Here is a 55,523-nt window from a genome sequence, read left to right on the forward strand (position 1 = left end):
TTAACTTCCTATGGCTTCCTTCAGACCCCACCGTTGGCCAGTGACGCCCTTGCCAGTCGGATTGTCTTCCCCTCAGTCGGGGTGACGCCATCTTCTTTCAGATGGCCGGGTTTGCCGGCTTCGCCGGGCAAACAAAAAACCGCAGATTCTCATCTGCGGTTTTCACTTTCATCTCACTCTGTGCCGGCTTGCTACCGGCGCCCGGCACTAGACCCCGAGCGACTCGATATCACGGGCCAGCATGGCGAGCTGGTGAGCGTAGGAGTCGCGTAACTTGTCACCCGGCACCAGATACGAGGGTGCAGCGCAGGTCAAAGCCATGGTAGTGCCATCCTGCAGGTGGATAGGCACACCGGCCGAGTTGATATTTCGATCCCAATCTCCCAGCGACAGGCAGAAACCGTGCTCCCGGTAATCTTCCATCGCCTGGTCCAGGCCTTCTTTAATAGTCGGCCACTTTTCACCGTACTTCTCAGCCATGGCATCGTCGATCAGCTTGCGGGCCGGGTCGCTAACGGCACAGTAATACGCTCGGCCGGCAGAGGTTGTAGACATAGGCAACTTCAAACCGATATCCATGCGCAGCAGTGTTGCTTCCGGTGGCAGGCGATTCTCGACATAAATCATGTGCAAACGGTCGCGACAGGTGAGACCAACCGACATGTTGGTTTGCCGGGCGAACTCATCCATGTAAGGCTTGGCAAGCTGACGAACCTTCAAATTCGACACATAGGCATAGCCCAAAGCCAGTACGCCCGAGCTGAGCTGATATTTTTCCAACTGCTGGTTATAACTCAGGTAGCCAAGCTTGGTCAGAGTGTATGTCATCCGGGAAACGGTAGGCTTGGGAAGGCCAGTAATCCTGGCGATATCCTGGTTACCTAGAATCACAGATCCCTGACTGAAAGCGCGCAGTACATCGAGCCCCCGGGACAGCGCCTCTACAAACTTGCGATCCTTGCCCGGCTGAACGGGCTTGCCATCGCCAGACGCTACTTTCAACTCCGGTGAGTTGTCCTGCTGTTTTTTTGCCATAACTTGCCTATTTCCTGAACTGCGTTGCCTGTCACGGATAGCCTGGAGAACCGTGGGCGTGAAAAGTGGACATATTCTAGTCTATGAGAAACTCAAGAACCACAATCTGCCATCAAATTTCATGCCAGATTCGAAACACTGGCATTACCCGATGCCACGAAATAGCCATGACGGAAACCCGGGCAACCTTTACCATAGTATAGCGATACTTTATTCTGCAATGCGGAACCAAGTCATATGCACGACAACAAACCATACTCAGGAGCATGTATGAAGGTACTTTTTGTAGCGGGCGACCCCAAACCAGAGCGCTGGACCGTACCTATCAAACAACTGCTACCAGAAGCAGACATTTATGTCTGGGATCCGGACGGACCGGCGATTAATGCAGACTACGCCATCGTATGGCAGCCCCCGGCGAAGCTGTTCGAGCGTGAAACCCGCCTGAAGGCCGTGTTCAACCTGGGCGCCGGTATCGACGGATTGCTGAAAGTCCCCAACCTGCCGGCAGACCTTACCGTGGTAAGACTGGAAGATGCCGGCATGTCGGTACAGATGGCCGAGCATGTACTGCACCAGATACTGGAAGTCAGCCGGCAGATGGAGCTGTACCGGGATCAGCAACGCCAGCGGCTGTGGAAGATACACCGCCCCATCAGCCGGAAAGAGTGGCCCATTGGCATTATGGGGCTTGGGCACATTGGCAAGCGTGTGGCCAGCACACTGGCAAGCCTGGACTATACGGTAAACGGCTGGGCCAGGAGTGAGCACACGGTAGAAGGCGTGCGCACCTTTGCGGGCAACGGGCAACTCGGAGAGTTTCTGGGGGCAACGCGAGTGTTGGTTAACACCCTGCCACTGACCAGCGAAACCGAAAACATCCTCAACTACGACCTGTTCAGCCAGCTCCAGCCGGGCGCGGTGCTGATCAACGTCGGCCGGGGGGAGCACCTCGTGGAAGAAGACCTGCTCAGGGCACTGAATGAGGAGAAACTGCAGCGGGCCTCCCTGGATGTGTTCCGCAAGGAACCTTTGCCGGCTGGCCACGCGTTCTGGGAGCGAACCGACATCACAATCACGCCGCACATTTCGGCGCGAACTCTTCGGGATGCGACCCTGGAGCAGATCACCGGGAAAATCCGGGACCATGCCAGCGGGCACCCCATCACAGGAATAGTCGACATAGCCCGTGGCTACTGACTAACCCGCGAGCCGATTCTGCCGGTCAACCCAGGACCGGCAGAAGTACCGCAAACACCGCCAGCAATAACAGCAACAGCGGCACCACCAGCAAGACAAAAACACCGTTCCACTGAAAGGCCACTACGTTGCGGGAAACCTGACCAAACCGTGACAGCAACATCACCGACGGCCCGAACGGCGACACCATCATTGCCAGCGAGAAACCAATAACCAGGCCAATTGCCATCAGCATCGGGTCAGCCCCGCTAGCTACCAGTTGCGCAAGCATGCCCGACTGCACGCTCAGCACGGTAATCGGAATAACCCCGGCCATGGAGAACAGCGGCATGATCAGCAGCCCTGCGGCTGCAATCAGGTAACTACCCCAGCCGCTCACCACAAGTCCGTTCAACAGATCTGACGGCACCACAGTGGCAATCGATACCCCAAGCATGGCTGAGCCGGCAAAGATCGCCATTTCGTTGGACATCACCGCCAACTGTCCCACCCCTTCTGCCAATACCGCCACCGGAGAGCGTTCCTGCAACAACATATAAGACAAAGTGACAGCCGGAACAGCCAACATGGCAGCCACCGACACCTTCACGCCCGCCAAGGCAACCAGCAACGCCATACAGGCAAACACCACCAGAACCAGAAGCGTCAGTTTGCCCGTTCCTTCAGGCCAGCCGTCGAGCGCAACCCGTTCACTACTGATTTCCCGGAAGCGCTGCCTTTCCAGCACCCAGCCAACCACGATCATCAGCAAAGCTGCCACAAAGCCGAAAGGCAAAAGAGAAGACCAGCTGAGCTGGGGCAGCTCTCGCGTGAGAATCGCAACCGCTACGCTGGTGGGTGCCACCAATGGCACCAGGGCAAACCCTCGCAAGGCGCTGATCAGCACGCTCCTGAGCCACTGCAGCCTTGCCGCTCCCTCTATTCCCCTCTCCTTAAGGCTATCTGCGAGAGTGCCACATAGAAGGCTCATCATTCCGAAACTGAGTACCGAAGCAATACCGCAGCTCACCGCCGCATACTTTGGGTATAAAAGGGATGCCCGACCCCCGAGCAGCACATCGTGGATACGCCTGAGGACTTCAAAGCGGCGCACCAGGCACTGCATCATCCCCAGGCTGCCCAAAAACGCCGAATAGAACGCTGCATCCGACAACGCATCAAGGGCACCGTCCATTCCGAGACGGCCGGTCACAAACAAACCAGCACTAAACGTGAGGGAAAGCAGGAACAACGTCCTTGCATAGACCTGAAGGCGCATCGCGCCCAGAACAAACACCAGGATGAATACCAGCCCGGCAGAGGCGCTAAGGGCTTTGCTCTGCAGACAAATCGCGACAAGCTCCATGACCACGGCACAAGCCAGCAGCCAGCGAAGAGTTCCATTCATAAACCAGTCAGCCACCAATGATGAACAATTCTTGCAATTGAGATAGACCCAGATTAGTCTTTTCCAATATCATTTACAAAACTATATTCCGCAGTTCGGAATTACCTAACCATAATCGATACGGCAATTCTTATGAACGCATACATCTATGATGGCTTGAGAACACCATTTGGGCGGCATGCAGGCGCCCTGGCCAAGGTTCGCCCCGACGACCTGCTGGCCGAGGTCATTCGCGCACTCATTGAGCGCAACGCCTTTGCTCCGGAGAATTATGAAGACGTGATTGCCGGCTGCACCAACCAGGCCGGTGAAGATGCCCGCAACCTGGCACGGCACGCCGGACTGCTGGCAGGCTTGCCGGTCGAAACCGGTGGCCAGACCGTGAACCGGCTTTGCGGCTCTGGCCTTGCCGCCATCATCGATGCTGCCCGCGCTATCCGTTGTGGCGAAGGCGACCTGTTCGTAGCCGGCGGTGCCGAGAGCATGAGCCGCGCGCCGTTTGTGCTGGCCAAGTCCGAATCACCTTACAGCCGTGAATTCCGCGCCTTTGACAGCACCATTGGTGCCCGCTTCCCGAACCCGCTGATCGAACGCCAGTTCGGCTCGGACACCATGCCGGAAACCGCAGACAACATCGCACGCGAGCTGAATCTGTGCCGACTGGAAGTGGATCGCTTTGCCGCACAAAGCCAGGCCCGCTATGAAGCCGCCCGCCAGGACGGTTTTTTCAAAGACGAGATCCTGCCCATTTCTGTACCTCAGGGCCGCAAACAACCGCCACTGACCGTACAGGACGACGAGCATCCAAGGCCTACATCCAACCTCGAGGCGCTTTCCAATCTTCGCTCGCTGGCTGAAGATGGCGTGGTTACTGCCGGCAACGCCTCCGGCGTGAACGATGGCGCTGCCGCCCTGATTATCGGCTCCGAAGAAGCCGGCAAGCGGGCTGGCATTCAGCCCCGCGCACGTATCGTATCGGCTGCCATCGCCGGCGTTGCGCCCAATGTAATGGGGTACGGCCCGGTTCCGGCAAGCCAGAAAGCCCTTGCCCGGGCAGGCCTGACACTAAAAGACATGGATGTAATCGAGATCAACGAGGCGTTCGCCGCCCAGGTTCTCGGTTGCACCACCAAACTGGGAATCGATCCTTCCGATTCCAGACTCAACCCGAACGGCGGTGCCATCGCCGTGGGGCACCCTCTTGGCGCTTCCGGCGCCCGGATTGCCCTGACGGCGGTACGCCAACTCGAACGTACCGGTGGCCGTTACGCTCTGATCAGCATGTGCATTGGTGTAGGCCAGGGCATTGCTGCTGTAATTGAACGGGTTTCCAACTAACTTTTCAGGAGAACAACAATGGCTTCCGCACCTTGGGACGACCTGCTGAACTTTGAATCACAACTGGACGAAACCGAGCGTCAGGTACGCGACAGCATTCGCAGCTTCTGCGATAACCGTCTGATGCCCGGCATCGTCGAGGCAAACCGCCACGAAAAATTCGACCGCAGCATCTTCACCGAAATGGGTGAACTGGGCATGCTGGGTGCCACCCTGCCGGAAGAGTACGGCGGCCCCGGCCTGAACCACGTATGCTACGGCCTGATCGCACGGGAAGTTGAACGGGTAGACTCTGCCTACCGCTCGGCCCTGAGCGTACAGTCTTCACTGGTGATGTACCCGATCTTCTCTTACGGCAAAGAAGAACTGAAAAAGCGCATTCTGCCGAAACTGGCCTCCGGCGAGTTTGTTGGCTGTTTCGGCCTGACCGAACCCAACCACGGCTCTGACCCCGGTGGTATGGAAACCCGCGCCAAGAAAGTTGACGGCGGCTACCTGCTGAGCGGCTCCAAGACCTGGATCACCAACTCCCCGATTGCCGACGTTTGTGTGGTCTGGGCCAAGCTGGACGGCGTGGTAAACGGCTTTGTGATCGAGCGCGAAGGCGCCACGGGCCTGGAAACCCCGAAGATTGAGGGCAAGTTCTCGCTGCGCGCCTCCGACACCGGTTCTATCTTTATGGACGAAGTCTTCGTTCCTGAAGAAAACCGCCTGGAAGTTGAAGGCCTGAAAGGCCCCCTGAGCTGCCTTACCAAGGCTCGCTACGGTATCAGCTGGGGCGCCCTGGGTGCCGCGGAATTCTGCTGGCATGCAGCCCGCAACTACACCCTGGAGCGTAAGCAGTTTGGCAAGCCCCTGGCCGCCAATCAGCTGATCCAGAAGAAGCTGGTAGACATGCAGACTGAAATCACCCTCGGCCTGCAGGCAGTACTGCAGCTGGGCCGCATGATGGATGCCGGCATTGCCACCCCGGATTCCGTTTCCCTTCTGAAGCGTAACAACTGTGGCAAGGCCCTGGACATCGCCCGGGTAGCCCGCGACATGCACGGTGGCAACGGTATTGCCGATGAATACCACGTTATCCGCCACGTCATGAACCTGGAAGCGGTTAACACTTACGAAGGCACCCACGACGTCCACGCCCTGATTCTGGGCCGTGGCCAGACCGGCATTCAAGCCTTCAGCTGATCCCTTCGGAACAGCACCCCTGAACCCCTCTACGGAGGGGTTTTTTGTGCCCGGCGTCCGAGGCCTGCGCTTCGCGCAGGCATAAAAAAGCCCCGGCGTGCAGCGCACCCGGGGCAAGCGATGAAATACCTAATATTCGTTTTAACTCAACGGAAATCGCTGATCAGAATGCCAACTTGGCGGAAGCCATTACCTGCTCATACTGCTGACTGCCGCTGCCGGCGATCTCGCCAAAGTCCCAGTAGGCATACTCAAGACCCAGAGCCAGGTTCTCATGAGCGGCCCACAGCAGGTTAACGTGGACTGAGGTGGAGGAGTCGAAATAGCTGAGAGTCCCTGCAGGAGAGAAGTCCAGATCGTCCACAATCTCGGTATGGGAAACCGACAGGTTACTTCTCCAGGCTGAATTCCAGAAGTGACGGTAGGCCGCAGTGACCCCGTAGGTATTCAGCGGCTCAACCTTTCCGGCCGCCTGCTCAGCCCGATCCACATCCGGGTAGGTGAACAGCCCCATGTAACGGCCAAGCGCTCCATAGCTGTATTGCAGACGCAAGTCATCACGCCCAAACGTAGGAATACGGGCACTCAGAGATACAGCACCGGCTGCCTTGGTGTCCTCCGCAGCATCATCTTCCAGATAGCGCAGCAGGGCCGCAACAGAGTAGAAACCGTAGTTGCCGCGAGTCTGATAGCGCGCTACGAGATCCGGATAGGACTGATCGCCATAGGATTCAGAGCCAAAACCATCTTCCGGGTTTTCGAGGGCGACCATCAACTTGCCACCCGGAGCGGACATGTTATAGCGGAGCATCGGCTGTCGGGCATAGATAAAGGCAGCCTGTTTACCTTGGTTCAGAATCTCTGGCAATGCAGACAGATCGGCAAAGGTTGTGTAGGTCTGGCCAAAATCCCAACCATTCCAGGAGCCAAACGCCTGCCGAACGCGCGCATTATAGCCGTTTGTGACAACTTCATTGCCGGGAGCATCCTCCGCGGTGTTGAAATCCATTTCGATGTACGTGGTCCAATCATGGCCGCCAACATCCTCGGTCTTGGTACCAATGCTGATACGAGATTCACGGATAGAGAAGCCTGTTTTCCAGTCGCTTTCACCTTCATTGGCCGCCTTGGCAAGCGTCCGGGGCAAAGCAATGGAGTAACCGTTGGGGGTTCCATTACCGTTGGATCCGAAAATCACATCGGCCTTGACGAACCCGCCAAATGTAATCGTGGTATCACCAATCTTCATCCCCTTGCCTTCACGTAACAGATATGGGTTGTCGTCCCGCGCCTCAGGGGCAGTCGACACATGACTTTCCAGAACCTGGATGCGCTCACGCAGCTCTTCCAGCTCTGTGTTGCTCTGCGCCTGGGCAGTTACCGAGCCAAGCATCAGCAGAGGTGCACCCGCCAGGGCTACGGCGCGGACCAGCGGATGGGTGGCAAAACGGGTTGTTGTTGTTGTCATCTTGAAAAACCTCGCATCGGAGTTGGTTAGCGTCTTTATTGTTAAATCTACGGGACTGGCACATACCTTCGCGCAACAATTCCGCACAGCGGAACTGCTGGTTATTTGCATTTCATTATACAGCACCATATTCCGCGACGACGAATATAGATGAAGAATTTTAGATCAACAAGTCCATTTATCTTTTTGCATGTCTACAACGATGCATTTTTTGACAGTTGATTCCGTTAGCATTGACATCCACCGTTTGGTTGATGGATCATGGAACAATTCTGCTATGCGGTATACATTTTCGCTAAGAGCACGGTGAGGGTTACCTATGAACATGAATTACACAGCCGAGGAATTGGCTTTCCGCGATGAAGTTCGCGCATTTCTGGATGCCAAGCTGCCTGAAGACATCGCAGCCAAGGTGAAAGGCTTTCGCAAGCTGAGCAAGGAAGACCACCAGCGGTGGCAAAAAATTCTCAGCGAGCAAGGCTGGTACGCCACGCACTGGCCGGAACAGTACGGGGGTGTCAGCTGGACACCGGTCCAGAAGCACATCTGGGATGAAGAGTCCTGCCGTTACGGTGTGCCCCGCTCCATTCCCTTCGGCGTAAATATGGTGGCCCCGGTCATCATCAAGTTCGGCTCCGAAGAACAGAAGCAGCAGTACCTGCCCCGGATTCTGAGCGGCGAAGACTGGTGGTGTCAGGGTTATTCCGAGCCGGGCGCCGGCTCTGACCTGGCTTCCCTGAAAACACGGGCTGTACGCGAAGGCGACCATTACATCGTTAATGGCCAGAAGACCTGGACCACGCTGGGCCAGCACGCCAACATGATCTTCTGCCTGGTTCGCACCAACACAGAAGTGAAGGCGCAGGAAGGCATCTCATTCCTGTTGATCGACATGAATACCCCGGGTATTACCGTTCGTCCGATCATCACGCTGGACGGTGAGCATGAAGTTAACGAAGTCTTCTTTGAAGACGTGAAGGTTCCGGCCGAGAACCTGGTGGGTGAAGAAGATAAAGGCTGGACCTACGCCAAGTACCTGCTCACCTACGAGCGTACCGGCCTGGCGGGCATCGGCCTGTCCAAGGCAGCACTGACACACCTCAAGCAGCTGGCCAGCCGTCGGGTGAAGAGCGGCAACCCCCTGATTCAGGATCCGACCTTCAGCCAACGTATCGCGCAGGTCGAAATCGACCTGATGGCAGCAGCGATCAGCAACCTGAGAATTGTTGCCTCGGTAGAAGGCGGCGGCGTTCCGGGAGCGGAAAGCTCCATGCTGAAAGTGCGCGGCACCGAGATTCGCCAGGCTATCAACGACCTGGCACGCCGGGCGATCGGACCTTACGCCATTCCGTTTGTTGAAGAAGAGATGGACCAGGCCTATGACGGCGAATTCCTGTCTGACCCGGATGCTGCGCCTCTGGCTGCCCATTACTTCAACAACCGCAAGCTGTCTATTTTCGGTGGATCAAACGAGATCCAGAAGAACATCGTTTCGAAAATGATTCTGGGACTTTAAGGAGGCGACCATGGATTTCCGACTCAACGAAGAGCAGCAAATGCTGCAGGACACCGTGGCTCGTCTGGTTCGCGGTGAGTACAGCTTCGAAAAACGGCTGGAATACAGCGAATCAGAGCTTGGCTTCAGTGAAAGTTTCTGGAAGCAACTGGGCGAACTGGGCCTGATGGCGGTGCCATTCCCCGAGGAACTCGGCGGCTTTGGCGGCACCGGCGTTGAAGTTCAAAGCGTGATGACCGAGCTGGGCCGCGGCCTGTGCATCGAGCCGTACCTTCAATCTGTGGTTCTTGGTGGCGGGCTAATTAGCCAGGCCGGCAATGAACAGCAGAAAGAACAGTGGCTGGCCGGCATTGCAACAGGCGAAACCCAGGTAGCCGTTGGCCTGCAGGAGCCCCAGAGCTTCTACAACACAAATGACGTAGAAACCACCGCCGAGAAAGCCGGCAGCGACTATGTTCTTAACGGTCGCAAAGCGGTCGTAATCGGTGGCCATAGTGCCGACCTGCTGGTGGTTTCTGCCCGCACAGCCGGCAACAGCCGTGATGCCGCTGGCATCAGCCTGTTCGTCATCGACGCCACTGCTGAAGGCCTGGAGCGTCGCAGCTACCCGACCATCGACGGCGCGAAGGGCTGCGATCTATTCCTGAACAACGTCAAAGTCGGCGCAGACGCTCTGCTGGGCAACGAAGGTGAGGCTGCCGATGTTATTGAATACCAGGTTGGCCGTGCCATTTCCGCTCTGTGTGGTGAAGCGGTCGGCGTTATGGAAGTCGCCTGTGACCTGACCCTGGACTATCTCAAACAGCGCAAGCAGTTTGGTGTGCCCATCGGAAAGTTCCAGGTGCTTCAGCACCGGATGGCCGACATGATGTCCGAACTGGAGCAGGCTCGTTCAATGGCCATCCTTGCCGCCAGCGTGGCTGATGAGTCTCAGAGCGACGAACGCCGCCGGGTAATTGCGGCCGCTAAAAACGTAATTAGTCGCAGCGCCCAGTTTATTTCGGAAAAGGGCGTTCAGTCCCACGGCGGTATTGGCATGACCTGGGAATACAACTTTGCCCATTACGCCAAGCGGCTGGTGATGATCAACCACCAGCTGGGCGATGATGACTTCCATCTTGAGCGCTATGCCGCTCTGCTGGAAGCCAACTGATACCAAATCAGTGAACCTTGGGTCTGTCTCCACATTCAGTCAGGACCCTCTTTCGGGGTGGCCTATGCCACCCCTTTTTTATGCCCGGAATAACCTTGAGTAATCATTCTCTGCGGAGGAACAATCATGACAAAAAACCACCCGGACGAAATGCAGGCTGATCTGAGAAAAGCCGAATGGAAAATAAGAACCGAACTGGCTGCTGCCTATAGACTGGTAGCCCTCTTTGGCTGGGACGACCTGGTGTTCACCCATCTGTCGGCCCGGGTGCCCGGGCCTGATCATCACTTTCTGATCAATCCCTACGGATTGCTGTTCCATGAAATGACCGCCTCATCCCTGGTGAAAGTCGACCAAAATGGCGAAGTCGTGGAGGCTGGCGGGCTGCGCAGGGTTAACCCGGCGGGGTTTACCATCCACAGTGCCGTACATATGGGGCGTGAAGATGCCGGAGCCGTCATGCACCTGCATGCAGCAGATGGTGTTGCGGTATCAGCCCACCGTGATGGCCTACTGCCCCTGAGCCAGACCGCCATGCTGTGCCTTGAGCACCTGAGTTACCACGAATATGAAGGCGTAGCGCTCAACCTTGATGAGAGGGAGCGCCTGATCCGGGATCTGGGTAGCAAATCCATGATGATCTTGCGAAATCACGGCATTCTGACCGTGGGCCGCGATGTGCCGGAAACCTTCACTTACCTCTACTTCCTGATGAAGGCCTGCGAGATACAGGTAAAAGCGCAGAGCTGTGGCCCGGTATACATGCCCACCCAACAGGCTATCGACACCACGGCGGATCAATCAGGCTCACTCGGCAAGGCAGCAAAGCTTACCTGGCCCGCCCTTCTGAGACTGCTTGATGCCAGGTCTCCTGGCTACAACGTTTGAGCCCTTCATCAATCCACTATCAGGAAGGTCCTATGATTACTGTTGATATTAATGAACTGGCAGCCTATCAGGGCATGCTGATTGGCCACAGCCCCTGGGTAACCGTGAGCCAGGCCATGATAAACGCCTTTGCCGAAACCACCGGCGACCATCAGTGGATCCATGTGGATGTCGACCGGGCCAGCCGGGAGTCACCCTGGAAGAGCCCGGTAGCCCATGGCTACCTGACGGCATCACTGATCCCCAAGCTCAACAGCGAGGTCATCAAGGTGACCGGTACTTCAGCCACCATCAACTATGGCCTGAACAAGCTGCGTTTTCCGGCGGCGGTGAAGGCTGGCTCGGATATCCGGTCCCGGGTTGAGCTGGCATCCCTGAAGCAGGTGGATGATCACCGCCTACTGGCCACCTACCAGACCGTGGTGGAAATAAGGAACGAAGACAAGCCAGCCTGCGTACTGGAAAATCTGGCCATGTACGTGGTCTGAGTTTTCCGGTCAGTGCAAAAAGGCGGCAAGCCCTGAGGGTGGGGGGGGGGAGCCGCCTTCCTAACTTCCAGTGTTGTGCAAGCTACTTCTGCCACTCCTGCTCCTGAAGTGCCCGCCACATCAGCTTTCCGGTCGGTGATTTTGGCAACTCATCAACAAATTCAATGATGGTTGGCACCTTGTAGGCCGCCATTTGCTCCTTACACCAACTGATGATGTCATCCTTGGTTGTTGTGCTTTCAGCCTCAGGCGTTAGTACAATACAAGCCTTGACCGTTTCACCACGCTTGGGGTCCGGGGCAGAGATAATGCAGACTTCGTGGATGGATGGGTGACGGTACATCAACCCTTCTACCTCAGACGGCCAGACCTTAAAGCCAGACGCGTTGATCATGCGTTTGACCCGATCCACCATGAAGAAGTAACCATCTTCATCGTAGTAACCCAGATCGCCGGTGCGGAAGAAACGCTTGCCATCGATTTCGACGAATGAAGCCTCGGTATCCACCGGGCGATTCCAGTAGCCCAGCGTGACCTGAGGCCCGCAGGACACGATCTCTCCGGTTTCTCCGACAGCTTTCTCTTCAAGCGTATCCACGTCGATAATCCGGCTGTCGACATCAAACACCGGGATCCCCAGACACTGGGGCTTGGGGCTTTTGGTTGGATTGATATGGGTCGCTGCCATGGTTTCAGACAGACCGTAGCCTTCAATGTAATCAAGGCCCGTCAGCTTTTTGAGCTTCTCGGCGACCGCAACCGGCATGGCGGCACCACCACCACCAATCATATTCAGGCTGCTGATGTCGTACTTGCCCAGCTCCGGATTCGACAGGAAGTCCACCGCCATGGTGACGATGTTGGTCCAGCCGGTAACCTTGTAACGCTCAATCAAACGTGCCGCTGTGGTTCTGTCCCAACGGGTCATGATGACAGAAGTGGCACCGCAGAATATGGGACCGTTCATGGAGCCAGTCATGCCGGTTACGTGGAAGAACGGCAGCGTGGATAGCTGAACACTATCCGGAGTGGACAGATTCCAGAATACCCGGTGCACGGCTGTCGCCATCACCGACCGGTGAGTGTGCATGCAGCCCTTGGGTGCCCCGGTGGTACCGGAGCTGTACGGAATAACGGCAAGGTCATCCGGGCCGGCAGTATGTTCACCGGGCTTGCGTCCGGCTTCCAGGGCCGCCTCCCAGGTAACCACTCCCGGTATATCCCTGGACCACGCGGGCGCAGCAACTTCAGCCGGCAACGTCAGGTCGGTTTCCGGGTTAATGTAGGTGTTGTAAGACGCAACAAGCACTTGTTCCAGGTTGGTCTCACCAATCAACGGCGCGATGAAGCCTGCCAGTTCCTGGCCCGCCATGCACACCGTGGAGCCAGTATCCGAAATATAGTGCTCAAGCTCCGCCGCGCGGTTCATGGGATTTACAGGAATAACCACGGCATCGGCCCGCAGGATGGCATAGTAGGAGATCACATACTGCGGGGAGTTCTGCATATAAAGCAGTACCCGGTCACCCTTCTTGACCCCCTGGGCCTGCAGGTAACCCGCCATAGTATCGACTTCTTGCTTAAGCCGGGCATAGGTCATGGGCGCATCGTAGAAAACGATGGCATTGTGGTCCGGATAGCGCAGTGCCGAGACTTCCAGGTTGGTGTACAGACTGGTTTTCGGCAGGGTCATGGTTTTGGGCAGATCTTTTGGCCAAACCTTGTAGTGGCGTGTAAACATATTCTTGTTCTCCCTCTGGGTTAATTCAGTCAACCGCTTGAGCGGACAAATCAAAATAATCAACAGCCCCGGGCAAGGGCTCGTCATGGCGTAACGGTGAAATGGCAACGGCTTTTTCACGAAGTACGGTCACATCCGCATCCGGCGCCACAATGTGGCGTGAGCTCCGGTCAAAACCAAGCCACCAGTAAGGCAGGCTGCGCGCATCACGGCCAGCGACCAGTGTTGGCTTCTGGATAGAGCCGTTGGACTGCCGACACCATCGGGCTGCGGTAATATCGGCCGCTTCACAGGCTGGAAAGTTCACATTCCACGCCAGAACCTGGCCGGGGTGGTAAAGCCTGCGAATGACCGCTTCAGCAAAGGTTTCCACCGGCGACCAGCGGACGTCGTCCCGGTTCAGGTAAGCCTGGCTCAGCGCAATGGCCGGAATGTTCATGTGGTGGGCACTCAGTACCGCTCCAACGGTACCCGAGTACTGAACCGAATCACTGATATTCGCTCCGCAATTCACACCGGAGAGCACCAGGTCTGGCGGTGTTTCCCCGAACCACTCGGCCAGGGAATACAACACACAATCGGCCGGTGTGCCTGAAACCGAATAACGATTAGCCCCAACCTGATAAACCCGTAACGGACTGTGAATGGATATACTCTGGCCAGCTCCGCTGCGATCATGTTCCGGAGCCACAACCCAGACCTCATCGGCCAACCGCCGGGCAATGGCTTCAAGGATAGCGATACCCGGCGCATTGATGCCGTCATCGTTGGTAATCAGAATTCGATTGGCAATCTTTCCCTGCATCATCGCTTCTCCGCTCATGGCTTCCGGCCTTCACAAGCAATCTGCCAGCCGATATCCGCCAGCAGGCTGGCACGCTTGCCAACCTCCAGCGCATTGGCGTTGGCAGCATTGCCATCCAGAGCCCGCTTGTAAACGCCCTGAAGAATGGCCGCCAGCCGGAATAATGAGAACGACAGGAACACGTGCCAGTCATCGATACCGTCCCGGCCGGTTTGCGCGCAGTACCGTGCAATCGTTTCCTGCTCGCTTGGTATACCGAGCTCCTGCAGATCTTCGCCATTCAGGCCACGCATACCGGGCATGTCAGCAGGCAGGTGGTATGGCAGGCAGTAATAGGCGAGGTCTGCCAAAGGATGCCCGAGAGTCGACAGTTCCCAATCCAGAATCGCGATTACGTCCGGGCGGTCCGGTGCCAGCATCAGGTTGCCAAACCGGTAGTCACCGTGGGCAATCGAAGTCTCATCCCTGGCCGGGAGGTTCTCCGGCAGCCAGGACATCAGCTTGTCCATGGCCGGCAGGTCATCCGTCCGGGATGCGAGATATTGCTTGCTCCAGCGAGCCACCTGACGGGACACATAGCCCTCCGGACGGCCGTAATCTACCAGTCCAATAGCATTGACATCCACAGAGTGCAAAGCTGCCAGCGTGTCGATGGCTGAGTGATGAGCCCTCATTCGCTCTTCACGCTCCAGCTCTTTGAGTGCTGAATGGGAGTAAATCCTGCCTTCCAGGAAATCCATCACGTAGAAGGGAGTGCCAATGACCTCACTGTCTTCACACAGTACGCGAGCATTGGGTACCGGAACGGACGTGTGTTCAGCGAGCGCGCGCATAACGCGGTATTCCCGCTCCACCATGTGAGCCGAAGGCAGCGTCTTTCCCGGGGGCTTCTTCCGCAGTACATAACGCCTGTTGCCGGTATCCAGCAGAAAGGTGGGATTGGATTGCCCGCCCTGAAACTGCTTCACGTCCATCTGGTTACCGAATTCCGGCAATGCCTGCTGAAGCCAGTTGAGCAGGCGGGCTTCATCGAATTTGTGGGCTGGCAGAACCGCTACCAGCTCTGGAGTCATGCTCATGATTATCTCTTGTCGTTATGTTCTGATAACCCCTGGCGCCAGACAGGGCCCGGCGGCAGGGGTGTTCCGGTTTCCCGGTATCAGCAGATGGTTTCACCACCGTCGGCAACAATCACCTGCCCGGTAATGTAGGCACTGGCCGGGGTCGCCAGGAAAACAGCCAGGCCGGCAATATCGATCGGATCACCGATGCGCCGAAGCGGGGTTTTGTCTTCTGCCCGCTTTACGCGAACCGGGTCTTCCCAAAGCGCTTTGGCAAAATCGGTCTTGATCAGGCCCGGCGCAATGCTGTTCACACGGATACCCTTCGGCCCCCACTCAACGGCCAGGTTGCGCGCCAGGGCAGCTTCTGCCGCCTTGGACACACCGTAAGTGCCGATAGTGGTGTTGCCGCGAATACCGGCAATACTGGACAGCAGCACCACAGAACCTGAGCCTTTTTCGGCCATCTGTGGCAGCACCATATTGGTGAGCCAGAAGGTTCCCTTGACGTTGGTGTCCATGATCTTGTCCCAGGCATCGTCAGTCATTTCCGCGGTCGGACCATACACTGGGTTAGTCGCGGCGTTGCAAACCAGAACATCGATGGTGCCCCAGGCTTCATTAGTTTTGTCGACCAGGTTTTGCAGGTCTTCCTTCTTGCCGACGTGGCAAGCGATAGCCATGGCATCAAAGCCCTGGGCCCGCATTTCACTGGCAACCTGCTCACAGGCTTCAGCCTTGCGGCTGGAGATCACAACCCGGGCGCCACAGCGGGCCATTTCTTCGGCAATGGCCCGGCCAATGCCCTTGGTGGAGCCTGTAATAACCGCCACTTTCCCGGTCATATCAAATAATGGATTAGTCATTTCCGAATCCTTATTACTCTGGGTAACAGCTGTTTCAGCGGTATTGACGCAGTTCAAGCTTGGCTACGGAATCCAGGTGAACCTCATCCGGGCCATCGGCCAGGCGCAGGGTACGGACCTTGGCCCAGGCAGATGCCAGGAAGGTGTCCTGGCTAACACCGGCACCACCGTGCACCTGAATTGCACGATCGATAACTTTCAGGGCCATGCTCGGGGCAATCACCTTGATCATGGCGATTTCCTGGCGGGCCACTTTGTTGCCAACGGTGTCCATCATATGGGCCGCCTTGAGGGTCATCAGGCGAGCCTGCTCGATGTCGATGCGACTGCGGGCAATGTCTTTCCGGATGGAATCAAATTCGGACAGCGGGCGACCAAAGGCCTCACGGGCATTCGCGCGCTTGCACATAAGTTCAAGGGCACGCTCGGCGACACCGATGGTGCGCATGCAATGGTGGATACGGCCCGGCCCGAGGCGACCCTGAGCAATTTCAAAGCCGCGACCTTCACCCAGCAGGATATTGCTGACCGGCACCCGCACGTTGTCGTAGTGAATCTCGGCGTGGCCGTGCGGCGCATGGTCATAACCGAATACCGTCAGCGGGCGAATCATTTTCACCCCGGGTGCATCCAGTGGCACCAGAATCATCGACTGCTGCTGGTGCTTGGGAGCGCTGGGATCGGTTTTGCCCATAACGATGGCAATCTTGCTGGTGGTGGTCATGGCACCTGAAGACCACCACTTACGACCGTTGATAACGTACTCGTCACCTTCACGACGAATCTCGCAAGCAATGTTGGTTGCGTCAGAGGAAGCCACATCCGGCTCGGTCATGGAAAAGCAGGAACGGATTTTTCCATCCAGAAGCGGCTTCAGCCACTGTTCCTGCTGCTCCTCGTTACCGTAACGTGCAATGGTTTCCATGTTGCCGGTGTCCGGCGCGGAGCAGTTGAATACTTCAGGAGCCATCTCGGATCGGCCCATAATCTCGCACAGATGTGCGTACTCGAAGTTTGTCAGTCCGGCACCCAGGTCACTTTCTGGCAGGAACAGGTTCCACAGCCCGGCAGCCTTGGCCTTATCTTTCAGCTCTTCAATGATCGGAACCGGTGCCCAACGGTTTTCTGCGGTTGCCACCTGATGGTGATGCTTCTCTTCATTCGGGTAGATGTAGGCATTCATGAACTCGGTTAATTCGGCCTGCAGTTTCTTGGCCTTGTCAGACAGCTCGAACATATCCGCTTCCTCTCTGTTCAGTTATTTGCGACCGCCACTAACGCCGGCAATCGCGTTAGCAGGCATTCAGACGGGAACGCCTTCAGGTTTCTCACTACCAGAACGTATCCGGAAAGTACCCTCACCGATTGCAAGCAGATTGCCCTGCTCGTCGTGAACTTCACCGGTACTGTTAAAAATCCGGCTTCCACCCGCGCGCTTACGACCGGTCACCCGGATTAGGCCCCCGGTGCACTGCCCGGTAAACGTGGTGGTCAGCGAAAGCGTAATGGCTTTGCGCATGCGCCCGGGGTAGGGGCAGTAGGTGCCGGCTTCGGCCATGGCAATATCCAGCAGGGAGGTCAGCACTCCACCATGGATAACACCACCCAGATTCAGGTGATCCGCCTGGATTTCCAGCTCGATCACGGCCTCGTTTTCTTCCCACGACACCTGCCGGTAGCCCAGCATGTTGTGAAAACCCGGCAAGTCTTTGCCACCGGTAATGTGCAGACTACTGTTGCTCATCAGACTTTCATTCCTGGCAGATTGAGGGACGCTGTGTTGCCGCCATCAACGGCCAGGGCCTGGCCGGTAATGTAACTGGCATCGTCACTGGCGAGAAAAAGGATGGCGGCAGCAATTTCCGCGGGATCGCCATAACGGCGCAACTCACAACGGGAGCCGAGCTTGTGGGCCTTTTCGTGTGCCCGGGCATAGTCAAAGACTTTCTGGGTCATACCGGTTTCAACCAGCCCGGGACAAACTGCGTTTACCCGCACGTTGTCCAGCCCCAGATCACAGGCTGCGGTCATGGTCAGGTTGATCACGCCGGCCTTTGATGCGCTGTAGGCATTGCCTCCAGCCCCCGAACGAATACCGGCAACAGATGCAGTATTGACAATGCTGCCCTTCTTGCGGGCCTGCATGTGAGGTGCAACGTGCTTTATCGTCAGCATCGTTCCCAGCAGGTTTACAGCGAGCACTTTCTCCCACTCGTCACGACTGTTCTCGGTGACCGGCGGATGGGCTCCGGAAATACTGGCGATACCGGCGATATTGCACAGCACATCAATCTGGCCAAAGGTCTTCATGGTTTCGGCTACCAGGGCAGTTACCGCAGCCTCATCAGCAACATCTGCCACCCGACGCAGCACAGATACACCATCAGCCATCTGATTCTCGGTTTCGAGCAAGCCGCCCTCGGCGACATCAACAAGCACAACGGATGCCCCTTCGCGACCCAGCCTGAGTGCGGTTGCCCGCCCGATACCACTTCCGGCCCCGGTGACGATTACCACTCGCTGATCAAATCGCCCCATGAAATTCTCCCCGCTAACATGATTTATTTTTGTGTGTTCTATTTTGCTTTCCAGATAATTTGTCACGCGCAACGGTTATGAGTCAATATAATTGGAAGTTAATTTCATCTAGCAAAACTACAACATCAAAGGATGACAAAATGAAAACGCGATTTGACGAAATGCCCGTATACGCTCCCACTGACTCCGGCGAAGCCATGGAGGCCATCGGTTTTCGTATTCAGGCCTTTGCCAGCGGACAAGGCGACAAGACCGCAATCATCGACGAAAAGGGAGCACTCAGCTGGGCCGGCCTGCTGCATGAGGTCAACCGCATTGCCAACAGGCTGCGACAAGCCGGCCTTAAAAAAGGCGACTGCGTTGCGGCCTTGTCGGAAAACAGCAGGGAAATGGTGGCCCTCTATCTGGGAACCCTGGTGGCGGGTGGCTGCATGGTACCGCTTTCCGGTATGGCCAGCGGCGAATCCCTGGCTCTGATGATTCGTGACTGCGGCTCCAGGTTCCTGTTCGTTTCCCGTAAAAACCTCGATATCTGGGCCGAAGCCAGCCCCCGGGCCGGCCTGAATGACGATGAGGTGATCGGGCTGGACAACGATGATGCCGGACAGCATTTAAAGGACTGGCTGGGCTCGATTCCCGCCGAGCCAGACCCGGCGTCGTTAACGCTGAACGATCCGTTCAACATCATTTACAGTTCAGGCACGACCGGAACGCCCAAGGGCATACTCCACGACTACCGGTTCCGCCAGCGGCAAATGGTCAGGATGAGCCGGTTCGGGCTCAACGGTGAAGCCATTAACCTTGTATCGACACCAATGTACTCCAACACCACCCTGGTATCGGTGCTACCGACCATTTTCTATGGCGGCACCCTCGTGCTGATGGCCAAGTTTGATGCCCGTCGCTTCCTTGAACTGGCAGAACAGCACAAAGTCACCCACGCCATGCTGGTGCCCGTGCAGTTTGAACGCATATTGGCGGTTCCGGACTTCGACCAGTTTGACCTTTCAAGCTTCAAGCTCAAGCTCTGTACCAGTGCACCGCTACGGGCCCATGTGATCGCCGAAACCATGAAACGCTGGCCAGGCAATATCCGGGAGGTCTATGGCCTCACAGAAGGCGGCATTTCCACCAGCCTCGACTGCGCTGCCTACCCGGACAAATGGGATACCGTCGGACTGCCCACCGAAGGGGCTGAAGTAAGGGTGGTCAGCGAAGATGGCAAGGAGCTGCCCCAGGGTGAGATCGGCGAGATTGTCGGGCGCGCGATTTCCATGATGCGGGGTTACGTAAACCGCCCGGAGCAGACCAGGGAGATGCTGTGGCAAAGCCCCGACGGACTTGCCTTTTATCGCAGCGGCGATATGGGCCGCATTGACGAAGACGGCTTTGTTCATATTCTCGACCGCAGGAAAGACATGATTATTTCCGGCGGTTTCAACATCTACGCTGTAGACTTGGAAAAAGTCGTCCTCAGCCATCCTGCGGTAACCGATGCTGCGGTTATCGGCATACCCAGCAGCCAATGGGGCGAAACTCCCCTCGCTCTGGTGGTAAAGAAATCCGGATGCCAGGAAACAGAAGAGGAAATCCGGGACTGGGCCAACCAGCATCTGGGCAAGACCCAGCGTCTGAGTGCCGTAGAGTTCCGACAGGAACTGCCTCGCTCTACCATTGGCAAGGTCTTGAAGCGGGAGCTAAGAACGCCTTACTGGGAAAACAGCGCCGGTTAACGGCGCTGCATACGATTCAGGGCATCACGGCAGTCATCGGAACGCAAGCGCTCACTGAACACACCGCGCTCCCGCTCCAATGCCTGCTGCACCTGGTCGCGCCATGGCGCCTTCATTAAACGCTTGCTGGCCCGCAATGCCTCTCGGGGCTTTTCTCCCAGCCTGCCCGCCAGGGCCAGGGCCGAATCCACAGCCTGCCCATCATCTACCACCCGGCTTACCAGGCCACACTCACCGGCCTGGGTGCCATCCAGGGTTTCACCAAGCAACAGCAATTCAGCAGCCATACGAGAGCCAAGGTGCAATGGCATGGTCACAGTTGAAGCAGCCTCCGGCACCAATCCCAAATCGACAAAGGCAGTTTTGAACCTGGCCGAGCGCCCCGCAAACACGCTGTCGCAATGGAGCAACATAGTGGTGCCAATACCAATCGCCAACCCTTCCACCGCCGCTATCACCGGAGTATCACAAGCCATCAATTCTTCAATGAAAGCAAGGCCGGCAGAGGGTTTCGGGTTTTCGTCCGTAGCCCGCGCCCGGAAATCATCAAGATCGTTACCGGCGGTAAACACACCTTCAGCACCCGAGATGACGACGGCATGCACGTTCTGGTCAGAACTTGCCTCCCGCACATAACCTGCCAGCTGCTCATACATGCTTCGGTTCAGGGCGTTCTTTTTATCCGGACGATCTATGACAAGATGGATCGCTTTTTCTTGGCTATATTTCTTAATCATGTACATCTCCTGGGTGTCGCCCTCCCCCTCTGAAACAGGAGAAAAACGTCCTATTGCAAATGGCAAATCTTGTGATAAAGTCGAACAACAACAGTTCACGGTGCAGTCTTATATTCTGCACTGCGAAACAAGAGCAATGCAACTATAACAAGTACTGGAGCAAACTTATGAGCTTCCTTGCCACATTCAGAAAAAACCTTACTACCTATGCATCCGCGTTAACACTGGGTGTATCCGCTGTTATCGCCAGCGCACCTGTATACGCTGAAAAAACCTACACCTGGAAGGTTCAGTCCCACTGGCCAGGCTCCAGCAGCTCCTACCAGGACAGCCTTGGTCGACTGAAGGATGTGATCGAAGAACGCTCTGAAGGCCGCATCAAGCTCCAGCTGTTTGAAGCAGGCGCTATGTTCAAGGCCACAGAAACCTTCAATGCCGTGAGTCGTGGCATTCTGGAAATGGGTACGATTTCTCCCGGTTATGCCCAGGACAAGATGACTCTGGCCGGCATTGCTTCTGGCCTGCCCTTCGCATTCCGAAACGTTTGGGAAGCCGCCTACTTCCACCAGAACATGGGCTTCGAACAAATGCTGCGGGATGAAGCCGCCAAGTCTGGCGTTTACTGGGCAACCGACAAGGTTTACCCGACCGAAATGGTTACCAGCAAACCCATCAACAGCTGGGAAGACTTCAAGGGGCTGAAAATCCGTTCCTCCGGTGCGCTTCAGAAGTTCCTGACCGAGGCCGGTGCTTCCGCTTCCTATATCCCGGGCAGTGAACTGTACACCGCACTGGATTCCGGCATTGTAGACGGCGCCCACTGGGGTGCTGCCCAGGGTGCTGCGAGCATGGGCCTGTATGATGTTGCCAAATACCACGTTCAGCCTGCGCTGAACATCGCCGGCACTGATGTCATCATCGTCAGCCAGAAGGCCTTGGACAAACTTCCGGAAGACCTGCAGCAGGTGGTGAAACAGGCCCTGGATGAGCAATTCTGGATCCGCACCAACCAGTATCTGTACAAAGAGCGTATCGCCCTGGCCAAGGCCGTTGCTGATCAAGGTGTTGAAGTAAACGTGATGCCTGATGATGTTCAGCAGAAGCTTGCCCAGACCGCCCAGGGCATGTGGGATGAAGAAGCCAAGCGCAGCGATGAGGCCAAGAAGGCTCTGAGCCTGCTCAAGCAGTTCCTTGGCGAACTTGGCTACCTCTGATCTTAAACGCAACACCACAGGCCCCGATTAACCCCCGGGGCCTGTTTTCTCAGTTCACATCAAAGTCCCCCGGAGAGTGCCATGAGCGTAGTCAGCGCATTCATGAAAGGCGTCACCAGGCTCAACGAGTACGTTGGCCGATGTATAGCCCTGATCGTCTTTCCCATGTTTGTCTTTCTGATACTTGAAGTAGCTCTGCGCTATTTTTTCAATTCACCTTCGGTGTGGACAAATGAACTGACACAACTGCTGTTCGGTGTATACGCAGTAATGTCTGGCGGATACATCATGGCCCACCGCGGGCACGTGAATGTCGATCTGCTGCACTCGACGCTGAAGCTGAGAGCCCAGGGCTTTGTCGACATTTTCACCTCCATTTTGTTCTTCATTTTCATGCTGGCGCTGGTCTGGTTCAGCTTTGACATGGCCTCTGAGTCATTCGAAAGCCGGGAAACCTCCTTTTCTGCCTGGAACCCGCCTATCTGGCCAGCCAAGGGAGCCATCTTTGTTGCCTCTGTTTTGATGCTGCTGCAAGGCATTGTGAGGTTGCTGGAGGATATCGCCATCGCATTTAACCTGAGCTATTACGACCCCGCTGAGCGGAAAAGCCATTCTGAAGAAGGAGAAGCATAATGAGCATTGAAGTCATGACGCTTCTATTCTTTGGTTCGCTGCTGTTTTTCCTGCTGCTTGGCCTGCCACTGGCATTCGTGCTGGGTGGTGTGTCTGTTGTTTTTCTTTATTTCACCTGGGGCTTTGACTCCTTCTACATGGTGGTTTCCCAGATCTGGGGCACCATGGAAAGCTTTACATTGGTGGCCATACCACTGTTTGTATTCATGGCGATGATTCTCGAACGCACAGGTGTTGCGCGAGACTTGTACCGCATGATGTATCTCTGGTTCGGCGGCCTCCGGGGCGGCCTGGCCATCGGTACTCTGGGTATTTGTGCGGTATTTGCAGCCATGGTGGGCATCAGCGGTGCGGCAGTGGTCGCTATGGGTGCGATCGCACTCCCTTCCATGCTGTCCCGGGGTTACGACAAGCAGATGGCACTCGGGGTTATAAATACCGGTGGCGGCTGGGGCGTTCTGATCCCGCCAAGTATCCTGATGATTCTGTATGCCCTGATTACGGGTGTATCCGTAGGCAAGATGTTTGCTGCAGGTGTTATGCCCGGCATTATGCTGATGGTACTCACCACCCTCTATATTGTTGTCCGCTGCGCCCTGCAGCCAGACCTGGCACCAGCGCTTCCTAAAGAAGACCGGGCATCCTGGCCTGAAAAGTTCCGCGCCCTACGCTCTGTTCTCCTGCCGATCAGTGTGGTGGGAATGGTACTGGGCTCCATCATGGGCGGACTCACTACACCCACAGAAGCCGCAGCCATGGGTGTCCTCGGTGCGCTGATTTCAGCAGCGGTCTACGGCGAGTTCAAATGGTCAGTACTGAATGAAGCCGCGATCCGCACCCTCAAGCTGACTGGCTTGACCATGTGGATCCTGTTTTCGGCCCACGCATTCAGCTCTGCTTATCAAAGCATGGGAGCCCAGGCTCTGATAGAAAGTATTATGGCCATGATTCCAGGCGGAGCCTGGGGAACCGTCATTGCCATGATGATCATCATCTTCTTCCTGGGTATGGTTCTGGACCCCGTCGGCATCATGATGATTACTCTGCCGGTATTTATTCCGATTATCACGGCATTAGGGTTTGACCCAATCTGGTTCGGCATTCTGTTCGTGATCAACATGGAGATCGGTTACAAGACACCACCCTTTGGTTTCAACCTGTTCTACCTGAAAGGTGTAGTGCCTCCGTCGGTCACAATGAACGATATCTACAAGTCGATCATTCCGTTTGTACTGGTAGAAATCGTTGGGATCATACTGATTATGATCTTCCCGGAGATCGCAACCTGGTTGCCGGAATTACTCTTCTGAGATAGCAAAAAGGCCTGAGGTTTCTCAGGCCTTTTTGATGGTCAAAGAAGTACCGGGCTATGCTTTAAAGCCGTTCAAAAGTATCTGCATTCGGACAAATTTCCGACACTGCTCCGCAGACTCCCCGCCACGCAGCGCCTGCCAGCAGCGGGCTGCTTCCGAGCAGGAATTACAACGCTTCTTCATAGCCGACAGCTCTCTGGCTTCCAGAGCACCCATCTGTTCTTCGGTAACGCCGAAACGTGCCTGCATCTGCGGCATCAGGGGCTTTTCAAAACGCACAAACGGTGCACCACCAGTTCTCAAAAGACGCTCGATTTCAGCAGCAACGGAGGAATCCAGGGCCGGATCGGCCTGAGCAACTATCTGCTCCAGCGCATCCGGGGCTTCCATCTGCAGGGACTTTACAGCCATCTGATACTGGCCGGCGATCAACCGGTCAGCAAGGCGACCGATCACAGTAGACTTGGGTTGAGTTGAAACCTGAGTATTCATGTTCATGGGACCTCCCTCCTGATATTGATGACAGTAAACGCTGTTACCAGTGGGGAGATTTTGCTTCAGGTCAATGAATCCCGGTGGGTGTGCGTATTCCTGCACATCGTGACCACCCATTCCGTTTGAACGTGACCGCCTGTTCCGGGCGATCGTGGCCACTGATTCCGTTTTATCGTGACCGATTTCGGGCGTTTTTCCGGAATCGCCGGTCACGATGCCGGAATCACCGGTCACGTTCCTCCGGAATCACTGCCAACACGCTGGAATTCTTCAACTTTATCCGGCATACCCGTTTCTTTTTCATCACACTCCCCTGAGTCGTTGGCTAAGCCTCACCAAAAGAGCATAACGATATAACCCGAGCTTTAACAGCAAGCACGGCCACCGCTTCAGCGACGAAATGTCGCACCTATGCCCTGTTTTTCCAGACAAAATTTACAAATTGACGGACATCAATTTCATGACCGAAACCTGCCGATTTTCCATGCACATCCAGCAGGTTTTGTTAGCTTTAGTAAAGGGAGACCAACTTGTCTCATAAGGAGAGAAAGAAGGCCTGGCCCTGTTTATGGACCGCGGCTGCACCGCCTGCCACAGTGGCATGAACGTCGGCGGCCAGAACTACTATCCGTTCGGCCTGGTCGCCAGGCCCGGTGCTGAAATCCTGCCCGCTGGCGACAAGGGCCGTTTCTCCGTAACCGAAACCGCCTCTGACGAGTATGTATTCCGGGCATCACCACTGCGCAACATCGAACTGACCGCGCCGTATTTCCACTCTGGCGCCGTCTGGAGCCTGGAAGAAGCCGTTGCGGTTATGGGTACTGCCCAACTGGGTATCGAGCTGAACGATAGCGAAGTGAAATCCATCGTGGCGTTCCTCAAAACCCTGACCGGCGACATTCCGGAAGTCACCTATCCGGTGCTGCCGCCGAGCACGGCTGACACTCCCAAGCCAGTGGACATGATTCCGTAATTGCCGGATTCGTTTCCCCTGCCAAGGCGCGCCACCCGGCGCGCCTTTTTTGTGGTGCGCCAGGCATGGCGCGTAGCGCCTTGACGGGCGCTGTTCCGGTACAGGTGGTGCTGGCCGGATGACTTGGGGGTGCAAGTCCCCTGTGGACCCGGCAAGGGGAACCACTAGCCGAACGGCAAGGGTGTCCACCGCGAGGTGGAATCTGAAGGAAGCCGCAGGCAAAACACTGGCCCGACGAACAGAAATCGCATATGAGGCGGTCACACCGGGTAAGGCGGCCACTATCGCCAAAGCCCAATACTTGCACGGAAGGTGTGGACGTAGATGCGGCGGGTATAAGTGTGAAGGTCACGCGTCTTACCCTGGGAAGTCTGGTTCTCTGCCACTGTGCTACCTGCCTCGTGAGGGGCGGGGATGGGGGGCCAGAACTCAGCCGAGGTCATAGTAGGTGCGTTACCGCGTACTGAAGGACTGAACATGGTTGGCCGCTAGTAGGCGGTAAGTTCTCGCAGTGTGCTTATGAAGACAGAAGCGACCCGGATGGGTCAGGGCATTCAGGAAGGGGCCGGGCGGAACCCGGCAGGTACTGAAGTCCGTGTCGAAGCAGACGCGGGGGCTCACTCGTGGACGAACGCGGAGCCGAACACGCAGATGGAACAGGTGCTGGAGCGCCCGAACCTGATGCGTGCGTATCAGCGGGTGGTTTCCAATAAAGGCGCGGCTGGTGTCGATCGGATGCCGGTGACCGCTTTGAAGAGCCACCTGCAACAGCATTGGCCAACGTTGCGTGAGCGATTGTTGGCCGGAGACTACCATCCTCAGCCGGTACGCCGGGTCAGTATCCCTAAGCCGCAAGGCGGCGAACGGATACTGGGTATCCCCACGGTACAGGATCGCCTGATCCAACAAGCCCTTCACCAAGTGTTGAGCCCGATACTGGAACCGACCTTCTCGGACCACAGCTACGGGTTCCGTCCCGGTCGAAGCGCCCATCAGGCGGTAAAGGTGATGCAGCAGTTCATCAACGATGGCCACCGCTGGGTGGTCGATCTGGATCTGGCCCAGTTCTTTGACCGGGTCAATCACGATGTGCTGATGAGTCTGCTGGCCCGTCGCATCACCGACCGACGGATACTCACTCTGATCCGACGCTACCTGCGAGCCGGTATGCTCGACGGTGGGCTGGTCAGCCCGAGACGGGAAGGCACGCCGCAAGGTGGGCCCCTGTCGCCCTTGCTCTCTAATGTGCTTCTGACCGAACTGGATCGGGAGTTGGAACGGAGGGGGCACCGGTTCTGCCGCTATGCGGACGACTGCAATATCTACGTTCGCAGCAGAAGAGCCGGTGAACGGGTGATGACCAGCGTCACCCACTTCCTGGAAAGAGAACTGCGCCTGAAAGTGAACACAGACAAGAGCGCTGTGGATCGCCCTTGGCGCCGAAGCTTCCTGGGATACAGCGTGACTTGGCACAAGCAGGCACGGTTGAGGGTTGCACCGAAGAGCCTGAAGGCTTTTATGGCCAAGCTGCGACCATTGCTCAAACGATCAAGGGGGCAGTCACTGAATGCCACCATCCGATCCCTGAATCCGGTGCTGCGGGGCTGGGCGAATTACTATCGCCTGACGGCCTCGAAGCGCTCGGTGGAAGCATTGGATGGCTGGATACGGCGGCGACTGCGACTGATCCTGTGGCGGCAATGGAAGTGCCCCTATACGCGGGCGCGCAACCTGATGCGGCTGGGTCTGACAGAGCAGAGGGCTTGGATGAGTGCGACGAATGGTCGTGGTCCGTGGTGGAACAGCGGCGCGTCTCATATGAACGCGGCGCTGCCCAAGCGGGTGTTCAATGGCCTGTCTCTGGTAAGCTTGCTGGATACGATGGTTCGGCTTCAGTGCCGGCCGTGAACCGCCGTGGTACGGAACCGTATGCCCGGTGGTGTGAGAGGACGGGGGAGGTAACTCCCCCTCCTACTCGATCCTGTGTCCCACCCGCTGCGGCAACTACCCACCTTCGTCCGGTTGCGCCCGCTCTGTTAAGCAAGCTATCGTCTGTCTTTTCCTGACTCAGACGAGGGGCTATGAATCCGACCATTGAACTGCTGAAATCCCACCGCTCCATCCGTAAGTTCAAGGATCAACAGATTCCCCGGGAGCTGTTTGAAGAACTGATCCGCGCCGGCCAGTGTGCCGCCACCTCCAACCACGTGCAGGCCTACACCATTATTCACGTGGTCAATCCGGAAAAGCGGAAGAAGCTGGCTGAACTGGCCGGCGGCCAGGCCTATGTGGAAACCTGTTCGGACTTCCTGGTGTTCTGTGCCGATATGAAGCGCGCCACCGAATCTGCCGAGAAAGCCGGTGCCGAGGTGGTCCGGGGCATGACCGAGCAGCTGCTGGTGGCCAGCGTTGACGCCGCACTGATCGCCCAGAATGTGGTGGTGGCAGCGGAATCCGAAGGGCTGGGCATCTGCTACATCGGCGGTATTCGCAACAACCCGCAGGAAGTGAGCGAACTGCTCAACCTGCCGGAGCATGTGTATCCGGTGTTTGGCCTGTGCCTGGGCTATCCGGACCAGGATCCGGAAGTGAAGCCACGGCTGCCCCTGGCCGCCATCCTGAAACAAGACGCTTACGACGATTCCGACGACGAAGCCCTGGTGGCCAGCTTTGACGACACCATGCACCAGTACTACCAGGAACGCACCGGCGGCAATAAGGACACCAACTGGTCCGAGCAGCTGAAGCCGCTGTTTACCAGCAAGCTCCGGCCGCACATGAAGGATTTCCTGAACAAGCGGGGCTTCGGGGTTAAATAACCCCGCCCTCAGGCGTCCTCAAGGATGAGGACCACCAGCTCTTTCGGGCCATGGGCCCCGTAAGCCAGCACCTGTTCGATATCCGCGGTCTTGGAAGGGCCTGACACAAGTAACAGGTTCGTCGGCAAACCCGCAGACCAGTTCTGTTTTTGCATCATGCCGTACAGGTTGTCTTCCACTTCACTGACCTTGAGCAGTGCAATGTGCAGCGGCGGCAGCAGGCTCATCAGCCGCGGCTCGTGGCGATCCGGCCAGAGCACCAGTGAGCCGGTAGCTGCAATGCCTCCCACAGTGCCGGTGACGCTGGCATCCACCTGCCAGAACAGTTCTTCTTTCCATTCCTCGATGGGCCGGTCGTAGGCCAGCAATTCGGGGGCGGCATTGCTTTGCTGCCAGTGTTCCGACAACGTCTGGCCGTGGTCGGTACCCGGGGCATAGAGCAGGTTTTTCAGGCCGCGATGTTCCAGCAGTTCCTGAACTTTTGCCGGCCACTCGGCGCAGGTCAGCTGGTGAATTTCGGTGTGCACCGCCTCCATCAGCGAACGCAGCCGGGTAATCCTGTCCTCCGGCGCGTATTGCCATGGCCGGGTGACCAACCCTTCATCGAAATCATCCGGCCGGGGCGTAGTGCCGGCCAGGCCAGCGCGGAGCTTGTTCAGAATGTTACGGCGGGCGCTCATCGCTGATCCCCCTGGTTCAAATGGGCTTTGGCCAGGTCATGCAAAGACCGGCGAGCCGGCACCGGCGCCGAGTGGTTCTCGGTCCAGGGGCCGACGTTTTTCGGTGCCAGTTTGCCAAAGCGGGTCGCTCCCCACAGGAACAGCCGGTAGAACACTGGCGAAGTATTCAGCCTGGCCCAGAAGCGCCAGATCGCCCGCTCCTTGCGGGAATACTTGGCGCCGCCGTCTTTCACTTTCGGCTGTTCGGCGGGGCTTTTCACGTTTTCCTGGCGCAAGCGCTGCAGCATTTCCGGGATCGGAATCTTCACCGGACACACCTCACCACAGGCGCCACACAAGGAGGACGCGCTGGGATGATCCGGCACCTTGTGCAGGCCAACCATATGCGGCGTAATAATCTTGCCGATCGGCCCCGGATACACTTCACCATAGGTGTGGCCACCCACACGGGTATAGACTGGGCAGTGGTTCATGCACGCACCGCAGCGGATACAGTTCAACGTCTGGCGCAGTTGGGCATCGGCGAAAGCACCGCTGCGGCCATTGTCCAGCAACACCAGATGCACTTCCTCCGGACCATCCAGCTCATCCGCCTTGCGCGGGCCGGAAATCATGTTCACGTAGGTGGTGATGGGCTGGCCCAATGCGGAACGGGTCAGCAAGGACAACAGGGGCACCACGTCCCGCAGGTTCTCCACCACTTTTTCGATGCCGGTGACGGCAATGTGCACTGGCGGCGCCGTGGTGCTCATGCGGCCATTGCCTTCGTTCTCCACCAGCAGCAAGGTGCCGGTTTCGGCAATGGCGAAGTTGACGCCGGAGACCCCGACATCCGCTTCAAGGAATTTCTGGCGCAGGGTGCGGCGGCCAATCTGGATCAGTTCGTTCACATCCTCGGTCTCATCCACGCCCAGTTTGTCGTGGAACAGTTTGGAGACCTGAAAGCGGTTCTTGTGAATCGCCGGCATGATGATGTGGGAGGGCTTTTCGCCATCCAGCTGGACGATGTACTCGCCCATGTCGGACTCCAGGCACTCGATGTTGCGTTCGGCCAGGTAGTCGTTCATTTCCATTTCTTCGCTGACCATGGATTTGCCCTTCACCACCTGAGAACCCTGCTTCGCCTCAATGATGGAGTGGACAATCCGGTTGGCCTCTTCGGTGGTCTCGGCCCAGTGGACCTTGACACCGTTGGCGGTCAGCCTGGTTTCCAGTTGTTCAAGCAAATCCGGCAACCGGGACAGCGCCCGGGCCTTGATGTGGTTGCCCAGTGCCCGCAGGCCCTCACGCTCTTCCTCGTCCGGAAAAGCATCGGCCCGTTTTTTCATCAGCGAATCCATGGCGACGCGGAAGTTGGTGCGCAGCTGGTCGTCGGCCAGGGCGCCCACCGCGCGGCCACGGAAGCTGTCGGTGAGCTCTTTTACCGGTATACGCTGGCTCATGATTTCACCTCTCCACTCACCCGCTCCCAAAGAAAGCTGGCCAGATGCCGGCCCCGGAACGTCTGTTTCTGTTTTTCCAGGGAGCCGTTGATGTTGAGCAGGCAGCCGCCATCGGCGGTCACCATTTCCACTGCGCCGGATTCCCGCAGCGAACGGGTTTTGTCCAGCACCATGGCGCCGGAAACTTCCGGCATGCGCACGGAGAAAGTGCCGCCAAAGCCGCAACATTCACTTTCGTGGTCGTGATCCAGCCGCTCGACGTTCGCCAGCTTGCCCAGCAACTCCCGGGCGTGCAGGTGGGTGTTCATTTCCCGACGGGCGGAACAGGACGTGTGCAGGGCAATCTGCGTGGGCTGGCCGAGATCCTGCCAGTCCACCTTGCATACGTGCAGCAGAAACTCGGTCAGTTCAAAAGTACGCTCGGCCAGGTTATCCACACGTTTCAGGGTATCGGGTTCTTCCGCAAACACTTCCCGGTAATGCTGCCGGAACATGCCGGCACATGAGCCCGAGGGGACGACCACCGGCAAGCCGTTGTCGAGCAGGTTGAGCTGTGCCCGTGCCACCTCCCGGGCCTCGTTCACGTAGCCGGAGGTCCAGGCCGGCTGGCCGCAGCAGGATTGTTCCTGTGGAAAGTGCACGCGAATGCCTTCCCGCTCCAGCAGGCGGATCGCATCCAGACCAGCTTCGGGAAAAAACAGATCCACCACACAAGTGCCGAACAAAGTTACCTCCGCCGGCTTGTCCGGATATACCCGGGGCTTGGGGCGCTCCGGAGCCACACGGGTGGCATTGGGGGCGGCGTCGTAGAACAGCTCACTCATCAGTCATTGCCTCCGGGTTCTGCGGGCTGCGGAGCAGCCCTGCCCGTTGTTTCAGATCAGTTCATCAGGGGGTCGGTAACGCCCAGAATATAGGCGGCCACCAGGGCAACCCCACCGGTTACTACAAGATAGTAGATAGTCGGGCGAATGGTTTTGCGCAGGGTCTGGCCTTCACGGCCCAGCAAACCAACCGTCGCCGAAGCCGCCACCACATTGTGAATCGCGATCATGTTACCCGCAGCCGCACCAACAGCCTGCACCGCCACCATCAGCGCCGTGGACAAGCCGAGGCCTTGGGCAACACCAAACTGGAACTGGCTGAACATCATGTTCGATACGGTATTGGAGCCGGCAAGAAAAGCACCCAACGCACCGACCGTAGGCGCCAGGAAGGGATAGATGCCGCCCACAGAATCCGCCACCCAGGTGGCCATGGCCAGCGGCATGCTTGGCAGGTCGGCCAGGTTGACGCCGGAGTTGATCATGATCCGCACCATCGGAATGGTGAACAGCAGTACAAAGCCCGCGCTGAGCAACACCCCGCCCGACTCTTTCAGGGCTTCACCCATGGCCCGGGTGCTCATCCGGTGGATGAAGAAGGTGGCAATCACCACCATCACCAGAATGCCGCCAGGCAGATACAGTGGCTGCACACCGGCGCTGACCCCGGCCTCACCCAGAATGTTCGAGAAGGATACGCCAATGCTGACGAAGAAGTCTTTCACCGGCGCCACCGTGCGGCTGATCACCAGAATTGCACCCATCAGCACATACGGAAGCCAGGCACGAACGCCACTCATGGGATGGGCGGCGATGTCTTCCAGCTTCATTTCCAGTTTGCCAACCCACTCGGCCGGCCAGTCTTCACGCCCGGCAAAGTCCCAGGTTTTCTTCGGAATCAGAAAGCCTTTCCTGGCCGCAAACGTGACAATCGCCAGACCGATCAGGCCGCCCAGCAACGACGGGAACTCCGGCCCCAGCAGCATACCGGTGATAACGTAGGGCACCACGAAGGCGACGCCGGCAAACAGGGCAAACGGCAACACTTCCAGACCTTCCTTCCAGCTTTTGTTCTGGCCGAAGAAACGGGTCATCATCACCGCCATCAGCAGCGGCATGATCACGCCAGCAATGGCGTGGGTAATGGCAACTTCGGAGGTAATCAGCTGCAGGTAGGCTTCCCAACTGGAACCCGCAGCCTCAAGCTGGCCACTGATCGTGGCCTCGTCCAGCCCCGTGGTCACACCGACAATGATCGGTGTGCCGACCGCGCCAAACGACACCGGCGTGCTCTGCACCATCATCCCGAGCATAACCGCCGCCATGGCCGGAAAACCTACCGCCACCAGTAACGGCGCCACAATGGCTGCCGGCGTACCGAAGCCGGATGCGCCTTCAATAAAACTGCCAAACAGCCAGACAATGATAATGGCCTGGATCCGCCGGTCCGGCGTGATATTGGTAAAACCAGAGCGAATGGTAGCAATGGCTCCCGAGTGCTTGAGGGTGTTCAGCAGCAAAATGGCGCCGAAGATAATCCACAACACACCGATCGTGATCACCAGTCCCTGCAGGGTCGAGGCGAAAATTCGGTTCAGGGTCATGTCCCAGGCGGTATAGCCAAGTACGGCCGTTGCCAGAAAGACAACAGGCATGGCAGTTCGGGCGGGCCATCGCAGGCCGAGAAGCAGAATTCCGGCCAACAGAATGGGGGCAAATGCCAGCAGGGCGAGTAATCCGGATGACATGGTTTTCTCCAGAGTCTTGTTGTGATGATTTATTTTTGGATAATTGGTAATACCAATTTACAAGCAACAAACTAGCACGGTATTTGAGCACTCGCGGGCTGTCAAAGCGAAAAGCTAAGACATTGGTCTTATTTGCTTGCAGTTTCACAGTAAAAACAGGTACAAACAGCTCCCGAAATTTTGGTCTGACCAATTCCGGAAACAGCATCAGGAAGCCCAATGTCTCCACAACCCATTGCACCGAAGCGGCTCGCCGACACGATTGTCGAGCAACTGGAAACCATGATCCTGGAAGGCACCATGCAACCGGGACAGCGGCTGCCGCCGGAGCGCGCCCTGGCCGAGCAATTCGGAGTTTCCAGGCCTTCGTTACGGGAAGCTGTGCAGCGGCTGGCAGCGAAGGGGTTGCTGATCAGCCGGCAGGGTGGTGGAAACTTTGTCACTGAGCATCTCGGAGCCAGCTTCAGCGATCCGCTGATCCGGCTTCTGGAAAACCGTCCCGAAGCCCACCGGGACTTGCTGGAGTTTCGCCGTACGCTGGAGGCCGACTGCGCCTATTACGCGGCCCAACGTGCCACCGAGGTAGACCAGGAACTGCTCACCCGGGCATGGCAGGAACTGGACAATTGCTACCGGTCACCCAGCGAGGAAAATATCGAGCGGGAAGGTGCCGCAGATGCCGGCTTCCATATGGCTATCGCCGAAGCCAGCCACAACGTAGTGCTGCTGCACACCATGCGCAACCTGTTTAATCTCCTGAAAAAAGACATCGTGACCAATATCGGTGGCATGTACTCAAAAGACGCGGCCACCCGTCAGGGCCTGATTGAGCAACACCAGGCGCTGTTCTCCGCGATTATGGAAGGTCGGGCGGAAGACGCCAGGGCCATTGCGGGGGAACACATCGGCTTTGTGCAGCAAGCGATTTCGGCGCATTCAGAAAGTGAACGCCGGCGGGAGAGGGCCGTGCGCCGGGGCAGCACCCGACAATCCGGGTGAGCAGAAAGAAAAAAGCACCGGGGCAAGCCCGGTGCAAAGACTGACAACACCATGGCGTGGGCCAGGTTCTTCTCCATCTCTGGCCCCAGCAACAGGCCCAGGATGATCGGCACCAGCGGTATTTCCAGCTTGCGCAGGAAGTAACCGGCCACACCGAAGGCCACCATGAAGTACAGGTCAAACGCACTGTGGCTGATCGAGTAGATACCGACAAAAGCCACCATGGTCACGATCGGCAACAGGTACATGGGCGGCCCCGGGGTAATGTTGAGGGAGATCAGCATGGCCAGCAGCACCGCAGTGGTGCCACTGCCCGGCACACCCAGGGTCAGCATGGGCACCAGCGCACCGGAAGACGCCCCGTTGTTACCCGCCTCCGGAGCAACCACACCCCGGATATCACCCTCACCAAACTTGCCCTTCTTGCCGATTACCTGCTTTTCCAGGGTGTAGCTGATAAAGCTCCCCAGTGAGGCACCGGCGCCAGGCAGAACACCGGAGATAAAGCCGAGGATACCGCCGCGAAGCTGGGTGGGAATGGTACTGACGATTTCCTTGAAGCTGAGGGTGATCTTGCCAACCGACATCTTGTCGCGCCCGCTACCCATGCGATGCTCTACGAAGAACAACAGCTCCGAAATCGCAAATAAACCGACAATCGCCAGGATGAAATCGATGCCTTACCATCAGGTACAGGCTGCCAACGACCAGCACCACCGACAGAATGGTCGGGAAAGTTTCGGGGCCTACCGCTTCCGCGCCACCGAAAGGCTCGGGCCACTGCTGGGCAACCCAGCCATAGGCAACGGCAAGTACCAGCAGGCCCAGGCCGAGAATACGATCACCAAGGCCCGTCATTTCAGCAACCCGATTTCACGTGAGAGGGTTTCGATATCCTTTACCTGGCCCTGGACAAAGGCTTCAAACTCACCCGCCGGCGGGTGGAAAGGAATCAGGCCGTTGTTCTTCATCACCTTCTTCCACTGATCACTGGCATACAGGGTGTTCAGCGCCTCTACCCAGTATTCCCGGGCACCTTCCTCGGCGCCTTTGGGCATATAGAAACCGCGCCAGTTCGGACCCACCGCATCAATGCCCTGCTCTTTTGCGGTCGGGAGATCAGCAAACTCACCGGGCAGACGTTCTTCGGCCAGGACTGCCAGCACCCGCAAATCACCGGACTTCATGAACCCGGTGGCTTCGGACAGATCACCCGTGAAGGCATCAACCTGCCCGCCCACAACCTGGCTCATGGCTTCACCGCCATTGTTGTATGACAGATAGGGCACAGACGGCAGCTTCTCCGCACCGGCAGCCTTGGCAGCAATCAGAACCTTCAGGTGATCCCAGCCACCGCCCGGGTCGGCAGGCGCCAGGCATTCGACTTTGCCGGAGGGCTGCCAGGCCATGGCAGAAAAAGAGACAGCCGCAGCTGCCACGAAGGACAGAGTTCGTTTGATCAACATGGTTGTTGCCTCATTAGTTTGTTTTTGTGCGGGCTCCCGAAACACTTGTGCAGACAGGGCGTCGGAACAGGCGGCCACCGGAAGCAGCTTGAGGCAGGTGAAAAGTTGAGCAGGGCAGTCTTGAAGTTTGTGTGCGTAAAGCCTTTAAAGAGTAAAAAAACCATTTTGTTCATAAAGGGCACGGGTGTATCCGGCCCTCTCGGCCGCTCGATGGCCGATGACGACGGAGATTATGGCCGGCGCGCCCTGGAAGACGGCGAATCCTACGTGGCCCGCGCCACGGGCAGCCTTGGCGAATCCATGCGGGCGAAGGACCCGGTGATCGATCCGGAAACCGGACTTTGACCGGGAAGTCTGGCTACGGGGCCGGAAAATGGTGGTGAACCGCCTGCCGGTGCGCCAGAACAACGAGGTGATCGGCGTGGTAACCAGCTTCCGGCCCAGTGACGAACTGCACCAGGTCAGCCAGCAGCTTACCCGTATCCAGCAGTACGCTGACACCCTGCGCAGCCAGACCCACGAATACTCCAACAAGCTGCACACCATTGCCGGCCTGATCCAGATAGGAGCGACCGACGAAGCCCTCACGTTGATCGGAAGCGAAGTCAGCGACCACCAGTCCTTGCTGAAACTGCTGCTGGAAGCCGTACCCGACCCGGTCATTGCCGGCTGCCTGCTGGGCAAGTACAACCGGGCGAGGGAAATGGGGCTGAACCTGGACATAGATCCGGACAGCGCCATGGAAGATATTCCAGCCAACCTGCCCCGGGAACAGCTGGTCAGCGTGCTCGGCAACCTGATCGACAATGCCCTTGAAGCAACCCGCCAACGACTACCCAAAGGCATAGACGGCCTGACCCTGGACAAGGTTCGTGACCTTCTGCCGCAACGCAGCCGCTGGAATGCGGAAGACATGGGCACCGAGATGGGTGCGGCCCGAACGCCAGTACCTGCCGAAGGCCTGACCTGCCCTGTCTTTTCCAGGCATAAAAAAACCGGGGAAGAACCCCGGCTGAAGTAATCACACGATGCACCAACACAATGCATTGTCCTGATGAGTGTTCAGAATAACCGCCCCATATGACCTTTTCGTGACAATCGCTGTTAAGCGGGCATTTTTTCCCAGATGGTGAGTTCCGAGAAGCTGTGCTGGAACTTGTTACGGGTCTCCCGGATCACAAACGGCAGGCTGCGGGGCTCTGTCAGCAGCCGGAAACGGGGCGACAGCCTATCTTTCAGGCCATCGAGGGTGCTGTAGGGTTCGCCATCTTTCAGGAAACCGCCCAGCCATTCCTGCTTCGGTGTGTACTCCTCCAGCCAGGTGTAGGGCGAGGCAATCACCAGCAAGCCCAGGTCGTTGATGCGTTCGTGGATGGTTTCAAGGAACAGGGAAGGTTTGTACAGCCGGTCAATCAGGTTGCCCGCCAGCACCAGGTCGTAATCCCGGTAATTGTCACCCAAGGCACAGGCGTCACCCTGATGAAACGCCACCCTGCGCGCCGCGTCTGACAGCCCGAGGGCTTCCAGCGAGCGCTCCTGATAGCTCACCAGCTCCCCTTCTTCGGGCCTGGCGTAGCGGGCAGCGCCGTCGCGTATGACTTCCCGGCACTTGTTGATAAAGGTCTGGGAAAATTCCACGCCGTCTACATGGTCAAAATGCCGGGCCAGCTCAAGCGTGGTTCGCCCTACTGCGCAACCAATATCCAGCGCCCGGCAGGTTTGCCGGCCGTCCAGCGCCTCCATGGCGGCATCCGCCAGCTCTTTCGGGAAGTTCGCCTCGCCATGCCAGCTCTCGCCAAAGTGGAACTCCAGGTACTGGGCCAGGGTGGTGTTGTCTTCGTAGTAGCCGGTCGGCTCCGTCATTGTGTTCTCCTCATATCAACCAGGGCTCACAGCACCGTTTCAATCGCCTCGATCAGCTGCGGATCGTCCGGCCGGACCTTGCTGGGGAAGCGCTCAACCACCTGGCCGCTGCGGTCTATCACGTACTTGGTGAAGTTCCAGCGCGGCTGCTCACTCTGGCGGTTGATTTCCCGGAACACCGGGTTGGCTTGCTCGCCGGTGACCGGCGTGGGCGCAATCATGGTGAAGGTCACCCCGAAGTTCACAAAGCAGACCTTGGCCGCTTCTTCCTCGGTGTCCGCCTCCTGGCGAAAATCATCACTGGCAAAACCGACCACCACCAGGCCCCGGTCTTTGTATTGCTGGTGCAATGCCTCCAGCCCTTCAAACTGTCCGGTATATCCGCAACGGCTGGCGGTATTAACCACCAGCATGGGCTGGCCCGCCGCCACCTCGCACAGATTAACGGAATCCCGGGGATGCAGCTTGCGCTGCTCGTGGTCCAGAAATTCCGGGCAAGACTGGGCCGCCGCCGAAGAGGCAAAGCCCAGAAACACAACCAAACTCACACACTGTATCAGCACCCTACGCATGATCTTTCCTCCTGTTGTCTGGCCGGTATATACGAACCAGAGCGCCAGACTGTTCATGCACTTTAGCACTTGCAGGGAAATCCGGCCCCGCTACCGTGCCAGCCCTTGAAGAAACCGGCCCGAACCATCATTGTTTATTGATCACTATCGATAGTCCTTCAGAATCCCGGAGCCCCATGTCCATCACACCCGATTTTTCCCTGCTCGAACTGGCCTCCGTCCGCGAAGGCGATTCCGTCTCCACCACGCTGGCCAACAGCGTGGCCTATGCCCAGCATGCCGAGAAGCTTGGCTTCAAGCGCTTCTGGCTGGCGGAACACCACAACATGGAAGGTATCACCAGTTCCGCCACCTCGGTCCTGGTGGGCCATATAGCCGGCAAGACCGAGAGCATCCGGGTCGGTTCCGGTGGCGTGATGCTGCCCAACCACCCGCCACTGGTGATTGCCGAACAGTTCGGCACCCTGGAATGCCTGTACCCGGGCCGCATTGACCTGGGCCTTGGCCGGGCGCCGGGCACCGACCAGATTACCGCCCGGGCGCTGCGCCGTGAGGGTCTGGGCGCGGAGCAGTTCCCTGAAGATGTCGCCCGCCTGCAAACCCTGCTCGGGCCGCTGCAGCCGGGCCAGCCGGTAAAAGCCATTCCCGGCGCCGGCACCAATGTGCCGATCTGGTTGCTGGGCTCCAGCCTGTACAGTGCCCAGCTGGCCGCCATGCGCGGGCTGCCCTACGCCTTTGCCGGCCACTTTGCACCTCGCCTGTATCGCGAAGCGCTCAGGGTGTACCGGGATAATTTCCAGCCTTCCGAGCAGCTGCAGCAGCCCTACGCCATACTGGCCATTCCGGCCGTACCCGCAGACTCCATGGAAGAAGCCAAATTCCTGAGCACCACCAGCTACCAGCGGATTCTGTCGCTGTTCCGTGGCCAGCCGCTGTGGATGAAGCCGCCGGTGGAGTCCATGAATGGCCTGTGGAATGCCGCTGAAGAAGCCGGGGTTAAGGATTTTCTGGGCTTGCAGGTCATTGGTAATTCCGACGACCTGAAGCAACAACTTGAGGAACTGCTGTCGGATATTCAGGTGGAGGAGCTGATGTTCACCGTTGATATCTACGAGCCGGCCAGGCGCCGCCACGCCCTCGACATCCTGGCCCAAACCCGGACCTGAACCGACTGACCGAATGCAGGGAGCCTGACATGCCCGAACAACCGTTTTTCGTGTTTCTGTCCCATGGCCTGGAAAGCGGCCCGGGCAGCACCAAGATCCAGGCCCTGAAAGCGGTGGCTGAAGAGTTTGATGGCGTACGCGCCGAGGCCATCGACCACCGCAGCAGCAAAGACCCGGCAGTCCGGCTGGAGCAGATGCGAGCCGCCATTGAAAGTGCTGGCGCCGGCACTGGCATTGCCGAAATATCCGCAATCGAGCCCGCTGATCGGCGCCCGTTATACCCGCATCATTCATGGCTGGGATGATGATGTCGTACCGGTGATGCCGGTTCTGGAACTGGCCCGTGAGCAGCGCATCGAAACCCTTGTACTGCCAGACGGGCACCGGCTGGAGAACAGTGTCGACAGGGTGGCCCGGAAGTTCCGCCAGTTCCTTCAGGCCTGCTTCACAAAACAGAATCAGGATTGAATTCATAGACTTGCAATGCCGGAATAATCGCCAGCTCCAATTCCCTGATTTTGGTCATTTCCTTGCGAAAACCGCGTTGTTTTGCCAGTCTAAAAAAAGATAACAAGGAATTAACTGAAAAAAGAGCGGAGACAACGCGATGAACAGCACAAGCAAATTCAGGAAACTGGCGGGTATTTCAGCACTGGCATTTGCCGGTCTGACCGCAGCCAATGCGGTAAATGCAGCCAGCTGGCGCTACGCCCACGAAGAATACGAGGGCGATGTTCAAGACGTTTACGCTTACAAATTCAAGGAATACATCGAAGAGAACTCCGACCACACCCTGCAGGTGTTCCGCTTCGGTGAGCTGGGCGAGTCTGACGACATCATGGAACAGACCCAGGCTGGCATCCTCAACTTCGTGAACCAGTCCCCCGGTTTTACCGGCTCACTGATTCCCGAAGCGCAGATTTTCTTCATTCCCTACCTGATGCCCACCGACATGGACACGGTGATCGAATTCTTCCGTGAGTCCAAGGCCATCAACGAAGACTTCCCGAAGCTGTACTCCGAGCAGGGCCTGGAACTGCTGAAGATGTACCCGGAAGGTGAATTCGTAGTAACCGTCGACGAGCCGGTTACCTCCCCCGAAGAGTTCCAGAACAAGAAGATCCGGGTTATGACCAACCCGCTTCTGTCTGAAACCTATTCTGCCTTCGGTGCCACGCCCACTCCACTGCCCTGGGGTGAAGTGTACGGTGCCCTGCAGACCAACATGATCCAGGGCCAGGAAAACCCGATCTTCTGGATCGAGTCCGGCGGCCTGTACGAAGTATCTCCGAACCTGGTATTCACTGGCCACGGCTGGTTCACCACCGCCATGATGGCAAACCAGGATTTCTACAACGGCCTGTCTGACGAAGACAAGAAGCTGGTGCGGGATGCCGCAGACTTCGCGTTCGAGGAAATCATCGTGCACATCGACGGCCTGGCCGACGAAGCCCTTGAGAAGATCAAGGCTTCCAGCGACGAGGTTACCGTTACCCGTCTGAACGAAGAACAGATCGAAGCCTTCCGTGCCCGGGCACCGCAGGTGGAAGACAAGTTCATCGAGATGACCGGTGAGAGTGGTCAGAAACTGCTGAACCAGTTCAAGGCCGACCTCAAGGCAGTCCAGGAAGACTAACCGGCAGGATTCAGGGGGTGGCCACGGCCACCCCTTGTTGTCCGGCCCTGGTTCAACCCCGCCCCACCGGGGACTTTGCCGGCCGGGAGCGACCTGTTTCGGAGTACCCCATCCATGTCTGAGCGTCCTCAGGAGGCTGTGGAAGACGATACCGGTGCCTATGCATCCGGTTTGCCCGGGTTTCTGGGCACTATTGATGAATGGATTGCCAGGATTGAAGCCGTCATGCTGGCCGGCGGTGTCATCCTTATGGCGGTCAACACCTGCGTTAACGTGATTGCCCGGTTTGTGTTCGGAGAAGGCCTGTTTTTCTCCGGCGAGATCAACCGGATCCTGATTATCCTGATTACTTTTGCCGGCATCGGCTACGCTGCCCGCCATGGCCGCCACATCCGGATGTCTGCCGTTTACGATGCCTTTCCCGCCAAGGGCCGCAAGGTTCTGATGGTTTTTATTGCCCTGTTCACCTCCGTGGTGATGTTCTTCCTGTGCTACCACTCCTACGGCTACATCGAAACCCTGTACGGCCGTGGTCGCATCCTGCCGGCGCTGGGCCTGCCCATCTGGTGGATCTACGTCTGGGCACCGGTCGGTTTTGCCATCACCGGCATCCAGTATTTCCTGACCGCCATCAAAAACCTCACCAGCAAAGACGTTTATCTGTCGACGGGTGTGGTGGATGGTTACGCCGATACAGAAACCGAAGTCTGAAGCGCATGAACCCGAACCACTAAGGATATTCACACCATGGCAACTATGATGATGATTATCATGATCGGGCTGCTGCTTCTGGGCTTCCCGATGATGATCCCGCTGATCACCGCTGCGGTGTTCGGCTTTGTAATGATGTTTGACGGCTTCGGCCAGATGGGCACATTCGTCCAGCAGATGATGGGTGGCATCCGGCCGGCGTCGTTGATTGCGGTGCCCATGTTTATCCTGGCCGCCGATATCATGACCCGGGGCCAGTCAGCCGACCGGCTGATCAACATGGTCATGTCGTTCATCGGCCATGTAAAAGGCGGCCTGGCGATCAGTACCGCCACCTCCTGCACCCTGTTCGGTGCAGTTTCCGGCTCAACCCAGGCAACGGTAGTGGCGGTAGGCTCGCCCCTGCGCCCCAAGATGCTGAAAGCCGGTTATTCCGATCCCTTCACCCTGGCGCTGATCATCAACGCCAGTGATATCGCCTTCCTGATCCCGCCCAGTATCGGCATGATCATCTACGGGGTTATCTCCGAGACTTCCATTGCCGAGCTGTTTATTGCCGGCATAGGCCCGGGCCTGCTGATCCTGTTCATGTTCTCGCTGTACTGCCTGTTCTACGCCTACAAGAACAACGTGCCCACCGAGCCCAAAGCCTCCTGGAAAGAACGAGCCCTGTCGGTCCGCGACGCGTTATGGCCGCTGATGTTCCCGGTGATCATCGTCGGCGGTATTTATGGCGGTATCTTCAGCCCGACAGAGGCGGCTGCTGTGTGCGTGCTCTACGCCTTCCTGCTGGAGTTTGTGATTTTCCGGTCGCTCAAGCTCACCGATGTCTACCGGATTGCCAAGTCCACCGGCCTGATCACCGCCGTGGTGTTTATCCTGGTGGCCGTGGGTAACGGCTTCTCCTGGATTATCTCCTTCGCCCAGATTCCGCAAAGCATTCTTGAAGCAGTAGGTGTGAATGATGCCGGCCCGGTCGGTGTGTTGATTGCCATCTGTGTGGCCTTCTTCATTGCCTGCATGTTTGTAGACCCGATTGTGGTGATCCTGGTACTCACGCCAATCTTCGCCCCGGCTATCCAGGCCACCGGGCTGGACCCGGTGCTGGTGGGTGTACTGATTACCCTGCAGGTGGCAATCGGCTCTGCCACACCACCGTTTGGCTGCGATATTTTCACCGCCATTGCGATTTTCAAGCGGCCCTACCTGGAAGTGATCAAAGGCACACCGCCGTTCATTTTCATGCTGGTGGCTGCAGCCGGCCTGATCATTGCCTTCCCGGATATTGCGCTGTTCCTGCGGGACATGGCTTACCGAGATTGAGCCGGGCAACCGGCTACTGACAGGAGACCCATATGTTCAAACGAATACTGGCCGCGGTGGATGGCTCCAAAACCTCGCTGAAGGCACTGGATAAAGCCATCGAACTGCAAAAGCTGATACCGGATGCCGAGATTTTCATCATCTGCGTATACAAGCACCACAGCCTGTTCGAAGCCTCGCTGTCGATTGGCCGTCCGGATGACATGGACATTCCGGACAAGGTGCTGTCGGACTACGCCAAGGAGGTGGTAAACCATGCCAAGGAGTTTGCCAAGGAGCATGGGGCGACCAAGGTGCGCGGTTTCGTGAAAGCGGGCCGGCCGTCCAAGGTGATTGTGAAGTTTGCCCAGGAAAAGGAAGCAGACCTGATCGTGGTCGGCACCAAGGGCACCAACAGCGACAAAGACGGCATGTTCCTGGGCAGTGTGTCCCACCGGGTGGCCTCCCAGGCCAAGTGCCCGGTACTGGTGGTCTGAGGCCACCACTCAGGCCGGGCTGCACATCCCCAGCAGCCCGGCAATCAAGGATTTCCGTAGTCTGCCTGTAATTTCACCGTGCTAGACTTCCCCGCGACTTCGTTAACTTTCATCCACAAATCACAAGGCGTCACTCCATGACTGCAATTGTCGATTTTCTTAATTCGATTCTCTGGGGCTATGTCCTCGTATACGGCCTGCTGGCCGTGGGTGTTTTCTTTACCATTCGCCTGGGTTTTCTGCAGTTCATCAACTTTGGCGAAATGGTCCGTGCCATCCGCGGCTCCCGCGAGAGCGATGTACACGGTATTTCGCCGTTCCAGGCCCTGTGTACCAGCCTCGCGTCGCGGGTCGGTACCGGTAACCTGGCCGGCGTGGCGGTCGCCCTTTACCTGGGTGGCGCCGGTGCCATTTTCTGGATGTGGATGGTAGCGCTGGTAGGCATGGCCACCGGCTATGCCGAAAGCACCCTGGCGCAGCTGTACAAGGTGCGTGACGGCAAAGGCCAGTACCGGGGCGGCCCGGCGGTCTACATTGCCAAGGGCCTGAAGGCGCCCTGGGCCGCCGCTATCTTTGCAGTGTGCCTGATCATTTCCTTCGGCCTGGTGTTCAACGCAGTACAGGCCAACTCCATTGCCGATGCCATGGAAGGTGCCTTCGGCACACCTAAACTGGGCGTGGGTATTGCGATCGCGTTCTTTGCCGGCATCGTGATTTTCGGCGGCCTGCGCAAGATTGTACGCTTCGCGGAATTTGTGGTGCCGTTCATGGCCGGTGCCTACGTGCTGTTGGCGCTGATTGTGATGGCCATGAACATCACCGAAGTGCCGGGCATCCTGGCGATGATCGTCAAGAGCGCATTCGGCCTTGAAGAAGCCGCCGGTGGCGCGGCCGGTTCCATCACCGCGGCCATGCTCAACGGCATCAAGCGCGGCTTGTTCTCCAACGAGGCAGGCATGGGTTCTGCCCCGAATATCGCCGCCACGGCCACACCTGCTCCGCACCACCCGTCCTCACAGGGGCTGGTACAGGCCTTCGGCGTGTTTATCGACACCATTATCAGTGTGTACCGCCACTGCCGTGATGATCCTGCTGGCCGGCGTTCTGGAGCCGGGTTCCGGCGTAACCGGCACCCAGCTTACCCAGCAGGCCATGGAAGTTCACCTGGGTGATTTCGGCGGTTACTTCATTGCCATCGCCATCCTGTTCTTTGCCTTTACCTCTATTGTGGCCAACTACACCTACGCCGAGAACGCGCTGGTGTACCTGAAGGGCGGCAATACACTGGGCCTGACTATTCTGCGCCTGGCAGCGCTGGGCATGGTGGTCTGGGGCGGATACGAAGCGGTAGTGACGGTATTCAACGCAGCCGATGCCTCCATGGGCCTGATGGCGACCATCAACCTGATTGCCATCGTGCTGCTGTCCGGCACCGTGGTGAAACTCACCAAGGACTACCTGGCCCAACGCAAGGAAGGCCTGGTGCCTCACTTCAAATCCAAGGATTACCCGGAGCTGCACGAGAAAATCGACAGCAATATCTGGCACTGACCTTCATGCTTCGGCCGCAGCCACCCGGTTGCGGCCGGCATGTTTAGCCCGGTACAGGGCCCGTTCGGCAATCAGTCCGCAAATGGTGGCAATTACCAGGCTCTTCGCCGAGCGACTGGCCAGGTGCAGCACCAGATCCGGGTGGTCGAGTATGGCCACCTCGCCCCACAGCCCGATATCGGTGTAATTAGAAAAGACCCGCTTAGCCTGAGCCTTTTTGTCGCAGGGTAAACAGGGCCAGCAGGGCAGACACCACCATCAGGAACAGCGCCACCGCATTGAGAACCGGTGTCGAACCTTCCCGCAGGCGATTGAACAGCGCCACGGTGAGCGGCGTATCGCTGCCCGTGAGCATCACGGTAGTGTTGAAGTTTTCGAAGGACATCAGGAACGCCATGGCGGCCGCGCCCAGAATGGACGGCAGCAACCAGGGCAAGGTAACGGTAAACCAGGCCACCAGCGGCGTTGCCCCCAGGTTCAGGGCGGCTTCCTCCAGTTGCCGGTCAAACTTGCGCAACCGGGCGCCGATCACCAGGGTAGCCAGTGTGGTGATAAAGGTCACCTGGCCCATCACCACCAGGGGCAAACCGGGCCGGAACACATCCAGTTCGATACCCCAAAGCCGCGACACTTCATTGGCGGTGCCACTGTAGAACACCAGGATGGATACGCCCAGAATGACCCCGGGAATCACCAGCGGCAACAGCATTAACAGATACAGGAATTCCTTACCCCGGAACTGCAAGCGCTCGAACAGCACCGCATTCACGCAACCCAGCGCCACACTGGCCAGGGTGACCCAGAACGCGATCTTGGTGCTAACCCAGAGAGCGCCGAGCAGACTGTCATCGTGGAACAGCCCGGTACGCCCCTCACTGCCATCGGCCAGGTACCAGTCCAGGGTGAAGCCCTGCCAGGGTAATGACGGAAAGGGTGAGTCGTTGAAAGCAAACACGGCCGTTACCAGCAGCGGCAGGGCCAGGTACACAAAGAACGCCACCAGGTAGCCCAGGTAGAGGGCATCAAACAACCGGGACCGGGGCACGGAACGGATCATGGCATCACCCCATCACCTTGCGCAGTGACTGGCCGGTCAGTTTCAGGCCAAGCCACACCATCAGTGATGACAACACCAGCAGCAAGACCCCCAGTGCGGCACCCTGCTCCCAGTTAAAGCGGGTAATAAACTGGGTGAAAATCTGCTCGGTAAACCAGGCGCTGTCCTTGCCGCCCATCAGTATCGGTGTCAGGTAACTGCCGAGGGTGAGCATGAACACCACGATACAGCCGGAAACAATGCCCGGCATGGCCCAGGGAATGACCACTTCCCGCAGCACGGTGGCGTGGCCGCCGCCCAGGTCGTAACCGGCTTCCACCAGGTTCTCGTCCATACCATCCAGTGTGGTGACCAGTGGCACCACCATAAACAACAGGCCGTTGTAGACCAGGCCGATGATCACCGCCACATCGTTGTAAAGCATCTCCACCGGGCCGTCGACCCACCCCAGCGCCTGCAGCCAGGAGCTGAACAGGCCGCTTTCCCGCAGCAGGATCATCCAGCCGTAAGTACGTACTAACTCACTGGCCCAGAACGGGATCAGGCAAGCCAGGAACAGGATGCCTTTGCTCCGGCCCCGGGCCAGGCGGGCAATGTACCAGGCAATGGGGAAGGCAATCAGCAGGGTCAGGAAGGTGGTGAACAGCGACATCACCCCGGTACGCACAAAGGTTCGCCAGTAATAGGATTCGCTGAAGAAATTCTGATACTGCTCCAGCCCCCAGGCCAGGGTATCCCAGCTTTCCCGCACCTGAAACGACACCCGCAGCATCTGCAGGTGCGGCACCAGAACCAGCAACACAATCCAGAGCAGAAACGGCGTTAACAGTAACCAGAGGGACAAACGGCTGGCAGAGGCATTCACGACTGACCGGCTCCGTAGACCCGCGCCAGTTTCGGATCCCAGGCCAGGCGGATCTCCGCGCCAGTGGTCAGGCGCGGTGCCGTGCCGTCCTGCGGCAGGCGGGCAAACACCGGCTGGCCGCCGTTTTCTGCCTCAACCCGGCTGTTGGCACCGTCAAACAGGGTGGTCAGTACCTTCGCCTGCATGGCACTGAAACCGTCTTTCAGGGCCTCACCGGTGAACATCAGGGATTCCGGGCGCACATACAGCTCGGCCCGGTCACCGTTAGACAGCCCGTTGGCGGCAACCCGGTGCCGAACTGCTTCTGCAGGTGCTTCAGCTCCACCTTCATCTGTTCCCGTAACTTCAGGTCCAGCGCACCAAGCGGCTCATCCAGCAACAGCAGGGTGGGCTCCAGCACCAGGCAACGGGCCAAAGCCACCCTCTGGCGCTGGCCGCCGGAGAGTTCCTGCGGGTTACGGTGCTCCAGCCCGGGCAGGCCCACCTGCTCCAGCACCCGGGCAATGCGCTTGCGGCGCTCGGCCACGGGCACCTTTCGGCGTTTCAGGCCATAGCCGATGTTATCGCCGACGGTCATGGTGGGGAACAGCGCCAGGTGCTGGAACACCATGTTCACCGGGCGCTTGTTGGGCGGCACATCATTCATGCGCTGGCCACGGATGAAGATATCGCCCTCATCCGGCTTGTCGAAGCCTGCCAACAACCGCAGCAGGGTGGTCTTGCCGCAGCCGGAAGGCCCCAGAATGGAGAAGAAGGTGCCGGCCGGCACATCCAGCGAGATGCGATCCACCGCTGCAGTTTTGCCAAAGCGGCGGATCAGCCCGTTACAGGACAGGTCAGACTCTGTTGCCATAGGGATCAGTTGGCAGCCTGGACGCGATCCAGCACCTGGCCTTCCATGGCTTCCAGCCCCGGCGGTACCGGCGGATACCATTTGATGTTGTTGATGGCTTCGTCATCAAAGCTCAGGCGATAGGCATCCCGCAGCTCGGCTTTCACAAACTCGTCGGCGCCTTTGGAGGCGGTGAAGTTTCCGGACGCATTGGTAATTTTCGCCGCAATCTCCGGCTGCATCACGAATTTTGTGAAACCCGGATACAAAAACGGAGGCCAGGGCCTCCGTTTTCCGGGTTCGGAATGCCTTACCGCTTACTGACCGGACTTCAGCATTTCCCAGTACTTGGCGTACACCTGAAGCGCCTCGTCACCAATGTCGGTCTGGAACTCGGCATTGATCATGTCAGTGGCGTTCGGGTAGCTGGCGCGGTCATTCGCCACAGAGTCATCCAGCAGTTCCCGGGCATCCAGGTTCGGGGTGGCGTAGCCGATCTCTTCACTGATCAGGGCAGAGATTTCCGGCTTCAGCACAAAGCTGATGAACTTGTGGGCCGCTTCCGGGTTCTTGGCGTTCTTCGGAATTACGAAGCTGTCCAGCCAGGCGATGATGCCTTCTTCCGGATACACGTATTCCAGGGACTCCAGGGTGTCACGACCCATCACGGCTTCACCGTTCCAGATCATGCCCACGTCGGTTTCACCTTCCAGGTACGGCATGCGCGGGGCATCCGAGTTGAAGGTGCGTACAGACGGGATCAGTTCAGTCAGCTTCTCGTAGGCTTCCTCAATTTCCTTGGGATCGGTGCTGTTACCGGAGTAACCCAGCACCCGCAGGCCTACGTGAAACACTTCACGCATGTCGTTGGTCAGCATCACCCGACCTTCAAAGCGCTCATCCCAAAGGTCTGCCCAGGCGGTCACTTCGCCTTCCACATCGGCAGTGTCCACGGCAATGCCGGTGGTGCCCCACAGGTAAGGCACGCTGTACTGGTTGTCCGGGTCGATATCCAGGTTCACCAGTTCCGGGTCGAGCTGGTCAAAGCCTTCGATCTTGCTGCGATCGATGGGCATCAGCAGGTCTTCCTGGCGCATCTTGCTCACGTAGTAGGTAGACGGCACGGCCAGGTCATAGGCGGCGCTCTCGTCCAGCAGCTTCAGCCGGGCGTACATGGCTTCATTGCTGTCGTAGGTGGTGTACACCACCTGGATACCGGTTTCCTCGGTGAAGCGGTCCAGAACTTCCTGGGGCATGTACTCGGACCAGTTGTACAGGTTCAGTACCTGCGGCTCCTCGGAACCACTGCAGCCCGCCAGGCCCATTGCCAGCACGCCGGCCAGTGCCAGTTTCTTCATCGTTTGCTCCTTAACAGGATCCATTGAGACAAGATCAACATGACCAGTGAAAACACCAGCAACAGTGTGCCCAGGGCGTTCACCTCGGGTTTCAGGCCTACCCGCACCATGGAATAGATGCGCAAAGGCAGAATTTCGTAACTCGGACCACTGACAAAGGTGCTGACCACCACATCATCCAGTGACAGTGTAAACCCCAGCAGCCAGCCTGCCAGTAATGCCGGCATGATCACCGGGATCAGTACGGTGCGGGTCATGGTGAAATCGGAGGCACCCAGGTCCCGCGCTGCTTCCGGCAGGCGCTCGTCAAAGCCGCTCAGGCGCGCCATCACGGTAATCACCACAAACGGCAGGCAGAAGGTTACGTGGGCCAATAGCAGGGACACATAACCCAGCTGCAGCCCCACCAGCAGGAACAGGGCCAGCAGGGAGATGGCCAGCACAATCTCCGGCGACATCATCACGATAAACAACATGCCATTGAGCACTTTCTTGCCCCGGAACCGGTAGCGGTGCAGGGCCAGGGCGGTGAGCGCACCAATCAGGGTAGACACGGTAGCCGCAGACAGCGCCAGCCACAGGGAATTCCACATGGCCTGCACCATGGCCCGGTTGTTGAACAGGGCCTCATACCAGCGCAGGCTCAGGCCACCCCACTCGTAGCCGGTGCGGGATTCGTTGAACGAGAACACCACCAGCACCACGATGGGCACGTACAGCAGCAGGTACACCAGGGTCAGGTAGGTGCGGGGCAACCAGCGGTTCATACGCCATCCTCCCCGATCCGCCGTTTACTCAGCCGGTGGGCGAACATGAGGAACGCCATGGCCAGGGTCAGCACAATGCTGGCGGCCGCACCGAAGGGCCAGTTGCGGGCGTCCAGGAACTGGTTCTTGATCACATTACCTACCAGCAGGTTGCGGGAGCCCCCCAGGATATCCGGCACGAAGAACAGCCCCATGGCCGGCAACAGCACCAGCATTACGCCTGCCAGCACCCCGGGCAGGGTCAGCGGCACAATTACGTGGATGAAGGTAGACAGCCGTCCGGCGCCCAGATCGTGGGAGGCCCGTAAATAGTCTTCCCGCAGATCATCAAACACCGCGTACAGCGGCAGGATCATGAACGGCAGCAGCAGGTACACCAGCCCGACAATTACCGCACCCTCGGTGTAGAGCATCTTCAGGGGTTCTTCAATCAGGCCAAGGGACATCAGGGCGTTATTGAGCAAGCCGTTGGTGGCCAGCAGCAATTTCAGGGCGTAGGTACGCACCAGCGAATTGGTCCAGAAGGGCACAATCAGCAGGAAGATCAGTAACACCTGGCGCTGTTTGGGCACCTTCGACAACGCCCAGGCAAAGGGATAGCCAATCAACAGGCAGATCAGCGTGGTCATGGCGGCCATGTACAGGGAATGCAGGAACACATCCAGGTACAGGGGGTTCAGCAACTGCCGGTAGGCATCCAGGTTCAGGGGCAGCGATATGAATGAGCCCGGGTCCCGGGTCATCACACTGGCACCCACCACCAGCAGGTTGGGGGTGAACACCAGGAACAGCAGCCAGCCCCACACCAGCACCAGCACCGCCGCACGGAACGGCTGCTGCCTGACGCTACCCATCAATCGGCTCTTCTTCAGTAATATCAGTGTGTTCTTCCGGCAGAAGCCATTCCCAGCCGTCAACCCAGCTGACTTTTACCGGCTCACCCAGCCGGTAGTCAAAGGTGGGGTCGTCTTCATCAAAGAATTCCGAGGCCAGCACTTCGGTGCCATCGCTCAGGTGGATGACCGAATCCAGGGTACTGCCCTTGTAGTTACGCTCCACCACCTTGCCGGCCACGCCGTCTTCATCGTCCGGCGCCAGTACCCGGATATCTTCGGGGCGCAGCAACACGTGCAGGCCCTGCCCTTCTGTAACCGGGAAGTCAGGTTTGCGGAAGGTGCGCTTCAGGCCGAACACATCCACGGTGATGGTCTCGTCGCCGTTGGCTTTGTCTACCCGGCCCGGGAAGAAATTGGTTTCGCCCACAAAACGGGCAGTAAACAGGTTGGCCGGGCGCTCGTAGACTTCGCGCGGCGTCCCCAGTTGCTGGATCAGGCCGTCTTTCAACACCACCACCCGGTCGGACATCGACAGCGCTTCTTCCTGGTCGTGAGTCACAAACACAAAGGTAATGCCCAGCTCCCGCTGCAGCCGCTTGAGCTCCACCTGCATGGTTCGGCGCAGCTTATAGTCCAGCGCCGACAACGGCTCGTCCAGCAGCAACATTTTCGGCCGCTTTACCACCGCCCGGGCAATCGCAACCCGCTGCTGCTGGCCGCCCGAAAGCTGATGCGGTTTACGCCTGGCAAAATCTTCCAGCTGCACCATGGCCAGGGCTTCTTCTGCCCGCTGCTGGATTTCCTCTTTTGGCCGTTTCTCCATTTTCAGGCCATAGGCCACGTTGTCGAACACCGACATATGGGGGAACAGCGCGTAGTTCTGGAACACCGTGTTCAGCGGACGGTGCTCCGGCGGGGTGTGGGTCAAATCCTGCCCGCCAAGGGTGATGGACCCTTCATCCGGGTGCTCGAAACCCGCCATCATCCGCAGCAGGGTGGTTTTTCCGCAACCGGACGGCCCTAACAAGGTAATGAACTCGCCATCGAAGATCTCGAGATCCAGCGAATCCAGTACTGTTTTACCGTCAAATTGCTTGGTGAGATTGCTCAGAGATAGCAGTGTCTGTTTCATCGGCCCTGCCCAAGGTTTGAGCGGCGTATTTTTCCAGAAACAGCCCCGAACAGAAAGAGGCGCGAGGGTTTCGGATTACCCTCACGCCTTTTTTGTTCCAGCCTGCTGAAACGGATACTTACTGATCAGCCACGCTGTTCAGGTAAGCCTTGTCGGAAATGTTAGTCCACTTGCGCACACCCGCCAGGTATTCACGGATAGACGTGATGATTTCCCGGGCCAGCGGATCCTTCTCGGCTTCCTCTTCGAGCAACCGGTGAGTGGTCTCGCGCAGGGCTTCAATCACTTCCGGCGGGAACACCTTGTGGGTGACCTCCGGATAGTCTTTCTGCATGCGGTTCCATGCATCGGCGCTGTCGTTGGTGCTCTTGGCATACATATCATAGGCAGCGGTACGCATGGCTACCCGCAGGATTTCCTGCAGGTCTTCCGGCAGTTTGTTCCAGGTTTTCTGGTTAACCAGGAACTGCACTTCCGCGCCCGGCTCCTGCCAACCGGAGTAGTAGTACTTGGCAATCTGGTGGAAGCCCATGGGGAAGTCCAGGGCCGGTGCTACCCACTCCAGCGCATCAATGGTGCCGCGATCCAGTGCCGTGTAGAGCTCACCCGGCGGCAGGTTGGTCACCGACACACCCAGTTCTGCCATCACCTCGCCGGCAAAGCCCGGGGTACGCATTTTCAGGCCCTTGAGGTCTTCCAGGGAATTGATTTCCTTGTTGAACCAGCCGCCCATCTGGTTACCGGTGTTACCACCCGGGAACGACAGCAGGCCAAAGGGCTCATACACTTTCTGCATCAGCTCCATGCCGCCACCGTAGTAGAACCAGGCGTACTGTTCGGGAGCCAGCATACCGAACGGCACAGTAGTGAAGTACATGGCGTTGGGGATGGAGCCCTTGTAGTAATAAGAGGCGGTGTGGCCCATGTCGTACTGGCCGTTACGCACCATGTCGAAGATGCCGAAAGGCGCCTTGTGCTTGTTGGCAGAATCAATGCGAACATCAATCCGGCCGGCAGACATCTTCTCCACCATGTCTTCAAAGTGCTTGGTGGTCTCGCCCAGAATGGGGGAATTCGGGCCCCAGGTTTCAGCCAGGCGCAGGGTATATTTCTCGGCCAGGGCCGACGAACTGAAGGCCGCCACAGCAACCGCTGTTGCCGCCAGGAGTGTTTTACGGATGTGCATGGTGTTGGCTTCCGTTATTGTGTTGTTGGTCTGAACTGTTCAGGGAACGGTAAAACATGATACCTGCGGCAGCCCCCAACGCCAATCCGGCGCCGTCATGTAAACGACTTGCAGCTGTGCCACACTGGCCGCTGACCGAGTGCACAATCAGGACGAGCACCATGAAGCACCTGTTTCTTATCCGCCACGCCAAATCCAGCTGGGCCGATGAAGGCCTGGCCGACCGGGATCGCCCGCTGAACAACCGGGGCGAGCAGCAGCTGCAGCCTCTGGGCAAGGCCCTTCAGCGGCTGGCAGTGTTCCAGTCGAGCGACGTCTTTGCCTGTGATGCAACCAGGGCCCGGCAAACCACCCGGGGTATTCTACCGGCGGACTTCCCCCCAGAACGGTTTCATATAGACCCGGCCCTCTATACTTTCGATTTCAAGCGCCTTCTGGAGTGGCTGAAAAAGCAGGATGACGGGATCGAAAGGGTCGTTATTATCGGCCATAACCCGGCGCTGCAGGAGCTGGCCGACTGGCTGGCAAAGCACGCGCCGATGGCCCTGCCCACCGCCAGCTTCCTGCACATACGCCTGCCGGGTAAGCACTGGCGCAAGCTCGACAAAAACTCCGGCACACTGGAACACTTCCTCACACCCAGAAATTACAGTTACCGGGAATTCGAACGCAAACACCGGAACCCGATAAAGCGACCAGCGCCAGGCGCCATTACCGACCTTCCGGCTACCCTGCAGCTTCAGGCTGAGCGCCTGAAACAACTGGAGCCGGGCGTGATACTCGGGCTGGATGACGAATTCCTGCACCAGTACCGCATTGCCCTGCGCCGCAGCCGGGCCCTGGCCGAAGCCATTGCTGAAGTAAGCGGCACCACCCGACTGCGCCCGGCCGTTGCCCAACTCAAGCGGCATGCCCGGGCAACCGGCCGGCTGCGGGACCTGCACGTATTCCTGGCGGACTTGCCTGCGCTGTGTCCGGATACCCCGGAGTTACGTGCGGCACTGGAAACCTGGGCCGGAGGCAAGGCCGCCAGCCACCAGAAACGCCTGGCCAAACGCCTCGGCAGCGTCCGCTACCGCAACAGCCTGCACAGCTGGGAAAGCGAAATAGACTCCGGCAAGTTCCGTAAACTGGTGTCCGGCCTCAGTGCCGGAGACATCCGCAAGGCCGTTCTGAAACGGCTGCGCAGTTTCAACCAGGGGACGGCAGAACTACTGCACACCGCTCCGGATGAAGATTTCCACAAGCTGCGCAAGCAACTCAAACGTATACGCTATTTAATGGAGCTGGACCCGGGGGCGAGAAAGCAGGACCTGAAAACCCTCAGAAAGCGGCAAGACCTTTACGGCCGTTTCCAGGACCTGCACATACAGCTGGAACTGCTGGAACAGTTCCGGAAAGAGGCCCCGGAAACCCTGCCGGAGGCGGTTGCCGGGATCATTGACTTGATCGGGCAGGAAAAAGCCGACACCCGCCGCCAGATTCTGGCTATGGGCGGGCTCGGCCTGGGCTGAGCTGGAATCAGATACGCACCATGCGGGCTTCAAGCAACAGGTTGGGGCCCAGCTTGACCACCTTGACCTGCTCCGGGTTCAGGCCCAGGTCTTCCAGGGTCTCATGGATGTCGTCCAGGGCTTCGTTCCGGGGTGCCGCCAGCAGCAGTTCCCGAACCGATTCCAGGACCATCTTCACCGGCACGGTCATAAAGTAAACCGAGATCACCAGCATCATCACCGGGTCGGCATACACCGCCAGTTCTGACCACTGGCTGCGCTCAAGCATCCAGGCAGCCGCAAAGCCGATCATGACGGCGGCACTCAGAGCGCTGTCCATCAGCCACTGGCGTTGTTCGGCTTTCACCAGCCCGGAATCATTACGGAAACTCGACCAGCGCAGGTAAACCCACACCGCCAGGCAGCCCACCACGTTCACTGCACCAAAAATCATCGCCATATCCGCAGCAACGGCCCGGCCACCCTGGAGCAGCGACACCACGGCAGAGGCCAGTGACAGCACGCACACCAACCCGATCACCAGGCCTTTCACGGCAATCACCAGCGGCTCCACCGCACCCATTCCGAACGGATAGTCTTCATTGGCGGGCCGGCGCACCAGGCGGGCGGCATAGAGTGACAGCAGCGACAGACCCAGACTGATCAGGGAATAAGCACCGTCAAAGAGAATAACCAGGGAATCGACCCAAAGGCCCCAGGTAATGCCGGCGAGGGCAAACAGGCCCGCACCCACGGCAGATAACGTCAGCGCCAGATTTTCCCGCGCCAGAGAAGTAAACATTTTGACCTCCTGAGAATTGCCGGCCATATTATCGGCATCATTCAAAAGGCGTGAGTCGCTGAGCGACGGAAAATCCGTCGCATAGGTAAGCCCATGAAAACCTCCCAGATCAAAACCTTCCTTTCCGTGGTGCGCAACGGCAGCGTAGC

Annotated in this window: 53 protein-coding genes and 6 pseudogenes (1 of these 59 running past the window's edge); 27 read left to right on the plus strand and 32 right to left on the minus strand. The window is 57.9% G+C overall.

The features are described 5' to 3' along the window. Positions 1-207: 207 nt before the first annotated feature. Positions 208-1,035 carry an IclR family transcriptional regulator gene (locus AC13DJ_RS03460; protein ID WP_199457883.1) on the minus strand — a complete coding sequence of 276 codons (828 nt, stop codon included), beginning with the start codon at positions 1,033-1,035 and terminating at the stop codon, positions 208-210. Positions 1,036-1,305: 270 nt separating this feature from the next. Between AC13DJ_RS03460 and AC13DJ_RS03465 the strand changes: the two genes are divergently transcribed. Next, complete coding sequence (locus AC13DJ_RS03465; RefSeq protein ID WP_482933299.1) at positions 1,306-2,235, plus strand: 2-hydroxyacid dehydrogenase; 930 nt, start codon at positions 1,306-1,308, stop codon at positions 2,233-2,235. Between the two features lie 25 nt (positions 2,236-2,260). Here AC13DJ_RS03465 and AC13DJ_RS03470 read toward each other — a convergent pair whose 3' ends face one another. After that, complete coding sequence (locus AC13DJ_RS03470; protein ID WP_482933300.1) at positions 2,261-3,622, minus strand: hypothetical protein; 1,362 nt, start codon at positions 3,620-3,622, stop codon at positions 2,261-2,263. A gap of 132 nt (positions 3,623-3,754) precedes the next feature. Between AC13DJ_RS03470 and AC13DJ_RS03475 the strand changes: the two genes are divergently transcribed. Next, entirely contained in the window at positions 3,755-4,960 is a 1,206-nt protein-coding gene (locus AC13DJ_RS03475) for a 3-oxoadipyl-CoA thiolase (RefSeq protein WP_058091209.1), read from the plus strand. Between the two features lie 18 nt (positions 4,961-4,978). Next, on the plus strand, positions 4,979-6,148 hold the full coding sequence (locus AC13DJ_RS03480) for an acyl-CoA dehydrogenase (RefSeq protein ID WP_286714092.1): 1,170 nt from the start codon (positions 4,979-4,981) through the stop codon (positions 6,146-6,148). A gap of 163 nt (positions 6,149-6,311) precedes the next feature. Here the strand turns inward: AC13DJ_RS03480 and AC13DJ_RS03485 are convergent, their stop codons facing one another. Beyond that, entirely contained in the window at positions 6,312-7,616 is a 1,305-nt protein-coding gene (locus tag AC13DJ_RS03485) for a DcaP family trimeric outer membrane transporter (protein WP_482933301.1), read from the minus strand. Between the two features lie 319 nt (positions 7,617-7,935). On the opposite strand from AC13DJ_RS03485, the gene AC13DJ_RS03490 reads away from it, so the two are divergent. From AC13DJ_RS03490 to AC13DJ_RS03505, 4 genes are all read left to right on the plus strand, one after another. Next, positions 7,936-9,132, plus strand: a complete 1,197-nt coding sequence (locus AC13DJ_RS03490; RefSeq protein ID WP_339750742.1) for an acyl-CoA dehydrogenase family protein — start codon at positions 7,936-7,938, stop codon at positions 9,130-9,132. 10 nt (positions 9,133-9,142) lie between these two features. Continuing rightward, positions 9,143-10,285 (plus strand): acyl-CoA dehydrogenase family protein, encoded by a 1,143-nt coding sequence (locus AC13DJ_RS03495; protein ID WP_482933302.1) that lies wholly within the window; start codon positions 9,143-9,145, stop codon positions 10,283-10,285. 126 nt (positions 10,286-10,411) lie between these two features. Beyond that, positions 10,412-11,173 carry a class II aldolase/adducin family protein gene (locus tag AC13DJ_RS03500; RefSeq protein ID WP_023008961.1) on the plus strand — a complete coding sequence of 254 codons (762 nt, stop codon included), beginning with the start codon at positions 10,412-10,414 and terminating at the stop codon, positions 11,171-11,173. A gap of 32 nt (positions 11,174-11,205) precedes the next feature. Further along, the gene (locus AC13DJ_RS03505; protein ID WP_058342383.1) at positions 11,206-11,661 is read left to right on the plus strand and encodes a MaoC family dehydratase; all 456 of its coding nucleotides are present in this window, start codon (positions 11,206-11,208) and stop codon (positions 11,659-11,661) included. 82 nt (positions 11,662-11,743) lie between these two features. Here the strand turns inward: AC13DJ_RS03505 and AC13DJ_RS03510 are convergent, their stop codons facing one another. The 7 genes from AC13DJ_RS03510 to AC13DJ_RS03540 all read right to left on the minus strand — a co-directional run bounded on the left by AC13DJ_RS03510 (position 11,744) and on the right by AC13DJ_RS03540 (position 18,672). Further along, the gene (locus AC13DJ_RS03510; protein ID WP_339750738.1) at positions 11,744-13,402 is read right to left on the minus strand and encodes a long-chain fatty acid--CoA ligase; all 1,659 of its coding nucleotides are present in this window, start codon (positions 13,400-13,402) and stop codon (positions 11,744-11,746) included. 25 nt (positions 13,403-13,427) lie between these two features. Then, on the minus strand, positions 13,428-14,207 hold the full coding sequence (gene surE / locus AC13DJ_RS03515; protein WP_058091236.1) for a 5'/3'-nucleotidase SurE: 780 nt from the start codon (positions 14,205-14,207) through the stop codon (positions 13,428-13,430). A gap of 14 nt (positions 14,208-14,221) precedes the next feature. Then, positions 14,222-15,286, minus strand: a complete 1,065-nt coding sequence (locus tag AC13DJ_RS03520) for a phosphotransferase (protein ID WP_339750735.1) — start codon at positions 15,284-15,286, stop codon at positions 14,222-14,224. 80 nt (positions 15,287-15,366) lie between these two features. Further along, positions 15,367-16,134: an SDR family NAD(P)-dependent oxidoreductase gene (locus tag AC13DJ_RS03525; protein WP_031210154.1), complete on the minus strand. Its 768-nt coding sequence runs from the start codon at positions 16,132-16,134 to the stop codon at positions 15,367-15,369. A 34-nt stretch (positions 16,135-16,168) separates the two neighbouring features. Further along, positions 16,169-17,371 (minus strand): acyl-CoA dehydrogenase family protein, encoded by a 1,203-nt coding sequence (locus tag AC13DJ_RS03530; RefSeq protein WP_278351218.1) that lies wholly within the window; start codon positions 17,369-17,371, stop codon positions 16,169-16,171. 66 nt (positions 17,372-17,437) lie between these two features. After that, positions 17,438-17,878 (minus strand): PaaI family thioesterase, encoded by a 441-nt coding sequence (locus tag AC13DJ_RS03535; protein WP_286714099.1) that lies wholly within the window; start codon positions 17,876-17,878, stop codon positions 17,438-17,440. Continuing rightward, complete coding sequence (locus AC13DJ_RS03540) at positions 17,878-18,672, minus strand: SDR family NAD(P)-dependent oxidoreductase (protein ID WP_199457873.1); 795 nt, start codon at positions 18,670-18,672, stop codon at positions 17,878-17,880. The genes AC13DJ_RS03535 and AC13DJ_RS03540 overlap by 1 nt, the downstream gene beginning before the upstream one ends. Before the next feature lie 140 nt (positions 18,673-18,812). Between AC13DJ_RS03540 and AC13DJ_RS03545 the strand changes: the two genes are divergently transcribed. Next, a complete protein-coding gene (locus tag AC13DJ_RS03545; protein ID WP_286714100.1) occupies positions 18,813-20,405 on the plus strand; it encodes a class I adenylate-forming enzyme family protein in 1,593 nt (530 codons plus the stop codon). Here the strand turns inward: AC13DJ_RS03545 and AC13DJ_RS03550 are convergent. Continuing rightward, positions 20,402-21,142, minus strand: coding sequence for an enoyl-CoA hydratase/isomerase family protein (locus AC13DJ_RS03550; RefSeq protein ID WP_339750732.1), 741 nt, complete (start codon positions 21,140-21,142; stop codon positions 20,402-20,404). The two genes, AC13DJ_RS03545 and AC13DJ_RS03550, sit on opposite strands and share 4 nt — an antisense overlap. A gap of 167 nt (positions 21,143-21,309) precedes the next feature. Here AC13DJ_RS03550 and dctP point away from each other — a divergent pair, with 167 nt between their 5' ends. The 3 genes from dctP to AC13DJ_RS03565 all read left to right on the plus strand — a co-directional run bounded on the left by dctP (position 21,310) and on the right by AC13DJ_RS03565 (position 24,299). Further along, complete coding sequence (dctP, locus tag AC13DJ_RS03555) at positions 21,310-22,356, plus strand: TRAP transporter substrate-binding protein DctP (RefSeq protein WP_232901750.1); 1,047 nt, start codon at positions 21,310-21,312, stop codon at positions 22,354-22,356. Positions 22,357-22,437: 81 nt separating this feature from the next. Beyond that, positions 22,438-22,989 carry a TRAP transporter small permease subunit gene (locus AC13DJ_RS03560; protein WP_023008944.1) on the plus strand — a complete coding sequence of 184 codons (552 nt, stop codon included), beginning with the start codon at positions 22,438-22,440 and terminating at the stop codon, positions 22,987-22,989. After that, positions 22,989-24,299, plus strand: coding sequence for a TRAP transporter large permease (locus AC13DJ_RS03565; protein ID WP_474540244.1), 1,311 nt, complete (start codon positions 22,989-22,991; stop codon positions 24,297-24,299). The genes AC13DJ_RS03560 and AC13DJ_RS03565 overlap by 1 nt, the downstream gene beginning before the upstream one ends. A gap of 57 nt (positions 24,300-24,356) precedes the next feature. Here AC13DJ_RS03565 and AC13DJ_RS03570 read toward each other — a convergent pair whose 3' ends face one another. Beyond that, positions 24,357-25,031 carry a hypothetical protein gene (locus AC13DJ_RS03570; RefSeq protein ID WP_482933303.1) on the minus strand — a complete coding sequence of 225 codons (675 nt, stop codon included), beginning with the start codon at positions 25,029-25,031 and terminating at the stop codon, positions 24,357-24,359. A 310-nt stretch (positions 25,032-25,341) separates the two neighbouring features. Between AC13DJ_RS03570 and AC13DJ_RS03575 the strand changes: the two are divergent. The 3 genes and pseudogenes from AC13DJ_RS03575 to nfsA all read left to right on the plus strand — a co-directional run. Further along, positions 25,342-25,770 (plus strand): annotated as a pseudogene (locus tag AC13DJ_RS03575) (cytochrome-c peroxidase); the annotation flags it as partial. Positions 25,771-26,289: 519 nt separating this feature from the next. Continuing rightward, positions 26,290-27,678, plus strand: coding sequence for a group II intron reverse transcriptase/maturase (ltrA, locus tag AC13DJ_RS03580; protein ID WP_482933304.1), 1,389 nt, complete (start codon positions 26,290-26,292; stop codon positions 27,676-27,678). 173 nt (positions 27,679-27,851) lie between these two features. Next, positions 27,852-28,589 carry an oxygen-insensitive NADPH nitroreductase gene (gene nfsA / locus AC13DJ_RS03585; protein ID WP_288371587.1) on the plus strand — a complete coding sequence of 246 codons (738 nt, stop codon included), beginning with the start codon at positions 27,852-27,854 and terminating at the stop codon, positions 28,587-28,589. 8 nt (positions 28,590-28,597) lie between these two features. On the opposite strand, the gene AC13DJ_RS03590 is transcribed toward nfsA, so the two are convergent. Genes AC13DJ_RS03590 through AC13DJ_RS03605 form a run of 4 tightly spaced genes read right to left on the minus strand, consistent with a single transcriptional unit; the run spans position 28,598 to position 33,283 of the window. Then, positions 28,598-29,269 carry a LutC/YkgG family protein gene (locus AC13DJ_RS03590; protein WP_199457843.1) on the minus strand — a complete coding sequence of 224 codons (672 nt, stop codon included), beginning with the start codon at positions 29,267-29,269 and terminating at the stop codon, positions 28,598-28,600. Further along, entirely contained in the window at positions 29,266-30,711 is a 1,446-nt protein-coding gene (locus tag AC13DJ_RS03595; RefSeq protein ID WP_482933305.1) for a LutB/LldF family L-lactate oxidation iron-sulfur protein, read from the minus strand. The genes AC13DJ_RS03590 and AC13DJ_RS03595 overlap by 4 nt, the downstream gene beginning before the upstream one ends. Next, the gene (locus AC13DJ_RS03600; RefSeq protein ID WP_482933306.1) at positions 30,708-31,535 is read right to left on the minus strand and encodes a (Fe-S)-binding protein; all 828 of its coding nucleotides are present in this window, start codon (positions 31,533-31,535) and stop codon (positions 30,708-30,710) included. Before AC13DJ_RS03600 ends, AC13DJ_RS03595 begins: the two co-directional genes overlap by 4 nt. 56 nt (positions 31,536-31,591) lie before the next feature. Beyond that, positions 31,592-33,283, minus strand: a complete 1,692-nt coding sequence (locus AC13DJ_RS03605; protein ID WP_482933307.1) for an L-lactate permease — start codon at positions 33,281-33,283, stop codon at positions 31,592-31,594. 219 nt (positions 33,284-33,502) lie between these two features. On the opposite strand from AC13DJ_RS03605, the gene AC13DJ_RS03610 reads away from it, so the two are divergent. After that, entirely contained in the window at positions 33,503-34,282 is a 780-nt protein-coding gene (locus AC13DJ_RS03610) for a GntR family transcriptional regulator (RefSeq protein ID WP_482933308.1), read from the plus strand. A 158-nt stretch (positions 34,283-34,440) separates the two neighbouring features. Here the strand turns inward: AC13DJ_RS03610 and AC13DJ_RS03615 are convergent. The 3 genes and pseudogenes from AC13DJ_RS03615 to AC13DJ_RS03625 all read right to left on the minus strand — a co-directional run. Continuing rightward, a pseudogene (locus AC13DJ_RS03615) lies at positions 34,441-34,911 on the minus strand (tripartite tricarboxylate transporter permease); the annotation flags it as partial. Between the two features lie 49 nt (positions 34,912-34,960). Next, positions 34,961-35,140, minus strand: a pseudogene (locus AC13DJ_RS03620) (tripartite tricarboxylate transporter TctB family protein); the annotation flags it as partial. Continuing rightward, positions 35,137-35,748: a Bug family tripartite tricarboxylate transporter substrate binding protein gene (locus tag AC13DJ_RS03625; protein WP_482933309.1), complete on the minus strand. Its 612-nt coding sequence runs from the start codon at positions 35,746-35,748 to the stop codon at positions 35,137-35,139. The pseudogene AC13DJ_RS03620 and the gene AC13DJ_RS03625, both read right to left, overlap by 4 nt. A gap of 210 nt (positions 35,749-35,958) precedes the next feature. On the opposite strand from AC13DJ_RS03625, the gene AC13DJ_RS03630 reads away from it, so the two are divergent. After that, positions 35,959-36,093 carry a hypothetical protein gene (locus tag AC13DJ_RS03630; RefSeq protein WP_482933310.1) on the plus strand — a complete coding sequence of 45 codons (135 nt, stop codon included), beginning with the start codon at positions 35,959-35,961 and terminating at the stop codon, positions 36,091-36,093. Positions 36,094-36,127: 34 nt separating this feature from the next. Further along, a complete protein-coding gene (locus AC13DJ_RS03635; RefSeq protein ID WP_474540252.1) occupies positions 36,128-36,769 on the plus strand; it encodes a sensor histidine kinase in 642 nt (213 codons plus the stop codon). 83 nt (positions 36,770-36,852) lie between these two features. On the opposite strand, the gene AC13DJ_RS03640 is transcribed toward AC13DJ_RS03635, so the two are convergent. Together AC13DJ_RS03640 and AC13DJ_RS03645 are read right to left on the minus strand one after the other, a co-directional pair. After that, positions 36,853-37,611 carry a putative 4-mercaptohistidine N1-methyltransferase gene (locus tag AC13DJ_RS03640; RefSeq protein WP_482933311.1) on the minus strand — a complete coding sequence of 253 codons (759 nt, stop codon included), beginning with the start codon at positions 37,609-37,611 and terminating at the stop codon, positions 36,853-36,855. A 26-nt stretch (positions 37,612-37,637) separates the two neighbouring features. Further along, the gene (locus AC13DJ_RS03645; RefSeq protein ID WP_482933312.1) at positions 37,638-38,183 is read right to left on the minus strand and encodes a glutathione peroxidase; all 546 of its coding nucleotides are present in this window, start codon (positions 38,181-38,183) and stop codon (positions 37,638-37,640) included. Between the two features lie 176 nt (positions 38,184-38,359). On the opposite strand from AC13DJ_RS03645, the gene AC13DJ_RS03650 reads away from it, so the two are divergent. The 8 genes and pseudogenes from AC13DJ_RS03650 (at position 38,360) to AC13DJ_RS03685 (ending at position 45,046) form a co-directional block, all read left to right on the plus strand. Continuing rightward, positions 38,360-39,349 carry an LLM class flavin-dependent oxidoreductase gene (locus AC13DJ_RS03650; RefSeq protein ID WP_482933313.1) on the plus strand — a complete coding sequence of 330 codons (990 nt, stop codon included), beginning with the start codon at positions 38,360-38,362 and terminating at the stop codon, positions 39,347-39,349. Between the two features lie 29 nt (positions 39,350-39,378). Further along, on the plus strand, positions 39,379-39,654 hold the full coding sequence (locus tag AC13DJ_RS03655; RefSeq protein ID WP_482933314.1) for a hypothetical protein: 276 nt from the start codon (positions 39,379-39,381) through the stop codon (positions 39,652-39,654). Between the two features lie 16 nt (positions 39,655-39,670). Further along, a complete protein-coding gene (locus tag AC13DJ_RS03660) occupies positions 39,671-39,817 on the plus strand; it encodes a hypothetical protein (protein ID WP_482933315.1) in 147 nt (48 codons plus the stop codon). Between the two features lie 139 nt (positions 39,818-39,956). After that, positions 39,957-40,985, plus strand: a complete 1,029-nt coding sequence (locus tag AC13DJ_RS03665; RefSeq protein ID WP_482933316.1) for a TRAP transporter substrate-binding protein — start codon at positions 39,957-39,959, stop codon at positions 40,983-40,985. A gap of 114 nt (positions 40,986-41,099) precedes the next feature. After that, entirely contained in the window at positions 41,100-41,696 is a 597-nt protein-coding gene (locus AC13DJ_RS03670; RefSeq protein ID WP_273131580.1) for a TRAP transporter small permease, read from the plus strand. A gap of 36 nt (positions 41,697-41,732) precedes the next feature. Then, positions 41,733-43,019, plus strand: a complete 1,287-nt coding sequence (locus AC13DJ_RS03675) for a TRAP transporter large permease (RefSeq protein ID WP_482933317.1) — start codon at positions 41,733-41,735, stop codon at positions 43,017-43,019. Between the two features lie 32 nt (positions 43,020-43,051). Next, positions 43,052-43,495, plus strand: coding sequence for a universal stress protein (locus AC13DJ_RS03680; protein ID WP_482933318.1), 444 nt, complete (start codon positions 43,052-43,054; stop codon positions 43,493-43,495). Positions 43,496-43,632: 137 nt separating this feature from the next. After that, positions 43,633-45,046, plus strand: a pseudogene (locus AC13DJ_RS03685) (alanine/glycine:cation symporter family protein). 3 nt (positions 45,047-45,049) lie between these two features. On the opposite strand, the gene AC13DJ_RS03690 reads toward AC13DJ_RS03685, so the two are convergent. From AC13DJ_RS03690 to AC13DJ_RS03735, 10 genes and pseudogenes are all read right to left on the minus strand, one after another. After that, positions 45,050-45,205 (minus strand): hypothetical protein, encoded by a 156-nt coding sequence (locus AC13DJ_RS03690; protein WP_482933319.1) that lies wholly within the window; start codon positions 45,203-45,205, stop codon positions 45,050-45,052. 43 nt (positions 45,206-45,248) lie between these two features. Further along, complete coding sequence (locus AC13DJ_RS03695) at positions 45,249-46,103, minus strand: ABC transporter permease subunit (protein ID WP_476129327.1); 855 nt, start codon at positions 46,101-46,103, stop codon at positions 45,249-45,251. Between the two features lie 4 nt (positions 46,104-46,107). Next, positions 46,108-46,968, minus strand: coding sequence for an ABC transporter permease (locus AC13DJ_RS03700; RefSeq protein ID WP_022989609.1), 861 nt, complete (start codon positions 46,966-46,968; stop codon positions 46,108-46,110). Continuing rightward, positions 46,965-47,821, minus strand: a pseudogene (locus tag AC13DJ_RS03705) (ABC transporter ATP-binding protein). The gene AC13DJ_RS03700 and the pseudogene AC13DJ_RS03705 overlap by 4 nt, the downstream one beginning before the upstream one ends. A gap of 5 nt (positions 47,822-47,826) precedes the next feature. Further along, a pseudogene (locus tag AC13DJ_RS03710) lies at positions 47,827-48,048 on the minus strand (extracellular solute-binding protein); the annotation flags it as partial. A gap of 69 nt (positions 48,049-48,117) precedes the next feature. Continuing rightward, positions 48,118-49,158, minus strand: coding sequence for an extracellular solute-binding protein (locus AC13DJ_RS03715; RefSeq protein ID WP_482933320.1), 1,041 nt, complete (start codon positions 49,156-49,158; stop codon positions 48,118-48,120). Beyond that, entirely contained in the window at positions 49,155-49,925 is a 771-nt protein-coding gene (potC, locus tag AC13DJ_RS03720) for a spermidine/putrescine ABC transporter permease PotC (RefSeq protein WP_022990627.1), read from the minus strand. Before potC ends, AC13DJ_RS03715 begins: the two co-directional genes overlap by 4 nt. Beyond that, positions 49,922-50,779 carry a spermidine/putrescine ABC transporter permease PotB gene (potB, locus tag AC13DJ_RS03725; RefSeq protein ID WP_022990626.1) on the minus strand — a complete coding sequence of 286 codons (858 nt, stop codon included), beginning with the start codon at positions 50,777-50,779 and terminating at the stop codon, positions 49,922-49,924. The genes potC and potB overlap by 4 nt, the downstream gene beginning before the upstream one ends. Then, complete coding sequence (potA, locus tag AC13DJ_RS03730; RefSeq protein ID WP_482933321.1) at positions 50,772-51,893, minus strand: spermidine/putrescine ABC transporter ATP-binding protein PotA; 1,122 nt, start codon at positions 51,891-51,893, stop codon at positions 50,772-50,774. Before potA ends, potB begins: the two co-directional genes overlap by 8 nt. 118 nt (positions 51,894-52,011) lie before the next feature. Then, complete coding sequence (locus tag AC13DJ_RS03735; RefSeq protein ID WP_173637060.1) at positions 52,012-53,079, minus strand: TRAP transporter substrate-binding protein; 1,068 nt, start codon at positions 53,077-53,079, stop codon at positions 52,012-52,014. 161 nt (positions 53,080-53,240) lie between these two features. Here AC13DJ_RS03735 and AC13DJ_RS03740 point away from each other — a divergent pair, with 161 nt between their 5' ends. Beyond that, a complete protein-coding gene (locus tag AC13DJ_RS03740; protein ID WP_482933322.1) occupies positions 53,241-54,593 on the plus strand; it encodes a CHAD domain-containing protein in 1,353 nt (450 codons plus the stop codon). 7 nt (positions 54,594-54,600) lie between these two features. On the opposite strand, the gene AC13DJ_RS03745 is transcribed toward AC13DJ_RS03740, so the two are convergent. Continuing rightward, positions 54,601-55,374 (minus strand): cation diffusion facilitator family transporter, encoded by a 774-nt coding sequence (locus AC13DJ_RS03745; protein ID WP_482933323.1) that lies wholly within the window; start codon positions 55,372-55,374, stop codon positions 54,601-54,603. 93 nt (positions 55,375-55,467) lie between these two features. On the opposite strand from AC13DJ_RS03745, the gene AC13DJ_RS03750 reads away from it, so the two are divergent. After that, positions 55,468-55,523: the 5' portion of a LysR family transcriptional regulator gene (locus AC13DJ_RS03750; protein WP_474540934.1), read on the plus strand. 826 nt of this gene lie beyond the right edge of the window; only the first 56 of its 882 coding nucleotides appear in the window; its start codon is at positions 55,468-55,470; its stop codon lies off the right edge, out of view.

It is taken from the genome of Marinobacter sp. L-46 (assembly GCF_056859535.1).

What these genes read in the sequence shown, in the direction of transcription:
- AC13DJ_RS03670 (WP_273131580.1), top strand. Translation starts at nt 41,100, where the DNA reads ATGTCTGAGCGTCCTCAGGAGGCTGTGGAAGACGATACCGGTGCCTAT.
- AC13DJ_RS03715 (WP_482933320.1), bottom strand. Translation starts at nt 49,158, where the DNA reads ATGAAGAAACTGGCACTGGCCGGCGTGCTGGCAATGGGCCTGGCGGGC.
- dctP (WP_232901750.1), top strand. Translation starts at nt 21,310, where the DNA reads ATGAGCTTCCTTGCCACATTCAGAAAAAACCTTACTACCTATGCATCC.
- AC13DJ_RS03600 (WP_482933306.1), bottom strand. Translation starts at nt 31,535, where the DNA reads ATGAGTGAGCTGTTCTACGACGCCGCCCCCAATGCCACCCGTGTGGCT.
- ltrA (WP_482933304.1), top strand. Translation starts at nt 26,290, where the DNA reads ATGAAGACAGAAGCGACCCGGATGGGTCAGGGCATTCAGGAAGGGGCC.
- AC13DJ_RS03500 (WP_023008961.1), top strand. Translation starts at nt 10,412, where the DNA reads ATGACAAAAAACCACCCGGACGAAATGCAGGCTGATCTGAGAAAAGCC.
- AC13DJ_RS03480 (WP_286714092.1), top strand. Translation starts at nt 4,979, where the DNA reads ATGGCTTCCGCACCTTGGGACGACCTGCTGAACTTTGAATCACAACTG.
- potC (WP_022990627.1), bottom strand. Translation starts at nt 49,925, where the DNA reads ATGAACCGCTGGTTGCCCCGCACCTACCTGACCCTGGTGTACCTGCTG.
- AC13DJ_RS03650 (WP_482933313.1), top strand. Translation starts at nt 38,360, where the DNA reads ATGTCCATCACACCCGATTTTTCCCTGCTCGAACTGGCCTCCGTCCGC.
- AC13DJ_RS03610 (WP_482933308.1), top strand. Translation starts at nt 33,503, where the DNA reads ATGTCTCCACAACCCATTGCACCGAAGCGGCTCGCCGACACGATTGTC.
- nfsA (WP_288371587.1), top strand. Translation starts at nt 27,852, where the DNA reads ATGAATCCGACCATTGAACTGCTGAAATCCCACCGCTCCATCCGTAAG.
- AC13DJ_RS03525 (WP_031210154.1), bottom strand. Translation starts at nt 16,134, where the DNA reads ATGACTAATCCATTATTTGATATGACCGGGAAAGTGGCGGTTATTACA.
- AC13DJ_RS03520 (WP_339750735.1), bottom strand. Translation starts at nt 15,286, where the DNA reads ATGAGCATGACTCCAGAGCTGGTAGCGGTTCTGCCAGCCCACAAATTC.
- AC13DJ_RS03645 (WP_482933312.1), bottom strand. Translation starts at nt 38,183, where the DNA reads ATGCGTAGGGTGCTGATACAGTGTGTGAGTTTGGTTGTGTTTCTGGGC.
- AC13DJ_RS03675 (WP_482933317.1), top strand. Translation starts at nt 41,733, where the DNA reads ATGGCAACTATGATGATGATTATCATGATCGGGCTGCTGCTTCTGGGC.
- AC13DJ_RS03740 (WP_482933322.1), top strand. Translation starts at nt 53,241, where the DNA reads ATGAAGCACCTGTTTCTTATCCGCCACGCCAAATCCAGCTGGGCCGAT.
- AC13DJ_RS03550 (WP_339750732.1), bottom strand. Translation starts at nt 21,142, where the DNA reads ATGATTAAGAAATATAGCCAAGAAAAAGCGATCCATCTTGTCATAGAT.
- AC13DJ_RS03460 (WP_199457883.1), bottom strand. Translation starts at nt 1,035, where the DNA reads ATGGCAAAAAAACAGCAGGACAACTCACCGGAGTTGAAAGTAGCGTCT.
- AC13DJ_RS03625 (WP_482933309.1), bottom strand. Translation starts at nt 35,748, where the DNA reads ATGTTGATCAAACGAACTCTGTCCTTCGTGGCAGCTGCGGCTGTCTCT.
- potB (WP_022990626.1), bottom strand. Translation starts at nt 50,779, where the DNA reads ATGGGTAGCGTCAGGCAGCAGCCGTTCCGTGCGGCGGTGCTGGTGCTG.
- AC13DJ_RS03485 (WP_482933301.1), bottom strand. Translation starts at nt 7,616, where the DNA reads ATGACAACAACAACAACCCGTTTTGCCACCCATCCGCTGGTCCGCGCC.
- AC13DJ_RS03680 (WP_482933318.1), top strand. Translation starts at nt 43,052, where the DNA reads ATGTTCAAACGAATACTGGCCGCGGTGGATGGCTCCAAAACCTCGCTG.
- AC13DJ_RS03470 (WP_482933300.1), bottom strand. Translation starts at nt 3,622, where the DNA reads ATGAATGGAACTCTTCGCTGGCTGCTGGCTTGTGCCGTGGTCATGGAG.
- AC13DJ_RS03475 (WP_058091209.1), top strand. Translation starts at nt 3,755, where the DNA reads ATGAACGCATACATCTATGATGGCTTGAGAACACCATTTGGGCGGCAT.
- AC13DJ_RS03545 (WP_286714100.1), top strand. Translation starts at nt 18,813, where the DNA reads ATGAAAACGCGATTTGACGAAATGCCCGTATACGCTCCCACTGACTCC.
- AC13DJ_RS03505 (WP_058342383.1), top strand. Translation starts at nt 11,206, where the DNA reads ATGATTACTGTTGATATTAATGAACTGGCAGCCTATCAGGGCATGCTG.
- AC13DJ_RS03660 (WP_482933315.1), top strand. Translation starts at nt 39,671, where the DNA reads ATGCCGGTTCTGGAACTGGCCCGTGAGCAGCGCATCGAAACCCTTGTA.
- AC13DJ_RS03560 (WP_023008944.1), top strand. Translation starts at nt 22,438, where the DNA reads ATGAGCGTAGTCAGCGCATTCATGAAAGGCGTCACCAGGCTCAACGAG.
- AC13DJ_RS03630 (WP_482933310.1), top strand. Translation starts at nt 35,959, where the DNA reads ATGGCCGATGACGACGGAGATTATGGCCGGCGCGCCCTGGAAGACGGC.
- AC13DJ_RS03605 (WP_482933307.1), bottom strand. Translation starts at nt 33,283, where the DNA reads ATGTCATCCGGATTACTCGCCCTGCTGGCATTTGCCCCCATTCTGTTG.
- AC13DJ_RS03565 (WP_474540244.1), top strand. Translation starts at nt 22,989, where the DNA reads ATGAGCATTGAAGTCATGACGCTTCTATTCTTTGGTTCGCTGCTGTTT.
- AC13DJ_RS03745 (WP_482933323.1), bottom strand. Translation starts at nt 55,374, where the DNA reads ATGTTTACTTCTCTGGCGCGGGAAAATCTGGCGCTGACGTTATCTGCC.
- AC13DJ_RS03540 (WP_199457873.1), bottom strand. Translation starts at nt 18,672, where the DNA reads ATGGGGCGATTTGATCAGCGAGTGGTAATCGTCACCGGGGCCGGAAGT.
- AC13DJ_RS03495 (WP_482933302.1), top strand. Translation starts at nt 9,143, where the DNA reads ATGGATTTCCGACTCAACGAAGAGCAGCAAATGCTGCAGGACACCGTG.
- AC13DJ_RS03640 (WP_482933311.1), bottom strand. Translation starts at nt 37,611, where the DNA reads ATGACGGAGCCGACCGGCTACTACGAAGACAACACCACCCTGGCCCAG.
- AC13DJ_RS03595 (WP_482933305.1), bottom strand. Translation starts at nt 30,711, where the DNA reads ATGAGCCAGCGTATACCGGTAAAAGAGCTCACCGACAGCTTCCGTGGC.
- AC13DJ_RS03490 (WP_339750742.1), top strand. Translation starts at nt 7,936, where the DNA reads ATGAACATGAATTACACAGCCGAGGAATTGGCTTTCCGCGATGAAGTT.
- AC13DJ_RS03665 (WP_482933316.1), top strand. Translation starts at nt 39,957, where the DNA reads ATGAACAGCACAAGCAAATTCAGGAAACTGGCGGGTATTTCAGCACTG.
- AC13DJ_RS03590 (WP_199457843.1), bottom strand. Translation starts at nt 29,269, where the DNA reads ATGAGCGCCCGCCGTAACATTCTGAACAAGCTCCGCGCTGGCCTGGCC.
- AC13DJ_RS03655 (WP_482933314.1), top strand. Translation starts at nt 39,379, where the DNA reads ATGCCCGAACAACCGTTTTTCGTGTTTCTGTCCCATGGCCTGGAAAGC.
- surE (WP_058091236.1), bottom strand. Translation starts at nt 14,207, where the DNA reads ATGCAGGGAAAGATTGCCAATCGAATTCTGATTACCAACGATGACGGC.
- AC13DJ_RS03530 (WP_278351218.1), bottom strand. Translation starts at nt 17,371, where the DNA reads ATGTTCGAGCTGTCTGACAAGGCCAAGAAACTGCAGGCCGAATTAACC.
- AC13DJ_RS03535 (WP_286714099.1), bottom strand. Translation starts at nt 17,878, where the DNA reads ATGAGCAACAGTAGTCTGCACATTACCGGTGGCAAAGACTTGCCGGGT.
- AC13DJ_RS03735 (WP_173637060.1), bottom strand. Translation starts at nt 53,079, where the DNA reads ATGCACATCCGTAAAACACTCCTGGCGGCAACAGCGGTTGCTGTGGCG.
- AC13DJ_RS03510 (WP_339750738.1), bottom strand. Translation starts at nt 13,402, where the DNA reads ATGTTTACACGCCACTACAAGGTTTGGCCAAAAGATCTGCCCAAAACC.
- AC13DJ_RS03465 (WP_482933299.1), top strand. Translation starts at nt 1,306, where the DNA reads ATGAAGGTACTTTTTGTAGCGGGCGACCCCAAACCAGAGCGCTGGACC.
- AC13DJ_RS03695 (WP_476129327.1), bottom strand. Translation starts at nt 46,103, where the DNA reads ATGATCCGTTCCGTGCCCCGGTCCCGGTTGTTTGATGCCCTCTACCTG.
- potA (WP_482933321.1), bottom strand. Translation starts at nt 51,893, where the DNA reads ATGAAACAGACACTGCTATCTCTGAGCAATCTCACCAAGCAATTTGAC.